38 protein-coding genes are annotated in these 51,228 nt (G+C 46.8%); 16 read left to right on the top strand and 22 right to left on the bottom strand.

Annotated features, from left to right (window positions below; all coding sequences use genetic code 11):
* On the top strand, window positions 1-1,014 hold a 1,014-nt coding region (locus tag QUB16_RS10645), incomplete at its 5' end, for a Calx-beta domain-containing protein (protein ID WP_333315914.1).
* Between the two features lie 459 nt (window positions 1,015-1,473).
* Here QUB16_RS10645 and QUB16_RS10640 read toward each other — a convergent pair.
* Together QUB16_RS10640 and QUB16_RS10635 are read right to left on the bottom strand one after the other, a co-directional pair.
* The gene (locus QUB16_RS10640; protein ID WP_333315913.1) at window positions 1,474-1,689 is read right to left on the bottom strand and encodes a DUF4129 domain-containing protein; all 216 of its coding nucleotides are present in this window, start codon (window positions 1,687-1,689) and stop codon (window positions 1,474-1,476) included.
* Window positions 1,690-1,867: 178 nt separating this feature from the next.
* Entirely contained in the window at window positions 1,868-2,083 is a 216-nt protein-coding gene (locus QUB16_RS10635; RefSeq protein WP_333315912.1) for a hypothetical protein, read from the bottom strand.
* A gap of 711 nt (window positions 2,084-2,794) precedes the next feature.
* On the opposite strand from QUB16_RS10635, the gene QUB16_RS10630 reads away from it, so the two are divergent.
* From QUB16_RS10630 to QUB16_RS10620, 3 genes are all read left to right on the top strand, one after another.
* Complete coding sequence (locus QUB16_RS10630; protein ID WP_333315911.1) at window positions 2,795-4,522, top strand: diflavin flavoprotein; 1,728 nt, start codon at window positions 2,795-2,797, stop codon at window positions 4,520-4,522.
* Window positions 4,523-4,864: 342 nt separating this feature from the next.
* A complete protein-coding gene (locus QUB16_RS10625; protein WP_333315910.1) occupies window positions 4,865-5,494 on the top strand; it encodes a hypothetical protein in 630 nt (209 codons plus the stop codon).
* On the top strand, window positions 5,487-7,232 hold the full coding sequence (locus QUB16_RS10620) for a diflavin flavoprotein (RefSeq protein ID WP_333315909.1): 1,746 nt from the start codon (window positions 5,487-5,489) through the stop codon (window positions 7,230-7,232). Before QUB16_RS10625 ends, QUB16_RS10620 begins: the two co-directional genes overlap by 8 nt.
* 195 nt (window positions 7,233-7,427) lie before the next feature.
* Here the strand turns inward: QUB16_RS10620 and pgsA are convergent, their stop codons facing one another.
* The 8 genes from pgsA to QUB16_RS10580 all read right to left on the bottom strand — a co-directional run bounded on the left by pgsA (window position 7,428) and on the right by QUB16_RS10580 (window position 18,995).
* Window positions 7,428-7,946, bottom strand: a complete 519-nt coding sequence (gene pgsA, locus QUB16_RS10615) for a CDP-diacylglycerol--glycerol-3-phosphate 3-phosphatidyltransferase (RefSeq protein WP_333315908.1) — start codon at window positions 7,944-7,946, stop codon at window positions 7,428-7,430.
* A gap of 483 nt (window positions 7,947-8,429) precedes the next feature.
* Window positions 8,430-9,791, bottom strand: coding sequence for a calcium-binding protein (locus tag QUB16_RS10610; protein ID WP_333315907.1), 1,362 nt, complete (start codon window positions 9,789-9,791; stop codon window positions 8,430-8,432).
* Window positions 9,792-10,186: 395 nt separating this feature from the next.
* Window positions 10,187-11,899 carry a pentapeptide repeat-containing protein gene (locus QUB16_RS10605; RefSeq protein ID WP_333315906.1) on the bottom strand — a complete coding sequence of 571 codons (1,713 nt, stop codon included), beginning with the start codon at window positions 11,897-11,899 and terminating at the stop codon, window positions 10,187-10,189.
* A gap of 606 nt (window positions 11,900-12,505) precedes the next feature.
* Window positions 12,506-12,703: a hypothetical protein gene (locus QUB16_RS10600; protein WP_333315905.1), complete on the bottom strand. Its 198-nt coding sequence runs from the start codon at window positions 12,701-12,703 to the stop codon at window positions 12,506-12,508.
* A gap of 85 nt (window positions 12,704-12,788) precedes the next feature.
* The gene (locus QUB16_RS10595) at window positions 12,789-13,034 is read right to left on the bottom strand and encodes an ADP-ribosylglycohydrolase family protein (protein WP_333315904.1); all 246 of its coding nucleotides are present in this window, start codon (window positions 13,032-13,034) and stop codon (window positions 12,789-12,791) included.
* An 81-nt stretch (window positions 13,035-13,115) separates the two neighbouring features.
* Window positions 13,116-13,781: a sugar transferase gene (locus QUB16_RS10590; protein ID WP_333315903.1), complete on the bottom strand. Its 666-nt coding sequence runs from the start codon at window positions 13,779-13,781 to the stop codon at window positions 13,116-13,118.
* Between the two features lie 319 nt (window positions 13,782-14,100).
* Window positions 14,101-18,459 carry a hypothetical protein gene (locus QUB16_RS10585; RefSeq protein ID WP_333315902.1) on the bottom strand — a complete coding sequence of 1,453 codons (4,359 nt, stop codon included), beginning with the start codon at window positions 18,457-18,459 and terminating at the stop codon, window positions 14,101-14,103.
* 374 nt (window positions 18,460-18,833) lie between these two features.
* Window positions 18,834-18,995, bottom strand: a complete 162-nt coding sequence (locus QUB16_RS10580) for a hypothetical protein (RefSeq protein WP_333315901.1) — start codon at window positions 18,993-18,995, stop codon at window positions 18,834-18,836.
* Between the two features lie 690 nt (window positions 18,996-19,685).
* On the opposite strand from QUB16_RS10580, the gene QUB16_RS10575 reads away from it, so the two are divergent.
* The 4 genes from QUB16_RS10575 to cobT all read left to right on the top strand — a co-directional run bounded on the left by QUB16_RS10575 (window position 19,686) and on the right by cobT (window position 23,289).
* Window positions 19,686-20,399 carry a Crp/Fnr family transcriptional regulator gene (locus tag QUB16_RS10575; RefSeq protein WP_333290119.1) on the top strand — a complete coding sequence of 238 codons (714 nt, stop codon included), beginning with the start codon at window positions 19,686-19,688 and terminating at the stop codon, window positions 20,397-20,399.
* 90 nt (window positions 20,400-20,489) lie between these two features.
* Window positions 20,490-20,987: a universal stress protein gene (locus QUB16_RS10570; RefSeq protein WP_333315900.1), complete on the top strand. Its 498-nt coding sequence runs from the start codon at window positions 20,490-20,492 to the stop codon at window positions 20,985-20,987.
* A 250-nt stretch (window positions 20,988-21,237) separates the two neighbouring features.
* The gene (locus QUB16_RS10565) at window positions 21,238-21,993 is read left to right on the top strand and encodes a DUF2232 domain-containing protein (protein WP_333315899.1); all 756 of its coding nucleotides are present in this window, start codon (window positions 21,238-21,240) and stop codon (window positions 21,991-21,993) included.
* Window positions 21,994-22,182: 189 nt separating this feature from the next.
* Window positions 22,183-23,289 (top strand): nicotinate mononucleotide-dependent phosphoribosyltransferase CobT, encoded by a 1,107-nt coding sequence (gene cobT, locus QUB16_RS10560; RefSeq protein ID WP_333315898.1) that lies wholly within the window; start codon window positions 22,183-22,185, stop codon window positions 23,287-23,289.
* Window positions 23,290-23,591: 302 nt separating this feature from the next.
* Here the strand turns inward: cobT and QUB16_RS10555 are convergent, their stop codons facing one another.
* The gene (locus QUB16_RS10555) at window positions 23,592-23,990 is read right to left on the bottom strand and encodes a hypothetical protein (RefSeq protein ID WP_333315897.1); all 399 of its coding nucleotides are present in this window, start codon (window positions 23,988-23,990) and stop codon (window positions 23,592-23,594) included.
* Between the two features lie 807 nt (window positions 23,991-24,797).
* On the opposite strand from QUB16_RS10555, the gene QUB16_RS33550 reads away from it, so the two are divergent.
* Window positions 24,798-25,007 (top strand): phycobiliprotein lyase, encoded by a 210-nt coding sequence (locus QUB16_RS33550; protein ID WP_445251111.1) that lies wholly within the window; start codon window positions 24,798-24,800, stop codon window positions 25,005-25,007.
* Complete coding sequence (locus QUB16_RS10545; protein WP_333315896.1) at window positions 25,004-26,113, top strand: extracellular solute-binding protein; 1,110 nt, start codon at window positions 25,004-25,006, stop codon at window positions 26,111-26,113. Before QUB16_RS33550 ends, QUB16_RS10545 begins: the two co-directional genes overlap by 4 nt.
* A 250-nt stretch (window positions 26,114-26,363) precedes the next feature.
* Here QUB16_RS10545 and QUB16_RS10540 read toward each other — a convergent pair whose 3' ends face one another.
* From QUB16_RS10540 to QUB16_RS10520, 5 genes are all read right to left on the bottom strand, one after another.
* On the bottom strand, window positions 26,364-27,305 hold the full coding sequence (locus tag QUB16_RS10540; RefSeq protein WP_333315895.1) for a YwqG family protein: 942 nt from the start codon (window positions 27,303-27,305) through the stop codon (window positions 26,364-26,366).
* A gap of 102 nt (window positions 27,306-27,407) precedes the next feature.
* Window positions 27,408-27,914, bottom strand: a complete 507-nt coding sequence (locus QUB16_RS10535; protein WP_333315894.1) for a hypothetical protein — start codon at window positions 27,912-27,914, stop codon at window positions 27,408-27,410.
* 229 nt (window positions 27,915-28,143) lie between these two features.
* The gene (locus QUB16_RS10530; RefSeq protein WP_333315893.1) at window positions 28,144-31,398 is read right to left on the bottom strand and encodes a PAS domain-containing protein; all 3,255 of its coding nucleotides are present in this window, start codon (window positions 31,396-31,398) and stop codon (window positions 28,144-28,146) included.
* A 757-nt stretch (window positions 31,399-32,155) separates the two neighbouring features.
* Window positions 32,156-33,286, bottom strand: coding sequence for an aldo/keto reductase (locus QUB16_RS10525; protein WP_333138948.1), 1,131 nt, complete (start codon window positions 33,284-33,286; stop codon window positions 32,156-32,158).
* A 5-nt stretch (window positions 33,287-33,291) separates the two neighbouring features.
* Window positions 33,292-33,798, bottom strand: a complete 507-nt coding sequence (locus QUB16_RS10520) for a bifunctional nuclease family protein (RefSeq protein WP_006635481.1) — start codon at window positions 33,796-33,798, stop codon at window positions 33,292-33,294.
* Window positions 33,799-34,437: 639 nt separating this feature from the next.
* Between QUB16_RS10520 and ribE the strand changes: the two genes are divergently transcribed.
* Window positions 34,438-35,154, top strand: coding sequence for a riboflavin synthase (gene ribE, locus QUB16_RS10515; RefSeq protein WP_333315892.1), 717 nt, complete (start codon window positions 34,438-34,440; stop codon window positions 35,152-35,154).
* Window positions 35,155-35,445: 291 nt separating this feature from the next.
* Window positions 35,446-36,636 carry a glycosyltransferase family 2 protein gene (locus QUB16_RS10510; protein ID WP_333315891.1) on the top strand — a complete coding sequence of 397 codons (1,191 nt, stop codon included), beginning with the start codon at window positions 35,446-35,448 and terminating at the stop codon, window positions 36,634-36,636.
* A gap of 63 nt (window positions 36,637-36,699) precedes the next feature.
* On the opposite strand, the gene QUB16_RS10505 is transcribed toward QUB16_RS10510, so the two are convergent.
* The 4 genes from QUB16_RS10505 to QUB16_RS10490 form a co-directional block, all read right to left on the bottom strand.
* Entirely contained in the window at window positions 36,700-39,096 is a 2,397-nt protein-coding gene (locus QUB16_RS10505) for a hypothetical protein (RefSeq protein WP_333315890.1), read from the bottom strand.
* A gap of 83 nt (window positions 39,097-39,179) precedes the next feature.
* On the bottom strand, window positions 39,180-40,967 hold the full coding sequence (locus QUB16_RS10500) for a peptidoglycan DD-metalloendopeptidase family protein (RefSeq protein WP_333315889.1): 1,788 nt from the start codon (window positions 40,965-40,967) through the stop codon (window positions 39,180-39,182).
* Between the two features lie 102 nt (window positions 40,968-41,069).
* Window positions 41,070-42,248 carry a transposase gene (locus QUB16_RS10495; protein WP_333315888.1) on the bottom strand — a complete coding sequence of 393 codons (1,179 nt, stop codon included), beginning with the start codon at window positions 42,246-42,248 and terminating at the stop codon, window positions 41,070-41,072.
* Between the two features lie 341 nt (window positions 42,249-42,589).
* Window positions 42,590-43,777 carry an RNA-guided endonuclease TnpB family protein gene (locus QUB16_RS10490; RefSeq protein ID WP_333315887.1) on the bottom strand — a complete coding sequence of 396 codons (1,188 nt, stop codon included), beginning with the start codon at window positions 43,775-43,777 and terminating at the stop codon, window positions 42,590-42,592.
* Window positions 43,778-43,937: 160 nt separating this feature from the next.
* Here QUB16_RS10490 and pgeF point away from each other — a divergent pair, with 160 nt between their 5' ends.
* Window positions 43,938-44,816, top strand: a complete 879-nt coding sequence (gene pgeF, locus QUB16_RS10485) for a peptidoglycan editing factor PgeF (protein WP_333315886.1) — start codon at window positions 43,938-43,940, stop codon at window positions 44,814-44,816.
* 243 nt (window positions 44,817-45,059) lie between these two features.
* A complete protein-coding gene (locus tag QUB16_RS10480) occupies window positions 45,060-45,671 on the top strand; it encodes a CPP1-like family protein (RefSeq protein WP_333102270.1) in 612 nt (203 codons plus the stop codon).
* 262 nt (window positions 45,672-45,933) lie between these two features.
* Here QUB16_RS10480 and QUB16_RS10475 read toward each other — a convergent pair whose 3' ends face one another.
* Window positions 45,934-46,617, bottom strand: coding sequence for an HAD family hydrolase (locus tag QUB16_RS10475; protein WP_333315885.1), 684 nt, complete (start codon window positions 46,615-46,617; stop codon window positions 45,934-45,936).
* Between the two features lie 495 nt (window positions 46,618-47,112).
* Between QUB16_RS10475 and QUB16_RS10470 the strand changes: the two genes are divergently transcribed.
* Window positions 47,113-49,242 carry a diguanylate cyclase domain-containing protein gene (locus QUB16_RS10470; RefSeq protein WP_333315884.1) on the top strand — a complete coding sequence of 710 codons (2,130 nt, stop codon included), beginning with the start codon at window positions 47,113-47,115 and terminating at the stop codon, window positions 49,240-49,242.
* A complete protein-coding gene (locus QUB16_RS10465; protein WP_333315883.1) occupies window positions 49,223-49,756 on the top strand; it encodes a GNAT family N-acetyltransferase in 534 nt (177 codons plus the stop codon). The genes QUB16_RS10470 and QUB16_RS10465 overlap by 20 nt, the downstream gene beginning before the upstream one ends.
* A 20-nt stretch (window positions 49,757-49,776) precedes the next feature.
* On the opposite strand, the gene hppD is transcribed toward QUB16_RS10465, so the two are convergent.
* Window positions 49,777-50,838: a 4-hydroxyphenylpyruvate dioxygenase gene (gene hppD / locus QUB16_RS10460; RefSeq protein WP_333315882.1), complete on the bottom strand. Its 1,062-nt coding sequence runs from the start codon at window positions 50,836-50,838 to the stop codon at window positions 49,777-49,779.
* Window positions 50,839-51,228 lie beyond the last annotated feature (390 nt).

The raw sequence follows: 51,228 nt of genomic DNA, 5'->3' as shown, positions 1-51,228 counted from the left end.
ACTCGCACCGGTGGCACGGCGGCTGCATCGATTAACTACGCTACTCTTGACGGTTCGGCAAGTTCCACAGGCAGTGCACCGGATTACACTGGAACGTCGGCGGGGGTGTTGAATTTTGCTGCGGGGCAAACAACCGCTAGTTTCACCGTGACGGCTTTGACTGATTCGATTTTGGAATCATCGCCGGAAACGGTGAATTTGGTGCTCTTCGGTGGCAATGTCGGCAGTAGTCCGTCACTTTTGACGATTAATGATGTGCCGCCTGGGACGATGGTAACTCCGACGCCGACTCCAACTCCAGCAACATCAACAGCAACCCAGTTTGTTTTTAGTGCGGCTACTTTCAGCACTCAGGAATCATCTGGCTTTGCTACGGTGACAGTCAATCGCATCGGCCCTAATACGGGGACTGCAACGATTAGCTACAGTACTCTTGACGGCACCGCCCTATCAACTGGAACTGCGGTTGATTATTCCTCTAGTGCTGGTGTACTCACCTTTGGCCCTGGGGTAACTTCCACGACGTTCAGCATCTTTGTCAATCCTGATACTGTGCCTGAAATGACTGAGACTGTTAACCTATTTCTCAACAACGGCCCCGTCGGCACTCCGTCAACAGCAAGACTAGACATTATTGACGGTAGCAGCAGTGCATCTGGCAATATCTTCCAGTATAGTGCGTCTAATTACGGCACGATCGCCACTCAGGGGGGCAGCACAACGGTTACAGTTACCCGCTCAAGCGGCTTAGGTGCAGCATCGATTGATTATATTATTCTGGCGGGTACTCCAGGCGCCGGTCTTGCACCTGTATATGCTACCGACTACCTGCTTAACCCGGGCGGCTCCACTGGCGGCACGTTGTCCTTCGCCGACGGCCAACTCAGCCAAACCTTTACTCTTCAAGACAACCCATTTAGTACCAATAATGGGACTGTGCGCTTAGGTCTTGCTAACCCCACTGCGGGCTACAGTTTCGGCAGTACAGCGGCAACAAGTATCACTCTCATCTAAGGCTGTTAGTAGGGCGAGGAATCCTTGCTCTACTAATATGTCCCGCAAGTAGTTAAATGCTTTTTATCAGTCTGATTCCTCGCTACAGCTTTTTTCAAGAAAGTGAGGTACGCGGGTAAAATCTTCGCTGTGTGACAGTCGCTGGCACCGACAACTAATGGGATTCACCTACAGGGCTGATTGTGGGCGACCTCGACCCGAATCCCATTGCTGGTGCTAGTTTCGTTGCCTTCAACCCATTTGCTACTTCGGTCTGATAGAACCATTTCAAGGTCGTACTCTTAGATGCTACGCGCGTTATTCGAGTACGACCTTGAACCCTTGTATATGGAAATAATTAGATTGCGATTTGCCATTGGGTGGAGGTTTTTGAGATTGTCGGTTTTTGGCAAGAATTTTTGGTAAAACCTGCCCCTAAATTTATCGATTGGATATTATTGTTTTTTTGCGCTTACCTACTTAATCCTTAATTTGTTGATAAGCTTGCTGACACTGTTCAAAGGTTGAGGCGTCAGCTTCCCTATTCCCAAAATATAGTTGCTCATGTATTCTTATCAAAGTTTCGTAAGGCACTGGCTGGGGTAATTGCTGGATTAATTGCAAATATTCGCCATCAGTGCGGCTGGGTTTGTCAACCACGGTTCCCGCATCATTTAACGGCTGCAACAAAGCCATGTAAAGACGGGAGCATCTCAGTTTTGCATTTACAGTGCGAGCGTCCCCGCTCGCGTATTGTACAATACGCGAGCGGGGACGCTCGCACTACAATAAAAAAAATGCTTTTTACAAAACTGAGATGCTCCCTGTAAAGACAGCGGCAAGCTTGGCGGTATTTGCCTTGTTGCTGCAATTTTTACGATCGCAACAACCACGCTACTACCGACAAATCTTTAATTGTTTTTTTCGCACTTCCATCAGTTGGTTGATTCTTATTTTTGAAATTATGAATATAAAAACGTAACAGTTGCCAAATCTGCCAACTCGCCCAGACTGCGAGCAATGCTAAGATTAACCAAAAGGCGGCTTTAGCGATCGCCCCCAAGATGGGGGAATCAAACCAAGATGGCAATTAGACATTCGGTATATTTTGGGCAGTTTTTAGTTCTCACCACTCCTGCAATCGTTGTTGCGACTGTCCTAATTGTCACCCCAAATTAGTTTTATCAAACTGACATCTTGCAGCAATATCAATAAGAGGATTTTTCGTGGGGTCGGGCGGGTTTATAGAACCTATTTGCAAGCTTTAAGGCTGTTGGCGAACCCGCCCCTACGGCTAATTGAGAATGGTGCAATATCTCAGATCAAAAGAACTTTCGGACATAGCTTTACTTGACTTAATCGATTTGGCCCTGTGGATTTGGGATTTTTTTATGCGATCGTCTTACTGCACATTTTTTACAGCTTTTAAGTTGCTACTAACTGAGATGTTGCACCATTCTCGCTTAACAGGCTTTTCGGCCTGTTCCACAAAGAGTGAATTTTGTTGTGGGGAGTAGGGGTTGGGCTTCTAGCCCGCCCATAAAAGGCTTATTGAGAATAATGCAAGATCGGAGTACTAACTAATTGACTCCTCGATCGCAATTTCCATGCAAAACTCAGTACCTCGATCGCCCAACCCATCGAACTCGGTTTCTATACCACACATATTAGCTTTTTGTCAATAGATAGATATCACTTTTGGGATGCTTAACTGAGTGATAGGAAATTTGATAAAGATTTACAAAAGAAACGTGTCAGAATGGAAACAATAAGGTAATGGGTAAAAGACAAGGAGGCAGTGATGGTAGCGCTGACTGAACGAGTCCAACGCAGATTGACGGTGGAAAAAGTCGAAATTGCCCCTGATACAACGGCAATTCGATGCCTGGACTGGGATAGAGACCGCTTTGACATCGAATTCGGACTCAAAAACGGTACAACATACAACTCATTCATTATTCGCGGTGAAAAAACAGCCCTCGTCGATACCTCGCACGAGAAGTTTCGCCAGCAATACATGGAAACTCTGACGGGCGAAATTGACCCCAAAGAGATTGACTATCTAATTATCAGCCACACCGAGCCAGACCACAGCGGTTTAGTCAAAGACGTGTTGGCGTTGGCACCCCAAGCGATTGTCGTGGGGGCGAAAGTAGCAATTCAATTTTTAGAAAACCTTGTACACCAACCATTTGAGCGATTGGTAGTCAAAAACGGGGACAAACTAGATTTAGGAAACGGCCACATTATCGAATTCGTATCGGCGCCGAACTTGCACTGGCCCGATACTATTTTCAGCTACGACAGCAAAACTCAAGTGCTGTTCACCTGCGATGCTTTCGGGATGCACTACTGTTCCGACAGCACCTTCGATGACGATTTAGCAGCAGTTGAGGAAGATTACCACTTTTATTATGAGTGTTTGATGGGTCCCAATGCTCGATCGGTACTCGCGGCGATGAAGCGGATGGCAGAGTTGGGAGAAATCGGTACAATTGCAACCGGTCACGGGCCACTGCTGCGGCACAATGTGGTGGAACTTACCGGACGCTACAAAAAGTGGAGCCAAGCGCAAGCTAAGGCAGAAACCACTGTAGCGGTATTTTACACCTCGGACTACGGATTTAGCGATCGACTCAGCCAAGCGATCGCCCACGGTATCACCAAAACCGGTGTCGCTGTGGAAATGATGGATTTGAGAATCGCCGACTTGCAAGAAGTCCGCGAACTTGTCGGTACCGCCGTCGGTATCGTGATTTGTTCGCCGCCGAGTAACGGTACTGCTGCTGTGAATGCCGAAGCCGCAATCAACACAATTTTAGTTGCGGCTAACAACAAACAATCTTTCGGTTTGTGCGAATCCGGCGGTGGCGATGACGCATCAATTTACCCGCTGCGAAACAAGTTCAAAGAGTTGGGTTTAAAAGAAGCATTTCCCAACATTTTGATTAAAGATACGCCGACAGAAGCGAGTTATCAACTTTGCGACGAAGCCGGCACTGACTTGGGACAGTGGCTGACGCGGGACAAGGCTGTCAAACAGATGAAGGCCCTCGACAGCGACCTCGATAAAGCTTTGGGACGGATCAGCGGCGGACTGTACATCATCACCGCCCAAAAAGGCGATGTTAGCGGTGCGATGCTAGCTTCTTGGGTAACGCAAGCCAGCTTTAAACCGCTGGGTTTAACAATAGCAGTTGCCAAGGATCGGGCGATCGAATCGATGATGCACGCGGGAGATAAATTTGTTCTCAACGTGCTGGAAGAAGGCAATTATCAAACTTTGATGAGGCACTTTTTAAAGCGTTTTGCTCCTGGTGCCGATCGATTTGCCGGAGTTAAAACTCAACCAGCCACCAACGGTTCTCCCATTCTGACAGATTCCTTGGCTTACATGGAATGCGAAGTAGTGAGCCGGATGGAACTTTCGGATCATCATATCGTATATGCGATCGTCGATAGCGGCCGCGTATCCAATCCCGATGCACTGCCGGCAGTTCACCACCGCAAAGTGGGAAATCACTATTAGGAAATCAGTTGACGGTTGACTGTTGTCAGTTGACTGTTGACGGTTGGCAGTTGTCAGGAGCAAGGGGGAAATTAAACGATATATCGATCGACTGTCTGAGTCAACAGACCCCAAACGTATTAGTAAGGTGCGTCAGCCGATGTTTTATTCGACTTCATCATCGACTATCTACTGACGCACTCTACAATTAGAGTCGAGGACGCAACTGGCTACGCAACAACTCTCAACGTTGGGTGCTGGTGGCGCACCTTACCGGGTTCTGGGTGTTGGGTGCGCCCCAAGAAGCGACAAACCGGGCAAACCGTTGTCATTTACACTCCATTTTAACGAGGGGAATTGCCAATGCCTGCCAATCTTTTAGAAGACCGAGATTACACAATTATTATTGCCAGAAGCGATGCCAGCAGAGATCCTCACCATCCTTGGTACGAGGAGTGGGTAGAAGCACAGGCATCTCTGATCGACCTCGCAAAAAAATGTCAGCAATTTGACAGCGACGGCATCACCCTTTATGAAGCTTCTACTCCGATGTGGAAGTATAAAAATTCAAATGTTGCCCGCTTAGCTCAAATTTTGCAGCGACAAAATACGGAACCGGATTCAGCAAAGCCGACTGCAACTAATTTGGAAGAAGCTCTGAAAGCAACTTTTAGCGATTATTTCGCAAGCAAACCAAATCCCAAAGGGAAGAAAGGAGCAATAATTGTTGCAGTCCTAGATCAAAAACCCGAAAATACCGCTGCTGTTGCCGAAATAATTGTAAGTGCGGCAAATAAAATAGATAAAGATGAAGAAATTGGAGTGAGCTTTATCCAAATTGGGGACGATGTGAAAACCAGGGAATTTCTGACTGACCTGGATACCAATTTACAGGGTAGAGGTGCAAGGTTTGACATTGTAGATACCAAGTTTTGGCACGAAATCAAAAGAAGTTCTGTAGTTCAGTTTCTCATAGGTGCAATCAATGACTAACACTTTGACTCCTAGACTCGCATCTGATACCAAACCCCGCGATGTGCAGTTTATCCCGATCGCACTCGATACTTTTATTCTGCGATCGCGCACTTGGGATCGACTCAAATTTGAAGTCGAGTATTCGCTGCAAAAGGGTACGACAGCCAATAGCTATATTATTCAAGCTGACAAAACTGCTTTGTTCGACCCGCCGGGGGAATCTTTTACTCAAAATTACCTGGAATTTTTGCAGCAACGGGTGGACTTGACAAAGCTGGATTACATAATTTTGGGGCATTTCAATGCTAACAGATCAGTAACAATTAAAGCTCTGTTAGACTTAGCTCCTCAAGTAGCTTTGGTTTGCACGAATCCAGCAGCAATTAGTTTGCGAGCAGCTTTTCCCGATCAAGAATTAAACATTATGATCGTTCGGGGAGAAGAAACTCTCAACTTAGGAAAAGGTCACGCCTTAAAATTCATCGCGACTCCGACTCCTCGCTGGCCTGATGAACTTTGCACCTACGATCCGCACACTCGAATCGTGTTCACTGACAAACTATTTGGAGCTCACGTTTGCGGCGACCAAGTATTCGATGAAGGGTGGAGCGTTTACAGCGAAGATCGGCGCTATTATTACGATTCCCTGCACGCATCTCAGGCCAAACAAGTGCTGACCGCAATGGATAAATTCGCCGATTTACCCGCAGCATTTTATGCTCCCGGTCACGGCCCGATCGTCCGTTACGGCCTTAATGAACTGAGCAATTTGTATCGGGAATGGAGCCAGCAACAAAATTCAAAAGACTTGACAGTTGCTTTGATTTATGCTTCGGCTTACGGAAATACGGCTACTTTAGCCCAGGCGATCGCCAAAGGAATTACTAAAGCGGGCGTTGCGGTGGAAAGTATCAACTGCGAATTTGCCGAACCGGGAGAAATTCAAGAGGCGATCGAAAAATGCGCGGGATTTATTATCGGAACTCCCACGCTAGCAGGACACGCTCCCACGCAAATTCAAACTGCTTTGGGAATTGTTTTATCTACCGCAACTAAGAGCAAACTAGCGGGGGTTTTCGGTTCTTTTGGCTGGAGTGGAGAAGCGATCGACTTAGTGGAAAATAAGCTGAAAGATGCCGGCTATCGAATTGGATTTGAGCCGATTCGAGCCAAATTTAAGCCGACGGCGGCGACAATTCACGAGTGCAAAGAAGCGGGAACGGATTTTGCTCAAGCTTTGATTCGATCGCAAAAATTGCGGGCACCGAAACCGCAGTTAGTAGCAGGGAGCGATCGCACTGAACAAGCAGTAGGGAGATTGGTTGGTTCGCTGTGCGTACTCTCGGCGAAGCGGGGAGAGGTAGCCAGTGCGATGCTGGCTTCGTGGGTGTCGCAAGCAACGTTTAATCCGCCGGGTGTGACGATTGCGGTGGCGAAAGATCGAGCGATCGAAGCTTTGATGTACGCCGGAGATAAATTTGTGCTGAATATCTTAGCCGAAGGGCGACAGTTGCGGAAGTATTTCATGAAAAACTTTGCTCCCGGAGAAGACAGATTTGCGGGAGTCGAAACAATGGAAGCTAGCAACGGCTGTCCGGTTTTGACTGAGGCTCTAGCTTATCTGGAATGCGAAGTGATAAGTCGGATGGAATGCGGCGATCACTGGGTAGTTTATGCAGCGGTTGAAAACGGTCATTTGCTGAAAAATGACGGCGTGACAGCGGTGCACTATCGGAAATCTGGGAGTCATTATTAAGGGGAAGTAATCTTGATAAATCCTCGCTTTTCCACAAGTCCGCCGGGGGTTTAAACCCCCGGCTAATAGCAAAAGTCCTCGCTATGAGGACTGATGATTTTAATAGTCCTCATAGCGAGGACTTTCGCTTTGAGGCAGGGGTTTAAACCCCTGCCGGACTGGGGTAAAGCGCGTGTTTAATGATATAAAACTCCCTTACTTTTCTGTTATTTCCTGTTCCGGCCACAGATAAATAGCGCCAGAAATCAAAGTTAAAGCCACAGAAACCCAAAAAGCAATTAAGGCGGGAAAATCCCACGTTTCAGACAGAGGAGCAATTAAAAGTGCGATCGCCACAATCTGACTTACCGTCTTCAATTTCCCCCAAATATTAGCTCCCGAAATCGTAGTTTTATTAACACGCCACCCCGCAATTGTCAACTCTCGACCAAAAATTAAAAACACTCCCCAAGCCGGGATTTTCCCCAACTCAATCAACACTAAAAGCGGCGCGAGCACCAACAATTTATCCACTAAAGGATCGAGAAACTTACCCAAATCGGTAATTTGATTCAACTTCCTAGCCAAATAGCCGTCCAGCCAATCAGTAGCCGCAGCTACCACAAAAATTGCGGTGCAAATCCAGCGGCTTTGCGCGCTTGGGTCGTACAAACCGTAGAGCAGAAAAGGCACTCCCAGTAAGCGAGAAAAAGTAATCAAATTAGGCAAATTCATAAATCAAAAATTAAGGGCTACTCTACGAAGGCTTTCCTTAATTTAACATTTACACGACTGATAATCAGGTGGATTTACTTAATTTCAAAACATTCTGATTAGAGTTGTCACAAGATTGGATAATTTATCGGATCAATTTGTTGTGTCGCCTCACGCGATCGAACTCGATTTTAACTCCCGATTGGCGATCGTAACTGGCTAGAAAAATTCTGAAACAGATTCACTAGCTCAGGGTAATCTTTGGTCATCCCGGCTACCTCATGGCGAAACTGGGCTGGGAAATTGGCATGAAGAAAAAGGATCTGCGGATTTCTGGTCAAAGACGAAACTCCTGTTGCCTTTAAAGAGACAGCAGGAGATAAAAACTGTCAAGGGACAGAATATAGATTTGCGCGGTGGTGGCAAGAAAACATGAACTTACTTACCGCGTCTAAAGCCAGTTTGCGCTTGGTTTGGGCTTAAAATTTGTTTAAGTCCCGTTAATTAAATGAGTGGTTCCTCAACGAAATTCGAGGCGTTAAATTGACGCACTCCTTGAACCACAGCTAGCGTTTCCGCTTGAGAAATCGGAATTCCGGCTTCAGGCGTGACGTAGATCCGGGTACTCGGAGTAGCAACCCCGTTAACTGTCAGCGAGATGTTCTGGAATGAGAGCTGCTCAAAGGTAATCCCCTCCAGTAAGAAGTAGTCAGTCCCCTTCACGAAGTCAGCGATGTAATCACCAGCAGGAGCAGGAATGATCGGCTCACCGGGATCGATAGGTTCGGGCACAAAATCGGTGAACAGCAACTGGAAGTAGTCGGTGTCAGCCCCGCCGGTTAGCGTGTCGCGGGCGGTTTGAGTTTCCGCATCTTCGCCACCAAAGAGTAGGTCAACGCCAGCGCCACCGATGACACGATCGACTCCTGCACCAGCATCCAGGAAGTCATCGCCTGCACCACCATTGAGGATGTCATCGCCAGCAAGTGTTTCAGCAACTCCCTCGTCGCCATAGATAGTGTCATTGCCACCCAGACCATTGAGGTTGTCATTACCCTCTCCGCCATCAATGAAGTCGCCTTCAGCGCCACCCCTGATGTTCTCTAAGCCAGTGCCACCTAACAGGGTGCTAGAGCCAGCGCCACCATCAAGGATGTCATTGCCATCGCCACCATCGAGGAAGTCAAGGCCATCGCCACCAAGCAGGGAGTCATCTCCGGCATAGCCGAGCAGAGTATCATTGCCTACACCACCATCGAGGGTATCGTTGCCGCCGCCTGCTAAGCTGTCGCCTTCTCCGTAGAGGGTGTCGTTGCCGCTGCCACCAACTAGGGAATCTGCTCCCCCAAAAATTTCGCCTTTTTCATCATCGCCGTATATCTTGTCATCGGTAAAGCCACCAATAACGGTGTCATCGCCTGCACCACCAAACCCCGTATCCTCGAAACCTACAAAGAGTCGGTCTCTTCCAGCCCCACCATCAAGGAAATCTTTACCATCGTTGGCATCGTTGGCATTTGAGCCTCCGTATAGGATGTCATTGCCATCTTCGCCATACAAGGAGTCTTCGCCGGAATCGCCAAAAAGTTGATCGGCTCCGATTCCACCATGCAGGTTGTCCTTATCCAGTCCACCATAGAGGAAGTCGTTACCATCCTCACCATATAGATCGTCTTCGCCGTTTTCTCCAAAGAGACGATCGACTCCAGCACCACCATACATGGTATCTTTGTCCTCTCCACCGTAGATGCTATCGTTACCACCTAAGCCATACAGCAGATCTTCCTTGCCAAAGCCGCGAATTATGTCGGCGTTATTAGTTCCAGTCAGGGTATCGGGCAGTTCTGTTCCATTTCTGGTAGCCATAATTTTCTCCTAGTGTTATGTAAATTTCTCGTGGTTATCGAAAATTTGGGTCTTAAACCCCATCCTTCGCTTGACGGCTTGATGCTAGAATGTAAACAAGTCGCCACAGGCAGGTCATTGGGAGACTCTAAACAAACGTGGATAAAAGGTAAGACTACCTCGGTACCACATCTCAAGGTCGCGTCAAAGAATCACTGCTCATGAAGAGACGGTGAGGTATATCAAGTGAAGTTGGCACATAGCCCCAAAGTTTTTAATGCACGCTAGAATTCGGTGCTTCGTTACCGCTGGCAATCCTCACAACTCCCCCTTCCAACCTTGAAAAAGGGGGGGGAGCGAGGCCTCGATAGAAAAAATAAACTCTGAGCACCCATTACACAGACTCCGAATTGAGGTTACGAGAACTGGAAGATGGGCCTGTTGGTCGAGTTGACATTGGTGGTCACATGAGCTGCCGTAAATGAAGTGTTAGCTAGGGTGATCAACAGCGCGCCTGTACCAAAACCGGCATCGCCAGCAATGCCATTGCCCGATCGCAATAGAGTGTTCGCGCCAGACTGCACCACATCGATCGCTGCAATGCCAGTGAAGGATAGAATGTCTCCGCTGGCTCCGAGGGTGAAACCATTCACGCGATCGGAACCATGACCACTGCGGTAGTGAATGGTATCTCTGCCACCCCCACCCGTCAGGGTGTCATTTCCCCCAGCACCAAACAACGCATCCTGGCCCGGCCCACCGGTCAGGACATCAGCACCGCTACCGCCATCCAAGTAATCATCCCCATCACCGCCGTTGAGGGAGTCATTGCTGTCGAGCCCGAAGAGATTATCGTCGCCTCCGGTTCCACTCACGGTATCGGTGCCGCCAGTCCCGATCGTCAGACCCACAACATCCACTGCATTGACCCCGGTCATGTTCGCCCCGACCATAACGGCACCGGTGAAATTGGCTTTGGCCAGGTTGGCATTGGTGAAGTTGGCATTGGTGAAGTTGGTACCGATAAAATTCCCCACCTCTAGGTTGGCACCTGACAGATCGGCGTTTCTAAAGTTGGTCAGGTCATCCCCAGCCGCTTCCTTGAGGTTAGCGCCTGTCAGGTTTGCCCCTGTAAAGTTGGCTCCCGCCAGATTGCTCTTCTCAATAAAAGCGTTGTCTAACTGGACTCCACCCGTCAGGTTAGCGCCAACGAGAATTGCTCCACTCAGGTTGCCATTGCTGAGATCAGCAGCAACCATGATTGCATTGCTCAAATCAGCACCGTCCAGGAATATGCCTTCTGCAATCACCTGAGTCAGGTTCGCGTTGTTCAACTCAGAATCTGCGAAACTAGCACCACCCATTTGAGTGCGCGTACCATTTGCATGGGCGCTGAAGTCAGCACCAGCCAGATTGACATCTTCGGCACTAAACTCAGTCAAATCGGCTCCGCGAAAGCTAGAAGTTGTCAGTGTCAATCCATCGGGTGGGTTGGTATCGGTCAGATTAACCCCACTCAGGTTGGCAAGGTCAAAGATGGAGTTGCTGAGGATAATGTCTGTGAAATTAGTCGATACGTCGAATTGAGCGCCAGTAAAGTTCGCATTGATCAACAAGGTTCCTTCGAGACTAGCACCCTGGAATTTGGCATTCGTCAAATTGGCACCCGTAAAGTCAGCCGCTTTCAGATTCGCGTTATAGAAATCAGCACCCGTAAAGTTTGCTCCCCTTAGATTCGGTCGCTGCGACTGTTCGCCGCTGAGGTTGGCATCATGGAGAATGGCATTCGTCAGGTTGGCGTTGGACAGGTTGATGAATTTTGTGCTGATCAGCGACAGATTTACTCCAGTTAGGTTGGCGCGACTGAAATTGACGTTTTCTAAGGTCGCTTTATAAAAATTCGCCGGTTGAAAGTTGGTATTGGCAGCAAAAATCGCATTCGTTGCATCTACATTCAGCAGAAAGGCTTCTTCAAAGTTGGTACCTCTGAGTTGAGTGGAGGTACCTTGAGCGTTGCGCCGGAACAAGACGTTTTCTAGTCGGGCTTTGAAGAATGTGGAACCATTGAGGTTTTGCCCACTAAAGTTATTGCCGATCAAACTTTGATTGCTAAAGTTTTGCGCTACCATTTGTAGTTACCAAAAAGTGAAAACTTATGATTTTGAAGAGTGAAGCAATTGGTCTTGACTTTAGACTAAAGACTCAAATATTTGTAATAGCTGAATCTGGCAACATCTTATGAGAGCCCCAAATTTTCCACAACCGGCAAAGGCTCTTCTTTACACAATCTTTACAAAAAAGCACACTTTTATAAAAATGGTGTTAATTTATTCTAGAAAAGCATAACTTTTTATAAGAAAATTAAGTATTGTTACGGAAAAAAGCACAAACTAATTCTGACTATTCGCTGTTATACCCTTCGTCAGGGCAACGCTCTTGACTCCTGAATTCTGCTGTAAGTGCTGCGGGTTTTGGGTATGCTGTTTTTTATTCAAAACTTACACAACTGGCACAATTGGTAGGGTTGTCCGAAACCTGAAACCCTTGATAATTGCCCAATAACAACGAAGTCTGAGGCACCCTACAAGTTGACATAAGTGTGACAGTTGCGTAATTCCTATGAGCTTTATCTAAGGGCGATGATAAATGATAAGTTTATATACTTACCGATAACTACCGGTGCGAACATCCCAAGTAATTGTGAGTGGCTCTAACAATTTTTGGCATTGCTGCTGCTAGAGGATAGAGAGCAAAACTCGCCAACCGGCAGGCAAATAGACTATTTTTTTTTCTGATAATTTGGTAATTTGAGATACAGAATTTAAGGGAGAATTGTGGATTGCAAAAATATCTCGATCGACCTGCAATTCCTGGTTTTGAACCACGATCGCATTCGGCAGCTTCTGCAGCAACCAGCGGCGCAGACCAAGCACCCATAACCCCCGCACAAATCGCGTGATAAATCCCCACTGGCGACATTCCCGCGCGGCTGACCAAAGTATTCAATTCGCGGTTAAACTACGGCACAAAAGGCACTCCCAGCCAGCGAGAAAAAGTCATTAAATTATGCAAATTCATAATAGAGACGATAGCTTCTGCGACGGCTAAACTCATCTGCGTATCGTCTGTGTAGCATCCAGGCGGGATGTCGTGATGGGGATGCTTGATGTACCCGTTGAGATTGTTGTACAATTCGATCGTCTGCTGGTCAACAAATTCAAAACCCGCACCATAAGCGTCACCAATCGCTAATTCTATTAACATATATTTAATCAGTTCCCAACTATTTCATCCCCTGTTTTTTCCTAAAATAATAAAAAAAACAACCCAAAACAACTTACCTATTTAACACGCACCGTTTTTGCTGAAGACCACCCCAATTGTTTTGCAAATCAGACTGATGTCGTAGACAACAGACCACTTGCCCTGATAGTCGAGATCCATCTGCACAATATCGTTAAAGTCTTTAACTCCAGACCGTCCGTGGACTTGCCACTCCCCAGTCAGCCCGGGTTTGACATTTAAACGTTGCCAGTGGAACTCCTCATAGGCAGCAACCTCATCGGGAGTTGGCGGTCTAGTTCCCACCAAACTCATGTCGCCAACTAACACGTTCCAGAATTGAGGCAACTCGTCCAAACTCGTGCTCCGCAAGAAGCGGCCGACGCGGGTAATTCGCGGGTCATTTTCATTCTTAAAAATGTGACCCTTGGCTTGGTTGCTAACTAAATGTTTGAGATTTTCTGCATCGACAACCATCGATCGAAATTTCCACATTCTGAAATGTCGCCCTTTGAAGCTGCAGCGGACTTGACTGTACAGCAGCGGGCCCGGATTGTCCAACAGCATCGCCACTGCCACCGGCACCGCCACCACTGCAGCAATTGCCAGTCCCAGCAGTGAGCCCAAAATATCGATCGACCGTTTTACCTTGCTCGTTACGGATCGGTGAGGCTGTTGTTTTGATACACAGACTCTGTAAGTAAATTCTTGAAAAAATAAGGACAGCATTTCTGATAATGAGGATTTCGACGAGGCACCCATCGGAAATTTCATATGATTTGTCTCAACTTTAACGACATCTCACGTCCATCTTATTAGTCTCGCCAAATCTGCATAACCTCAAAAGCGGAGCTTTGCACAATCTTTAAAAAGCACTCACACTTTTATAAAGTTTCTGTGTATTTCTTCTAAAAACGTATTTACTTTATGTAAACTTACGTAAATTTACAGAAAAAAGTTAGTCCTGGACGCAAAAAAACCTGGTTTCGACTAGGACTCTTCCCGGAAGACAGGGAGGGTGCTACTGAGAAACCGGGTTTTTTGCCCTTTAGCGATAAATATCGGTGCGAACATCCCAAGCAAGTGTTAGCGGCTCTAACAATTTTTGCTGGCTGCTAGAGGCGAGTTTGCCTAAATATTCGCGAATAACAGAGGCGTGTTCCAGATTCAACCGATAACCCCGCGAGACATCTTCAAAGAAAAGCGGCTCAGCCCAAATTTCTTCCCAATCAGGATTTTGCCTCGACTCCTCGGCCAGCAGCATGAAATCTTCCTCCGCAGGCACAAGTCCCGCCGGCAAATTTCCTTCCAAAATCCGCAGAATCCGGGGTTCGCAGGTGCGGGTATTCACGCCTTGGCCCTCCAACAACTGCAAAATTTCCTGAAAGCTCAGAGTTTCCTCACCCAAAACCTGCATTAATTCCCACAGCAGAAAAAAGTCGCTGTACTGCTGCTGCGACACACCCAAAATTTGAGGATAGAGAGCCAAACTCGCTAACCCGCAGGCAACTCGACCAATTTTTTGGGGGAAATTTGTACTTTGAGATACAGAATTTAATCCAGAATTGTCAATCTCAAAAATATCTCGATCGCCCTGCAATTCCTGGTCTTGAACCACGATCGCATTCGGCAGCTTCTGCCGCAACCAGCGGGCGATCGCAGGCCAAGCACCCATACCCCCCGCACAAATCGCCTGATTAATCCCCGCCGGCGACATTCCCGCGCGGCTGAGCAAAGCATTCAATTCACGATTCAACTGCTGCACAAAAGGCACTAAAACCAGACTTTCCAAATCTTTGCGCTTCACATCCCAATGCTGCTGACCAATATCCAAAGCAAAACTTTTTTGATGTTGCAAAACAACTTTTATTTGCCTTGCCGCCTCTAACAATTGCAGGCCAAAAGCAGAACCTTGTAACTGCTGCTGCAATTGATAGCGACTCGGCAAATCTGGATGGCCAGGACGTGGCAAATCGATCGACATTCCCCAAGTTTCATTTTTAGCCAACAACTGACAGATAATATCCTGATCGAAAGCATCGCCAGCCGCATCAAAACTGTGGCAAGTAAAATCAGCACGAGTTAAATCTTGAAGATTAGACGGCAACTCAACTAAAGCTAATTCCACCGTCGCCGCCCCCGCATTCAAAATCAAAGTTCCCCCGCTAAAAGACGAAGCATTCACACTCAGCGGTGCAGCTTCTTCACCGTCCTTAGCAGAATCCACGGCTGACGACTCGACTTCCATGTTATTTTTCACAGGAGTTACAGCAGCAAGCAAAGTGGCGATCGCATCTTCCACCACAAAAATTTGCGAACATGAAGCCACCAGAGACGCGCCCAAAACCGCCTCCCGCAGATTAAACCGATAAACATCCGACCCGCCGGCCGGAGTCCCCAAAATTACACCCTGCAAGTCTAAAAGCGCCGCATCGAGAGTTTCTGGCGTCAGTCCCGAAGCCCTACAAATTAAATTAGAAACTGGCAATCCTGCAAAATTCGCCCTTGGTGCAGAATCCAAAATTTCCCCCGATTCGGCAAATTTTTGTCCCCGCAAACTCGGATTCAAAGTAGCCAGCAGCGCCCGCACACCTTGCAGCGGCAAGGCGATCGAAAAAGCCTGCAAAGGCGACCACTGCAACAGCGGTTCGTACATCCCAGCAGCCTCCCGCTGATAAGGAATGCCCACCTTTAAAGGCAATTTTAAATTTTCCAGTAAAAATTCTCCAGCAGACAAAGCCTGGGGTCGGAATCCCACCGACTTGACTGTCACCTCTGACCCCGGGCTACCTGGGGCTGTTTGGGCCAACACCGCAGCCGAGGGAATCCGACAACTGGCGTCTGCTGCCCAAGCCTCAGCCTGCGATGCTTCCCAGTAAATCGGGTGCAACTGGCCGCTGGTGCGATCGACCAAAGTCGCAGACAGGCCGGTGGAACCAAAATCAATGCCTAAATACCAGCTAGAATTCCGGCGTTGTCGGGATGGGGCGATCGCACCTGCTGCAGAATGTCCAGCCGAGTCTTGCTGCTGTGTTTCGGCAAACTCGCTAAAATCGGTTTTCCCCTCAACAACTGCTGCTTTACTCTCTGTCGAAATTAGGTTTTTTTTTTGACTTTCTGGAGGACTCGATCGCAGTTCGTTAGTTTCGGCAGTTTCTGGAGGGGGAGAATCAGTCAAAGGTCGATCGGTCTCAGTCAAACTAGCCAAAATCTCGTCTAGCGTCAAATTCGAGTCGTCTTCCTCAGCAAACAAATCATCCTCAAGTTCGTCTTCCAAAACAAAGGGTTCATCATCAGAGGAGAGTTCCAACTCATCGGAGAACAAATCCTCCAGCGTGCCGAGTTCTTCCTCTGCCACCTCCGCAAAGGGATTTGTTGCACTGCCTTCGGAGGAACTCGCCGATAAATCCAAGCTGTTAGCGACTGAGAAATTCGATCGCCCGAAGCTAGTATTTTCCAATCCCTCCAGATTGTAGAGGTCTGCCTCCAAAAGTTCCAGAGTATTGTTGTCCAAATTTAGAGCTCGATCGAGGTCATCTTCTAACTCCTCGACTGGCAGCAAATCTTCGTCCGGCGAAGCTTGGATGTACCCATCATCGAGCCCCTGCGAGGATGAGTCGAACTCGCCCGTTTGAACGTCACCGGCACTCGGCACACGGGACCCGGCACTGGGGGGGGTTGGGGTAATTTCTGCAGACGTTCTCAACGGCAAAGCTGCTGATTGAGGGACTGTAGCGCCGAACTGCTCGCCTTGGTTGTGACCCGTTTCTATATTTTCTCGATCGTCCGCGTCAAGTTGCAGCTCAGCATTGGAGGCTGGTGCTGCTGAAACTTGAGGTACTGTTGTCCCTTGCGGTTCAAATAAATCGGCACTATCTAAAGTTAGAGACTCTACAGAATTCCCCATTACAAAGTTTGAATCTTCATCTACTAAAATCTCTTCCAGAGATTCGCCTTCATCCAGCAGATTTACAAACAAATCTTCGGTCATGTTTAGCGAGTCGGCAGTTTTCTGATCCGTCGCCGCTTGATATTCTACACCTTCACTTTGGGGCTCAATTACAGTATTTTCTACGGGGGAAATTTCGATTTGTAATTCTACTTCAGGAACCGCTTCTTCCGCGAACAAACTTGCATACAAATCCTCAATATCTTCGCCCGTTTCTGTTAAGCTATTCTCCGATTCACCCTCAGCAAACCCAGTTGCATTTGGAGATGTTTCGGGTGCATAACCGAACAAATTATCTTCCAATTCCGGGAGCAAAATTGGGGCTTGAATGCGGTCGCGGTCGCGCCTCAACTGTTTGAATTGCGGAGAAATTTCTGTACCGGCGTAGGGAAATCTGTCTTCTTCTCCGAATTCGCCGGTGCGAATTTCCCGCACCGAGTCTCCAGTCTGAGTCTCTGCGGCTGAGTGCTCGATCGCAGTATTTGAAGGGGCGGGAGCGACAGAAGATCGATCGGCTGCGGTTGGGGTGACGGTTTCGAGATTATTTGCTAAATCGATCGGCTGTTGAACGTAGGAAGACGCTTCTCGCCCCAACTGTGAGGCCAAGTGGTTGACCAAAGCCGCGAACATCGCCTCGCTCTGCTGGCTCAAACCGTACATATTTTCGAGTTCTTGTCTCAAGGAAGCTTCATAGCCTTGCAGATTTGCTTGCAAAGCCTGGAACACGATAGCCATCCTAGAATCGAGACTCATCAGCAGACTGTCAGCATGAGATTGGAACAGTTGCATTTGCTCCAACCTCTGAGCCGGCGTCAGCAGCGGGGGTTCTTCTGAGGTTTGTGGGTTAAGTGTTACGTCAATAGCCGATTGTTCATCAGGCGCACTGCCCAAAGAGTAAGGTGCTGAGATGCTTTGCAATAACTGATTTTCTAGGGAACTTAGAATTTGGGAGAAATCGCTAGTCAAGGTTTCTTCCAAGCGGGCAGTCAGTACCTGCAAGAATTCACCAATGATTTGCTGTTGGTTGGCTTGTTGTTGAGCTAGGGATTGTTGCTGCTGCCGTTTTGCTTCTAGCAGTTTGATTTCTTGAATTAGAGCTTGCTGCTCTTGCCGCAGAGCTTCTATGTCTTCTTGGAGCGGCCCTGTCAGGCTGGAACGCAGGTGGCTGATTTCTCCGGTTACGGCAAGCATGATTTGCTCTGCGGCTGAGGGGCGAGGCGCGGGCAGAGGCACTTTGGGTACTGGAACTGGTTCGGGGCGGACATTTGGGCGGGCGGGGGCCTTTGGGGCCGTTAGCTTTGAGTCTGAGGAAACCAGATAAGCGCGAACTCGCTCTAAAAGTTGGCGCTGGTGGACAGTATCGAGCGAACCCGTCCAAGGCAAGCGGGGTGCGGGCTTGCTGAGTACCTCGTCTATCTCAGCAATCAGTGCTTGAATTTTGTACTTCTGAGAATTCAAGGGCGGAACCTCTGGGAATGCGGCTTGGGAGAAACTTTACCGACAAAAGACTGAAGTCAATCGATTTTAGATTTTAGATTTTAGATTTTAGATTGAAGCATTGACCTCACGGATCAATTCGGGGGCTCCTTTATCGGATACAGGTTTTTTATTTCTGGACGGATGAATCCGGGGGCTTGTATCCTGGATGCTTGATTGTCAGGCGGCAGCGATGCCAATAGATAGAATAATCTGAATGCGAGTCAGTCAATAATTTACTAATATTTTCTGACAACAGTTAATTAACCTTTTGTCTTCGGATAACTTCTATTGCCTATCATAGGTTAGCCGGTACTTCCGCACCAAATGCCCGCTTCTATCAATTGCAAGTGCTGTCAAATTCTGCGGATCAGGGGCGAGTTTCCCGGCCCGGAGGCCGATTCCTGCTCGGAATAGCTGCGATCCCGACGAACTTTTGCCTTCACCCGCTTGAAGGGCGGGGCGCACACTGTCACCGCGAGTTTTGTTAGCATGGCGGCGCGCCACTGTGTCTTCATTTTTCACCGAATTGGAAAAAACCTCAAACAATTTGCGATTTGGGATGCCGGGATTTGGGATTGTCCCCGTACAGTCGGTTTGAGTAACCTTTAATTATAGCCTTTTATATGTATTCGTGGCTAGATACTAATGGTACAATAATCTTGGGGTAGCAGAAAAGTTGGCTGGGAAGTGGGTGGGTTTCGCTCGCCAAGATCGCAAGTCTTTAGGCTCGCAATGGCTGTGGATTTTGCCGATCGTGCTGACATTCGCCAGGTTCTAGGCAGTTGCTCGGATTTGGGCTCTGTCTACCGTGCTTGCACCCCTTGTGCTTGTGGATTCTGCCTTCTCGACACCAGGGCCGACTGACAACAAATCTCTCAGCAGTGTTAAGCTTGTCTTCGCGAAGAGCTTTCAAAGGTAATTCGATCGGCTCAGTCGTTTGCCACATTGCTAAAATTTTGTTAATAAAATTTGCTCCGTGGTATTTATCTAAAAAATTATGGTATATTCTTTAGTTTCTAGCTCCCAATCAGAGCTTGAGGCTATTAATTCCCATATTGAGCCTTTGACCGCAAAACTTTAGAGGTAAAATTGCCGATTTTAGATCCTTGTTTCTCAAATCTGGAATCTCAAATCGAATGACTCGGCTGCAAGCTATTTCTAACTGCCCAGCGCAGCTCAAGCGCGTAAATTAAAATGATGGCCTCATGGAAGACCGCTTTAACACCCGAGATCCGCAGTCCAATATAAATCAATTGATAGTTTCTACTCCTTTTTTTGCAGGCTTGCCCGATCCTGTAATTGAGAGAGCAACTCTCCACATCGTTACCCGCAGTCATCCGGCAAATCAAGTGATTTTACTCGAAAATGACTGGGGAACATCAGTGTATTTTATATTGGATGGTTGGGTGAAAATTCGCACCTACAACCTAGACGGAAAAGAAGTAACACTGAATATTTTAGGGAAAGGAGAACTGTTCGGGGAAATGGCCGCGATCGAAGAAGCACCGCGATCGACAGATGTCATCACCCTAGCCCCGACACTGATCGGCAATATGCCATCTCAGGATTTTGTGCAGCTTATTCATACCGAGCCGCTAGCAGGCATTCGCCTAGCTCAACTGATGGCGCGTCGCCTGCGACAAGTCAACCGCCGCCTGCGTTTGCGAGAGTCGGACAGTACCTCGCGAGTAGCAGATATTCTATTATTTTTGGCAGAGGGGCAAGGCAAAAAAATCATGGAAACAGGAGGTACCGAAATACCGAACCTGCCACACAGAGAATTGAGCAGCCTCAGCGGGCTGGCTCGCGAAACAGTAACGCGAGTGCTGAGCAAGCTGGAAAAAAAAGGAACTATTCAGCGCGAACGTGACGTTTTGTGCATTCCCGACCTGCACGCCTTAGAGCGTCTGTTAGTCTAGAAGTATCAGAGATTGCTTTCATTGAATCTAATTCAAAAGCACTCTCTGTTAATTAACTGATATTAATGATTTCCCGCCGGAGGTAAAGCTATGAGTTTTAAGAAAATTTTTGTTGCCTTAGATGATTCAGAACTGAGCCACCGCGTCTTCAGTCAAGCTTTAGAATTAGCTCTGAGCGCTCGGGCCCAGGTGATGCTATTTAACTGCGTTACTGTCAACACGTTGGGCGAGACGGCAGTGCCAATTCCGGTAGATTTGGGCATGAATGTCGAGTTAATGAATCAAGCTTATCAAGCTCAACGTTTGCGGCTGGAAACCGAGGAAAAACAGGCTTCTGGTTTGCTGAAAAATTACTGCGACGCCGCAGCAAAACAAGGATTGCAGGTGGAATTTGACTGCAAAAAGGACGGCGCTCCGGGGCATAGTATCTGTGAAGCCGCCGAAAATTGGGGCGCAGATTTAATAGTGTTGGGAAGGCGCGGCCGCACGGGGCTGGCAGAAGCTTTCCTCGGCAGCGTCAGCAATTATGTCGTTCACCACGCATCTTGTTCGGTTTTGGTAATCCAGGAAGCCAAAATCGAAAAATAGTGCTGCTGAAAATTTTGGCTGAGAAAATCCATCTAAAATAAGACTTGCGTTCCTACCTAAACCCGGTTTCTGCGATCGATATTAAATTGGGCGGCGGGGCATCCAAACAGTGAAACCGGGAATCAGCCGTATCGGGCGCAAGTCCGGTAAAATCTAAAATCTAAAATCTAAAATCGGAAAATCGCGAATCAGCCGTATCGGGTGCAAGTCCCGTAAAATCTAAAATCTAAAATCTAAAATCTAAAATCGGATGAGTGATTTTTTGTCAGCAGATGCTGCGTCTAATTCGGGTAGTTCCCCCAGTACAAATAACGAGCCGCAAACCGCCGATATTTCAGCAATGGCTGGCGATCGTACAAATCCCGATCCGGGGAAGCGCCCCTCTGGGGAAGCGCCTTTAAGGCTGGTAGAAACGGCTTTTTTGGCAAGTACCGCTAGCTTAATTTGGCTGGTAAATTATTACTTTCCGCTGGGGCCTTTGCTGCGGGTTTTTTTCCCGATACCCATCGCCCTGGTTTACTTGCGTTGGGGCAACCGAGCAGCTTGGATGGCAGCTTTGGTATCGGGTTTGCTGCTGTCGGTACTCATGGGCCCGACGCGGAGCATTTTATACGTGATGCCTTTTGGAATTATGGGAGTTGCGCTGGGAGGACTTTGGAGGCGCAAAGCGAGTTGGTCACTTTCTGTTAGTGTGGGTGCAGTAATTGGTACTGTAGGCTTCTTTTTTCGGTTTTGGCTGCTGTCAGCGTTGGTGGGTCAAGATTTATGGGTTTACGTCACCGCCCAGGTAACAGAGATGGTGGAATGGGTGTTTGTGAAGCTGGGCTGGCTTAATGTACCGAGTTTGAACACAATTGGGGCGATCGCCGCCGGGATGATTTTGGTTAACAATATTGTCTATTTATTTGTAGTGCATTTAGTAGCTTTGCTGCTATTAGATCGTTTGGGAAATCCAATTCCGCGGCCGCCAAGCTGGGTGCAAGTTTTGATCGATTATGAAGAGTAGTTATTGGCCAAACAGGGCATTGGGCATTGCTAATTGCTACTAAATAACTAATGACTAATGACTAATAGACCTCTCCTGAAAAGCAAGTCTTGAACAGGCAGGATGCCTGTTCCACAATAATTATGGGAGAGGTTTAATGACTAATGACTGCTAACTAATGACTAAGGACTAATGACTAATGACTAATTTATGATTGGTATTTATACAAAAATTGAACAGGGGCAGCGGTGGCTCGATCGCTATCGGGGACAAAAACCGATATTTGCCTGCGTGTTAGGATTTACCGCGACAGGCTTAATTCCGGGGATTTCAGCAGCAGGAGCAACCCCGCACGATCGACAATTTACTTGTTTAGCCGATGCAGAATTTTTGTATAACGGCCCCCAACCGTCGCCCCAATATCCTTTGCCGCCCCTAGAAGCGGGTGCCTCGCCGGTACTGATATCTCGCGCTGTAGTCGAAGCTTTGGAACTTCCCCTTTACCTATTTAATGCTGGTTTGCCCCTCCCACCTCCCGTACCTGCAATTGATTTGGGCGGCACTCCGGCAAAGTGTCTGATTTCTGGGAATGCTTTAGAACTCGAAACAGTCAAACATTTGCTCGAACAAGGATTAATTTGGGGAGCTAAATTGGCTGCTCAAACTAATGGCAGCTATTTAATTTTAGGGGAGTGCGTAGTTGGGGGAACGACTACTGCTTTGGGCGTGTTAATGGGTTTGGGTATTGCAGCGGCGGGCAAAGTTAATAGTTCTCATCCTCGCTGCAATCACGCTCAAAAATTGGCGGCGGTGACAGCGGGACTCAATAATGCTGAGTGGGAAATTAACGGACAAAACAGCACTCCCTTGGAATTGGTAGCGGCGGTAGGCGATCCGATGCAAATAGCGGTGGCGGGAATGGCGATCGCCGCGAGTCAGACTTGCGGCGTGCTTCTGGCAGGGGGGACGCAAATGCTGGCAGTATACGCTTTGATGCAAGCCTTAGCCCGTGAATATGCTCTGCTATGGAGTCCCGAACAAGTCGCGGTGGGGAGTACGCGCTGGGTGGCCGAAGACCCTACAGGAGACACTGTAGGACTTGCGTCGGATATCGGGGGTGTGCCTCTGTTGGCGGCGCAGCTAAGTTTTGCTGGATCTCGCTACGGCCAACTGCAAGCTTACGATCGCGGCTATGTTAAAGAAGGGGTCGGTGCGGGTGCGTGTGCGATCGCCAGTGGCTTGACTGCAAATTGGACTCCAACTCAACTCCTCCACGCTGTTGAAGCTTTAGCCTCGCGGTGTGAAGTTAAAAATTAAGTACGTAGTTATAGCAATCGATCCCGGATTTGCGAACTTCTCTCTTTCTGCTCTTTCTGCTCTTTCTGCTCTTTCTGCTCTCTCTCTGCGCCCTCTGTGCCCTCTGCGGTTCATCAAAAAAAATCTTGTTCACCAAATAAAGAGGATTGCTATTTCTATACCAAATCTCGCCTTAATATGCTATTCCCATCCTACTTGTGCGAGACCAAAAACTCCCTACAATCACTCTATAAGTAGACGAGCATAAATCGACGCAAATTGTATTTTTTCTGAAATTAATACCCGATACCCGGTAGCAATATTTAATTAGGCCCGCCTAGATGTTGCGAGTGCATTCTTTTGGAGAGCAACTGTTCTTCCAAGGCGGCAATTCGATTGTAAGCTGCTGTTAGCTGAGCTGTTAAGCGCTGGATTTGAATCTCTGCGCTCAGCTCTTTTTCCAAGCTTTGAGAATTTTTGTCGAAGTAGCTGTCATCTAACAGTATGTCTTTGTGTTCGAGGAGGCCGTCGAGACTGCTGTAGCTTTTATAGGGCGAGGTTTTGTCATTTCCTACCGTTCCAGAGCGATCGTTTATCTGTTGCTGGGTCAGCTTCGTCTCCTTGGCCGACTCCAAGAGCTTTTCATTGAGGTTTTCTATGAGTTTGTAGAGGGCCTCGACTTGTTGGCTCAATACTGTAACTTGCTGGCGGAGCGCTTCCATACAATCATCCTTTGGCTCGTAACTTAATATCTTTACATTTTAGGTAAATCTTTACATAACTTGGATTTATCACTAAATTATTTAATTTTTGACTTAATTGTTGTGTTCCCAATCCTGACGGTAGATTTAGGGAGCCAGCTTGAAGATAATCGATCGGCATTCGTGGGTCGATTGTAGATTTTAGATTTTAGGTTTTAGATAGTCTTGGACACAGGAACCGGGTTGGTTAACCCCCATACTTCGTTCAAACCTTCAATCAGAGTTAAAACGTCGGGTGTCTGAGAGTCGGATCGCACAGCGTCCTATTAGATTGACTTCGCTCTCGCCAGTGCTTTCAGGATTCAGATGAACTCACATCTTGCAGCATTCTCAAGAACGGGCTCTGGGGCCCGTTCCACAAAACATAAATTTTCTTGTGGAACAGGCCGAAAAGCCTGTTGCTAAAAGGCTAATTGAGAATGGTGCAACATATGAGATGAATGGATTTTTAGTTTTTTTATTTATTAAGCTGTCACCGATTTAAAAAGGATTTTTTACTTCGGTTGTGTAAAAAGCGTCATCCAACGGCAGATGGCAGCGGTCTCGTGGTTTCGTTATATTAAAAAATGTAACACAGATGCAGTCGATCGACCCGGCTGGCGAGCAAAACTGGCTCAAAGGAACTTTTTGCAGAGAAATTAGGCGTTAAGTTGACGGAGTTTTCCGCATCGGAAAGCTCGATCGACAATGTAGAAGGTAAAATCAGGGCAAGAGCCAATCGATTGCGCGATTGCGCGATTTTAGATTTTAGATTTTAGAATTGAAGCATTGACCCCACGGATAAATTCGGAGGCTTGTATCCTCGATGCTTTCGGTCAAACAGACTCTCTTCGCAGCAGAACCGAGTACAATGGCTCTGTGTTTGAAAAAGAAATAAGACAAATCGGCGCCAACTACCGGACTCGACAAACAATTATTTCCCGGGCTGCAGAACACAAAACGATGGGTCAATATTTAGAAAAGCGGATTGACAGGTGAAACGAAGGTCTTTGCTATTGGGGGCCGCCACCCTAACTTTAAGTCAATTGGCGGCAGGGTGCGACTCGAAGCCCATGCTCAAAATTCGATCGCTCAAAAACGGTATTCCGGCCCAACTGGTAAGCAAATTTAGCCGCGATGTACAACCGTCTCCGCTTTTGCAGGTAAGGCAAGAAGCAGAATTAAAAGAATTATTCGCCCTGTTGCAGGAGTGGAAACGGGTTCCCGAATCAAAAAATCAAGCTAACTTGGTGATGTTGGGAGATTACTGGCTGACTTTGGCAATTAGGCAAAAATTGATTAAGCCGATCGATCCTGGTAAGTTTGCTAATTGGTCACAATTGCCCGAAAGATGGCAAAAACTCGTCAGGCGCAACGACGAGGGTAAATTAGATCCTCAAGGTAAAGTGTGGGCTGCACCTTACCGCTGGGGAAGTACGGTAATTGCCTATCGAACCGACAAATTTAAGGCTTTGGGGTGGACTCCGACAGATTGGAAAGACTTGTGGCGAGTCGAATTGCGCGATCGAATTTCTCTGCCAGACAGTGCCAGAGAAGTTATCGGTTTAACATTAAAAAAACTAGGGAAATCTTACAATACGCAGCAATTAGATAAAGTCCCCAATCTCAAAAAAGAACTCGCAAATCTGCACCGACAAGTTAAATTTTACAGTTCCGACGCTTACCTGCAACCATTAATTTTAGGCGATACTTGGTTGGCCGTAGGTTCCTCTGGAGACTTGCTCCCACTGCTGCAAACTCAAAAGGATATTGCTTTAGTAGTTCCGGTTTCGGGAACTGCACTTTGGACGGATTTGTGGGTAGAACCAGCATCGGGGAATCCAGTTTCTTTAGTGGAAAAATGGATTGATTTTTGCTTGCAGCCTCGGGTTGCTCCTCAATTATCTTTGCTGGCTAAGGCTAGTTCGCCGATAATTGTCGGCATGAAACCGGAGGATTTGCCGGAAGCTGTTCGCACTAATTCTGTGTTGTTGCCGGATGCTAAGATTCTTGCTGCTAGCGACTTTCTGCTGCCTTTTGGGGATGCGGGGATCTCGCTGTATCGATCGCTCTGGCAAGAAATTCGGCAAGTAGTGAAAGGCTAAAATTTCACTACGTTTTGAGGTACGTAGTTGCGCTTCAGCGCTCTTTTATCTATGAAAGAGCAGGGAGCATCGCAGTTTTGCATTTATAGTGCTGTCCCCGCTCCCGTATTGTACAATAGGCGAGCGGGACATTATTCAAAGAAAAAATACTTTTTACAAAAATGAGATGCTTCCAAAGAGCGCTGAAGCGCAACAACGTACCTTAGAAAAATAAAAAAATAGCACGGGTTGAAGTGTTAGTATTTTAATTTTAAGAACAATCGTAATTATAAATCACCTGAGAAAAATCTAATTTTTCTAAGTCCTCAGAACGAATCAAAAAGTTACCTACTCCACCATCACCCCAACAAAATTCATCATCACTAATCATGTGTAAGAGTACAACTTTATGGTCTTTGTATTGCGGACTATACTCACGAGGATCAGTTTGCGTAAAGTAGCCGTATCCCCCTATTTTATGGTGAATTTCGTATAAATTAGCATAATACCAATCAAATAATTTGTAATTATCTGCACTCATTACCTCAAAGAATTGTTTAAGTTTTTGTTCTTCAAAAATGTTATTAATTTGATAGTCTTCTGGGCAAACCCACTCATTGTCAGGACTAAACTGTAAAGCCAAACATTCTTGAGAATTATTCACATCTTGGTGCTTTAAAGGTGAATAATAATGTTCATAAATACAATCGACCAAAGGATTATCAATCGGACAATTATTTTCGTCAACAAATTGCAAGGCACTAAATTTTTGATTGTTTAAAGTTGAATAGCTCTCATTGATATCCAACAAAAAAGCAAAATCTGTTTGACAATGATTTCTGTCAATTTCTAAAAAGTACAATACTTTGAAATCTTTTTGATTGTCCAACTTCTCTATATCCATTCCATAAGAACCTAGATTGTTCTTACTAATATAAAATTGCAATATTCCTTTTTTGGGGAAAGGCGCTAAATATGGCACTTGGGCAAATATTTCCTCAAAATTGAGTTGTGCCAAAAGGTGCATATATTTTCCATCACTATCTTTGGGAAAATTGTAACCTTTCGGCAAGTAAGGCACTCCGCCAAATTTGCTTGACCAGAAATCAGTTGCCTTTCGTTCGTAAGTGATTTTGATAACAGGCTTTTCTGAACTTTCAATTTCTTGGCGAAAAGGTTCTAATTCAGCAGGAAGCTCAAGGGTTGTTTTCATTTTTTTATACGAATTATAAACCGCATTTATCAGCTAAAATGTGGGTGCGTCAGCTTTTGATTTATCGATTATCCCAAAAATCTCTCTAGCTGACGCACCCTACTAAAAGCCTTTGAGTTTGCCTCGGAGACCGGGATTTGACAGAGATTCTAAGTCTATTTTACAGCTTAGCCGATCGCCCTTGCACGAATAAACTGCCAAAGCTGTGCCTTGACGGTTGCAAACTCGCACATTGTAACCGTAATCGCTGGCGACAGTGCCAAAGCGGTTGACAAATTGATAGCGTTCCATATAATCGAGCAAACTCCAAAGTTGGCGGTTGACGATGAGAATTACCCAAGTATTGCCAGGATCGACAAACCAGCGATCGAGCAATTTTCCGCCAAAGAGTTTTTGAGCTAACCACAGACTCGGCACACTTTTTTCGGTTTGCGAAAGCGGGGGCGACGGGAAATTAGCAGGGTTGCCAGTCGGGCAGACTGGCTGCTGGGAAAATGCCGCAGATTGTCCCCACAGCAAGGCTCCGAGGCAGGCAGAACCCGCACTCAGGAACAAAAATAAACTTTTTGTCAAAATGCTATTCTTGCGGGTATCAACATCGTATTTCATAATTGTTTTCTTTTTTATATATTTCCTGTAGGGGCGGGTTTTACCAACCATTTATGTCGGCAACTCGCCATCTAGAAAACCCGCCCCCGCACAGCAGATAACCTACATCAACCTTACATTTTATTATATGCAAAAGATGTACATTGCGATTTTTTGTTGTGTGGGAGCGGGTTTATTAGATTGTTTTTTTTTTCTTTTCTTGTGGGTAAAACCCGCCCCTACAGTCATGTTAAAATTCCGATCGCCTAAACAATGAAGCAGGCAGACAAGCAGTAAAAGTAGAACCGCAATCTAACTCGCTAGTAACTTCAATATCGCCGCCCATCATCTGACAAAAACGCTGACTGATAGTCAGTCCCAAACCAGTACCCCCGTACTTGCGAGTAGTTGAATTGTCCGCTTGAGTAAAAGGTTGGAACAGTCGCTCTTGCTGTTCTTGTGTCATGCCGATGCCCGTGTCCGTCACTCGAAAAATTAAAAAGTCTGAATCCAAAATTAACATTTGAGCAATTTTTGGTTGATATTTATTTTTTAATTCTTCGCTGGTAATTCTTTCGACAGTAAGCACGATCGCCCCATTAGCAGAAAATTTAGCAGCATTGCTGAGCAAATTCAGCATTACCTGTCGCACTTTCATCAAATCGCCGTGCATCGCGCCGATATTGTCAGAACTCAATACTTGCAAAGTATTGCCGTTTTTATCCATTAGCGGTTTGATAGTTGTTACCACCTCCTCGATTAAGCCTCCAACATCGAAGCTTTCGAGGTAAATCTCCATCTTGTCAGCTTCAATTTTGGAAATGTCGAGAATGTCGTCAATTAGGCGCAGCAAGTGTTTGCCAGCAGTGCGAATTTTGTCTAAATCCGAGACTACCTGTAAGTTGCCTAACTCTTCGGCATCTTCCGCTAGCATATCGCTGTAGCCGATAATCGCGTTGAGGGGAGTGCGTAACTCGTGGCTCATGTTTGCCAGAAAAGCACTCTTGGCGCGGTTGGCGAGTTCTGCGGCTTCTTTAGCCAACTGCCATGCTTCCTCAGCGTCTTTGCGTTCGGTGATATCCCGCAGTGTCGCCACTACCGCTTCGACGCTGCCGTCTGTCGTACAAACCGGGCTGAGAATGTACTCGTAGTCACGGGTTCCCCAGTTGGCCGTGGGGACAATTACTTCGCCTTTCTTGGGCTCGGCTGTGGCAAATATGCCGTCGCATTCTTGGTGAACCCGCTGCATAATTGTTGGCGGCCAGCCTAATTCCTGCCAGGTTTTGCCAATCATTTCTCTGGGGTTCATGCCGGCAGCTTGAGCGGCGGTGCGGCTGACATAGGTGTATTTTCCCGATCGATCCACTAGAAAAATTAGGTCAAGAGAAGCGCCGAGAATGCCGTCAACTGTTCTGGCGTGTCGGGCTACTTGAGCCGTCATTTGTCTGACTGTGATGGCGCCGCGGACTCTGGCGGCGAGTTCAAACCGCAAGAGTTCGTTGGCTTGTTTGAGGAATAGGGTGCGCTGTTCGACTTCTATTTCTAGTTCTGCTTTGGCTTTTTCTAGGGTGCGTTCGGCAAGTTTGCGATCGCTCACATCTGTAGAAATTGTACCGACTGCATAAGCTTTACCTTCGGAGTTGCAGAGGGGAAATTTCAGAGAAATATAAGTGTGCGGGCCGTCGTCTTGAGGGATGATTTCTTCGAGGGTTAGGGGCGAGGAGGATTCGAGAACTTTCAGGTCATTTTCTCGCAGGGCTGCTGAAGAGTCTTGGGGAAAAATATCGCCGTCGGTTTTCCCTGTTATTTGCTCTTTTGCGATGTCGAACAAATTGTCAAAATGCCGGTTGGTGAGCAGGTATTTTCCGTCAACATCTTTGATGTAAATTACTGCTGTTGAGTTGTCTAAAATCGCTTGCAGCAGTGCTTCGCTCTTTCGCAGGGCTTTTTGAGTGTTTTGGCGATCGAGTATTTCTGGCTGCAATTCCAAGTTGAGGCGATTTAAGTCTTGCCAAGCTTCCTGGACTAGATTTAAGGCGATCGCGCTTTTTTCTAGTTCTGTATTTACCTGCCGCGACTGGTTTGAGACGGAGTTTTCGGGCAATTCTAGGGGTTGGAAAGCAAGCGGGATGTGGGGATTTGCGATCGGGCGAGCGCCCGCCAATTTTTTATTATATCGAAAATCTACGGCTAATTGACCATCTAAACTCGATTTTTTGGGAAATAAATCGGGGAATTCGCCGAAATTTAAATTGTCATAAATTATATCAAATGTCCGCGATTGCTGCGGCAGTTCGGCGCTGGAGTTAAATGCCCAATTCCCCTCTGCTGTTGATAAATCCGAGTTAGCGGGTTTGGCAATCCGGCGAGTGACGGCAACTCCCAAGGCGAAGGGAACAATGGCAGTCGCAGACATGGCCAGCAGCCAGTTGTTTTCCCACCAAGTTGCGATCGAGCTTTTGGGGATGAATCGCACTAAAATTGCTGCGGGTTTTCCCCCTAAATTGCCAAGGGATTTGGCAGCTACTGCATAAGTTTGACTGCCTGTTTGTACGTTTCCGGCGACTGGTTTGCCGCCTGCTGCGAGTGCAGATTTCAGCAGCGATTTCTCTGCCAGCAAGTCTGGTAACTGTTGGTTTTTTGTAACTGCTGGCCAACTTGCCAAGACAAATTTGCCGTCAGCCAGCGGTGCGTAGATAGCCTGATATCCTCCGCCCTGTAAATTGAGGGTTTCGCTGCTAGCAACTGCCGAAGTTTTGCTGATAATTTTTCCTAACACTAAGGCAGCAATCACTGTCTGATTTTTGGGATCTTTTATGGGAATTGCTGCGTAGTGGAGGAGAACAGGGCGAGATCCATTTCCGGCCGACAAAGATCGCAATTGTTCCTGAAATTCCGATTTGGCAATGATTTCGGTAGCTGTAATTGGGTTTTTTGTAGCGAATACTCGATAGACTATTTTTTGCAGGTTAAAACTTTTTCCCTTCTGGTTAGAGTTGACGCTAACCACTATCTGCCTGTTTTTTCCAACTAAGGCCGCGCTGTCTATTTCCCCTGTTTTGACTTGATTTTCTAGAATTTGCTTGACAGATTTTTGCAAATCTGATACTTTTTTACCGCTGTTGTAAGATAAGGCTATTTGGGCGATCGTTTTGCTGTCAGAGGAGTTTTGCAAACGGTCGGCGGCGCGATCGAGTTGGAGATTGTAGTTAATTTCACTAAGGCTCAGTTCAGATTTAGCTTGATTTTGCAGTTGATTGCTTCCAAGTGCCGATGTTAGCCAAATTGCTGCTGCCGTTAGTCCGACGGGCAAGATTGTTTGTAAAGTCAGCAGTCCGATTAGCTGTTTTCTGGTAACAGATAAGTTGTAGGTACACGGCTTGAAAGCTGCTTTCAATCTTCTTTCGGAAGTCGCAACTTTAGTTGGCTGCAGACAATTTGGCTGGCTGTCGTTTAACTGAGTATGAGCCATAGTAGTAGATGCGGGATCGGTTGTAGATGACAAGCAATCAATTTTAGATTTTAGATTTTAGATTTTAGATTTTAGACTTTGGCGTGAGCGCTCAGTTGAACGATTTTAGATTTTATATCGAGTTCGGTTAATCACTCCTATCCTATCCGGTCGAGCGATCGAGATTTTTGTAGGGGCGGGTTCACCAACAATACCTGCCAATAATTGACAATCTCCAAAACCCGCCCCGACCGGGATATTATGGTTAATCGATCGGACATGATATCATCATAAAATTGTTGCCTCTCGCCGCCAACCAAGCAAGAAAATGACTGGGTATTCTCAAAAAAATCGGTTTCTCGCTGTTAATTAGATTGTGTTATTTAGTTGTTTTTACATATAATACTGTCGGCTCCTATTTAAAGTGTATTGGGATCATCCAAATGAGTCCTTTCACAGGAGTGTTCGCGGTTAGAGGTAGGCTTTGCTGTGCAAGATACTCGCACTCCTTAAAAACGCTTTTTGCCAAATCGGGATGCTCCCGCATACAGTCGTAAAACGAAGTAGTTTATCGATCGACTGTATCGTAAATTCAGTTCAACTGAAATGTTACACCATTCTCAATAAGGTTTTTATGGGCGGGATCTCCTGCCCAACCCCTACTCCCCACAAGAAATTAATTCTTTGTGGAACAGGCCCGAAAGGCCTGTTAAGCGAGAATGGTAGAAGATATCAGATTCAACCAAAGTTTAGCGTAATTATTGCAACACTTAGATACGCTCGATCGCCTTTTCCCTGCTTCAGCTTTTTTTCAATCCCACAACCGCCTGCCTGCTTTGCCGCCGAGTCGCTGGTGAGTATCTTTGAGCAAAGTTGGGATGTCTAACTCTTCGGGACACCGGGGCAAACATTCGCCGCAATCGGTGCAGCGGTTGCCTTTGCTGCCGGGAAACCAGTGTCCGGCATTTTCAAACATTGCATAGCGGTATTTGCCAAAGTCAGTCATGTCGCACCCGACGGCGAGATTGCGGAGTCGCAATACTTCGGGAATGTTGATGTTTTCCGGGCAAGGCAAACAGGCATAGCACTGGCTGCATTTGTCGGTTTTCAAAGTTGCTGCAATAACCGATTCTAGCCGATCGAACGCAGCGATTTCGGAGTTGGTGAGGGGAAAGTCGCGATCGCAATATTTCAGAGGTTGCTCTAATTCTGTGGCATTTGCAGGGCCCACACTCAAAGTCCCAATCCTCGTATCGCTGAGTAAAAATCGATAGTTCAACTCTAAGGGCGAGAAAGGCGAGCACAATTGTGCGAGAGTTTCCGGGGGCGTGTAGAGTTGCCCTCCTTTATCTGCCGGGGAAATGATGAAAACGCCCATATCTTTGTCTTTGGCGAGTTCAATTGCCGGGGCGTTGCGCTGAAAAAAATAGTAATAATGCAGATTGACAAATTCAAACAAATCTGTATTGATTGCAGCCAAAATCAGATCCAGAGGCCCGTGAGTCGAAAAGCCGACGTGCCGAATGATCCCATCAGCCAGGGCTTTGCGTACAGCTTCCATGCAGCCTGTGGGATCTCGCACAATCGCCAAATGTTCCCAAGTATTCAAACCGTGAATTGCCAGACAATCGATATAGTCTAAATTCAGGCGTTTGAGGGATGCGTCGATGCAGCGTTCCATGGCTGCTGCATCCTCGGTTGGGGAAATTTTTGTAGTGACGTGGAGGCGCGATCGATCGACAGACAAACCAGCCGAAAGGGCTGCGCCAAGATATTCCTCGCTGCAACCGTAACCCGCCGCCGTTTCCAGGTGATTGATTCCCTGAGAAACCGCCTGTTGTACAGTCTGACAGGCAGTTTCCTCAGAAGCCAAATAGCGCATGGTTCCCAAGGAAAATACAGACAGGTGCAACTCCGTTTTGCCAAACCGTCGATAGCGCATAAATGTTAGGAAGTTTCGCCCGGGCTAAAGCCGCTTCTCTTAATCAAATCCTCTGGACGGAGGTTTGAGATAAATTCCCGGAAGGCCCGGCGTTCTGCCTCATCAGCATCTCGATCGACAGGTATCGAAGCATCGGCGACGACTTCTTCCATCACCCAGATGGGGCAGTTCGTTCGCAGGGCTAGGGCGATCGCGTCGCTAGGTCGGGCATCGATCTCTTTTTTAACTTCTCCCTGACGGACGATCAGCACGGCATAGAACGTGTTATCTTGCAGCGAGTGAATAACTATGCGCTCCAAGGTAAGACTCCATGCCTCTAAAAAATTGACCATCAGATCGTGAGTTAAGGGCCGAGGAGGCTTGTGGCCTTCGATCGCGCTAATAATAGCCTTTGCTTGCTCCTGACCGATATAAATAGGCAAAGCCCGTCGCTCAGTAGCGTCTCTCAATAGGACAATAGGACTGCGCGTGGCTGCATCTAAGGCAATTCCAGCGACTTTCATTTCAATCATAAAAATGCTCGGTAAGTGGGAAACTCAGAGACTTTAGTCCTGAGAGGGAAACAACATGGGCGGTTTCAACACATTCGACTACGCTCAGTGAGCACCACCTTGAATCCCCTTTCCCCTTTCGGGGGTAGAGGGGTATGGTTGCCCCTCTTTGGAGATATGGTTGTCTCCGGCTCCCTTTCGGGGTAATGTTCGCTTGTCGGTCAATGTTATGAGAGCTTGTTAGACTTGCAACACTGTCGAGCGTGACCTTAAGACTGTTTAATTGCAAATGACAGAGCGGAAAACTAGCGTCGCATTCAAGGAGTGTCGTGACTCAAATAACGTAGCCAGTTAAGGCTGAGGCCCGTCAGCACAGCTTGCTTCGATTGCTCTTACAAGCTCAGTCCCTGGTTTTAGGGCTGGGTTACTGACAGAATTAAGAAACTGCAAGGCGGTAGAAAACTCGGACATAAAGATGACCTAAATCCAGTATGACTCGATCTTCGCCTGAATCTGCAACTGATCTGGGACTATCGATTTTAGATTTTCGATTTTCGATTTTCGATTGACTCCGGGGGACAGGGGGACGGAAAAAGCTCCTGCATCTGGTTTGTGACTGTGGTTTGATGTAAATAGGCGATCGACTAAGGAAAAATACTTATGTTTACAGGACTAATTCAATCTCTCGGAAAACTGAAGTCGCTAGGCAACGATTATTTCCAAATTTCCTGCACATCAAACAACTCCTACCAGATTTTACAAGATTTAGCCATTGGGGACAGCGTAGCCGTGGATGGAGTCTGTTTGACGGTAGTGGAAGTTCTGCCTGCGACGGGTTTTGTCGCCGTCGCTTCCCCAGAAACTCTCCGCCGCACTACTCTGGGCTCATTCCCCGATGCTTTGGTGAACCTAGAAACCTCCCTGCGCGCCGGTAGCAAATTGGGAGGACATTTTGTGACGGGGCACGTAGATGCGATCGGCACTTTAGCCACATCAACCCAAACCGCCAACGCTTGGGAGATGCGGTTTACTGCGCCACCATCCGCCAATTCGGGATGGCAACGTCAAATCGCGCCTTACATCGTTTCCAAGGGCAGCATCGCCGTCAACGGCATCAGCTTAACCGTGGCAGATTGCGATGCTGACGGCAATTGGTTTGAAGTTGCTGTCATTCCCCACAGTTTTGGTGAGACAAACCTCAGCTATTTGCAACCAGGAAGTTTAGTAAACTTAGAAGCAGATATTCTGGGCAAATATGTCGCCAAATTTCTCCGCAGCGGCTCAAAATCCCATCCCGAACCGTGGGAAGAAACCTCCACAATCAACAGTTTAGGAACAATTACACCCGAATTCTTAGCAGAACACGGATTTATGTAATCAATGAAACAATCAAAATCATTGCTGAGCGAAGTAGCTGTGGGCCGGGTAGCATCTTTTTATCATTTAGAATATGACTTTTAGTTGTAGTCTATCACCATTCTCTTGCTTTGCACAACTCATTGATACGTGCTATATACCATTGACGTTGAACAGAGAAGGCGGTACAATTTTTATTAGGGGTTTCTTGGCTATCTCTTCCGCCGACTGTGTAAGTCCTGACTGCGACGAGTGTAAGGTAGAGCTGCCAATCTACAAAGAAAAAAAATTGAAAAACCTTGTTAAAAACCAATGCAGCCAGATTATCAAAAATCTCCCAATTTACCTCTCGTCTCAGTCATTATCCCTGCATACAACGCTGAGCCATTTATTGAAGAAACTCTGAAATCTGTTCTAGCTCAAACTTATCCAGCAATTGAAGTTTTAGTAGTCGATGACGGTTCCCAGGATCGAACCCCTGAAATTGTCGAAAAAATTAGCCAAAAAGATGCTCGCGTCCAGCTTCTGAAACAGCAAAATGCTGGAGTCGCTGCTGCTCGAAACTTAGGAATTCAGCAGTCGAGAGGAGAATATATTGCCCCCATTGATGCCGATGATATTTGGTATCCTGAAAACATAGAAAAACAAGTTGAATGTATGTTGGAGGGAGGCGAAGAAGTAGGGGTGGTCTATTCGTGGACAGTAGACTTAGATGAAAAAGGATTGCTAACAGGAGGATTCCGGTCTTTTAGAATTGAAGGTGACGTGTACGCTACCCTAATCTGCCACAACTTTATAGGAAACGCGAGTGCTTCTATGATCCGTCGCAGTTGTTTGGAAAAGGTGGGGGTTTATGACAAGACATTGAAGGAAAGGAATGCTCAAGGCTGTGAAGACTGGGACTTATACCTGCGGATAGCAGAGCTTTATCAATTTCGAGCCGTGTCGGAATTTTCCATTGGCTATCGCAGAATGTATAACACTATGTCTACCAACTATACGACAATGGCGAATTCTCAATCTTTGATGCTGCAAGCTGCCAAGCAACGGCATCCCGAAATTCCCGATTTCCTGCACCGATTATCTACCAGTAATTTTTTGCTGTACTTAGCGAACCAAAGCAGCCGCAACGGCCGCGATCGCACCGCGCTCTTTTGGTTATTCCAAGCTTTAAAAACTGAGTGCATCTCACCCTTATTGCGTTCTGGCTTTTACATAGTATTGGGAAAGAGCCTTTTAAACCTATTATCCCAGTCTGGGAAACATCAGGATGCTCTCGATGCACCTGTGAGAGTAGAAGATACGCCATCCTCTGAGAACCAACAGATCGGCCGGGAGGTGTTGATAGAGATCCGGCGCAAAAAGATCGAATTAATGGTAACGATAGGGAACATTTTTCACCGCTCAATTTCCCTCATTGTCAAGCGAAATCAACCAAATATTGACACGCTCCCTCAAGTGAACATTAGCGCCACTCCCCCGACAGAGGCAGAGTTGTCTTAATGAAAAAAGAAATTAAGACTATTAAAACGTAATTACGCACTGCAACGCAGTGGCGGTGAGCAGTTACCAATTTTTCAAACGATACAGCACCGGCTCAGTATTAAAATTTTTTCCGAAAACTGGTTGCAGCGGGCCTTCGGCACTTGTCAGCCAAGATAGAGCTTTTCTGGTAGCTGCGTTTGTCCCAGTCAGGGGCCCGAATCCCACAGTCCTAATTTTATTTCGCCGTAGATTGTCAATCCATTCCGAAAGTCGATCGGCTCTAAACGGCACATATAAAACTTGTCTGTCCAAATTTCTCCCGTAAAACAGGTAGCTGCGCGAACTTAAAAAGAAGCCTATTCTTTCATCTGGTACTGTATTTTTATCAATATATTCGTAAATACCGCGATACAGTTCTGTGCGTGCGAAATCTCGCTTTTCCCTCCAATTACCAATTACTATCAATCCTATACAGACACCAATTATCACTATGTAAATCGATTTTTTGCGGGTGGGAAATAGATGATTCAGCCATTCTAAGCCAGGATTGATTTTCCACAATATCGCAGCCAGTGTCACTGACACAATATAAAATATCGGAGATGGTAATATATCTGGCCAACTGGGGCCTAATATTTTTCCGATAGTATTAATAGCTTCTCTTGGGTTAGACTTAAAATTGTCAATCAATAAACTCCCCCAAACAATACTATCTCCGGTGAAAGAAGCATTTTTAATATAATCAAAAAGTGTGTTGCTAGTAATTCCGAACAAACCACTAACCAACACCACTATCAGAACAACTAGATTTGGAGTTTTTATCCGAGTTGCTGTAGCTGCGGCGGCGATGGCGAGTACGCTTAAAAAGGGAAAGCCGTATCTGAGATTAAAACCCAGTAAAGGGCTGAGTTTACCGATCGAATCTCCCGCCGTACCGGACGTGTAAGGTGTAATTAGATACAGAATTCCTGTGCTGGCGAGAAGTATTATTAAAATAATATTATTTTGATTGATTATTCTGGCTTTACCCTGGATAAACACCAGAGGTGCTGCCAATACCTGAAGCGCGATCGCCAGAAAAGGCAGTTGCAATCTAATGATAATTTGTAAGCCGACAGTTTGCCAGTGGGAAATATTGGTGGGATTAAATTGAGCTGCTAAAGTGCTTTGCCAAATATTGAAAGACGGCGAAGCTGACGGCGCAGGCTGGGTAGGTGTTGCTTGCTGTACGGGAGGTGTTGGCGCAGGTACGGGAGACGGTAAGGAAAAAGGCTGTAAGGGAACTTTAAGATCGCCGACTTCGCCGAGAGGATAATTGATTTGCAGCAAGTTTCTCGTATACCAAAAACCTCCTAAAAGCAAGCAACAAGCTATGCCGCAAACTAACACGGGTTTGATAAAGTGGCGAATTCTAAATTGAGTTGGTGTGGAATTTTTATTAACCGCGAAGTTTTTAATTTCTAATATTGCTAATCCTCCTAAAAGTGAGGCTGTATAGACTATTCCCGTAATTTTTATTCCGGCTAGCATTCCTGCGGCTGCCAAAAATAGGGAAAGTTCGGATTGCGATCGGCTGCTATGATAGGATAAACCCAGATACAAACCCGCTGTAAATATTGCAGCTAGCGGTAAGTCTGGGTGAATAGTGTTAACTTGGTTGAGCACCATCGGTACTGTTAATACTAAAGATGCTGCTGCCATGCCGTGAATTCGGGTGGCTCCAAATTTTACGCTCAATAGATATACGGCAATTCCCTCAATTACCCAGGCAATTAGCAGGGGAAAAGCTGCGATAAAATCTTCTCTGAAGGGGAGTACACACAAAGCAGATAAAACGTGCCAATTGTAGGGATATACTTTAGCTTGCTCGTGTTCAAAAATCCAATTTCCGGCGACATCTAATAATGTAAATGAATGGGTTTGATACCATCGGGCGATCGCAGGCAGGTGAAACCACAATGAGTCATAATTGGTTGTGGGTTTGCTTGCTAGAGTTTTCCACAGCAAAAATCCTGCAACAGCGGTGGCAACAATAATTAGGAATTCTGATGGGCCCAAAGGTTGCTTTAGTTGGGGAATCTGCCACTGCGAGAAGGTAAAAGTTTGGTGGTTTTTGGTATAAATCAGGATGAAGCCGATCGCACAAATCAGAATTTCTGCTATAATCACCGCAGCAATATTTAGTCGATCGGCACTTCCTAAAATCAAGCCGATACAAACTTGTGCAACGCTCCATCCCGTCAGGAGTACGAGGAGAAAATGGGGAAATGAATAGTTATTGTTTTCTTTCTGATTCTCGAAGGCAAGAGACAAGCTTAAGGGAATCGGCCCGACTACAATAATCAGAAATAAAATTAATTCCCACAAATGCTGCGCTATTAGCATAAGCTGCAAGTTACCATTTTTTATGAGTTTTTCCTCGTTACCCGAAAGAGCCTGGTAACGAGGAAAAGCAACGAACACGCGATCCCGTTGCACAAAACATAAATTTTCTTGTGGGGAGTAGGGGCTGGGCTTTTCCACCGTTCCACAAGAAAATTAATCTACGCAATCCCCAATTTTTACCTGTTAGCTTGCTTCTGAGGTTTGGGTTTGACTGCTTCAGAAGCTTTGGGCTTAGAAGTGTCAGCTTTTAACAGTTCCGGGAATGGCGGCTGGAGGTTGTGAACTTCGATGTCCATTCCCAGCGGCAGAGGTGGCAACTGGGGCAGATCGTTTTCCAAATCCTTGAGTCCGCTGGCGGTTTGTATTTCCACCATTTTCGGCATTTGCGGTACTTTGGCGGTTTCCAAACTGCCGATCATTTTTGCCAGAGCGAATTCTAGCTGAGAACCAGGGTCGATCGCCACCCAACCCTGGTCAGTCATTTGCCGAACCTCGAAGTGAAGGTGAGGCCCTGTAGACATTCCCGTACTGCCGACGCGGCCGATCGTCTCTCCCTGTTTCACGAACTCTCCCGGTTTCACAAAGAGTTCCGAAAGGTGAGCGTAGAGAGTTTCCTGAGAATTTTTGTTGTGGTTGAGAACCACCGTCAAACCGTAGCCACCCAACCAATCGGCGATCGCCACTTGACCCGCATAGGCTGCCAGTACGGGCGTTCCCATCGGGGCTCCCAAGTCAGTTCCGGTGTGAAACCTGCCGTAGCCCATAACCGGATGAGTCCGCCACCCAAACGGCGAAGTAATGGCCGAAGCAATAGATAGCGGAAACAGCAAGCTGGTGTTGCCATTTCCGGGCACGCCTGGGGGACGCGGCGTGAGATTGTAGTAAGCAAAACCGGTATTGCTGCCGCTGCTGACACTAACCGCACCGACTTGAACCGGCCCGAGTCCCATGCTGGGCGCTGGAGCGCCGCCGCCGTAAGATGCCGATCCGGCATAATATCCAGCGTCTGCGGAGTATCCAGTGTCTGCCGAGTAGCCGATGTTAGCCGAGTAGCCGATGTTAGCCGAGTATCCAGTGTCTGCGGAGTATCCTGCGTTAGCCGAGTAGCGCGGGGCTACGTAACCAGATTCCGGCGGGTTGGAACCCCCCCAAACCTGGCTGCCTATTTGTTGAACGGCTTGACCGAGTTTACTGACAGGATTCCCGCTACTATTTCCGGCAACAGTTCCCCGAACCTCGCCCGGAAGGCTTTCTGGCAGATTTCGAGGAGGAGGGGCTGCAATATAGCCGTCGTCTGCGATCGGAGTTTCCTGTCTGTAGCTGGGTTCTGCTGCATCTGCCGTCACCGGCTCGGAAATAGGAGGAGGCGCGCACAAATCGCCACCTCCTTCGCAGCCGTTCGATCGTTCTGCAAACTCTATTCTGGTTGGCGCTTCGTACTCTTGGTACTCGCTGGTAGCGCCAATGCTGTAGTCTGTTTGGTCGATTTCAGCGTGGGCTGGGTTAACTGGCGCTTCAAAAGGCGGCTCTTGGGCCGTCGCTTCTGGCAGGGGAATCAGCGCGGGTTCCGGCAGATAATATTCGGTGGGAGGTGGTTCGCTGGCGTACTCAGGCTCTGACGGCGGTGCGGCATCGAAAGGCTCGGACGGCGGAACTTCTGCCTGCGGTTCAGGGTAGGGTTCTGGCGACCCTTGGCTGAATTCGGGTTCCGGGGGCGGGAGAGGAGCTTCAAATAATGGCTGGAGGTCTGCTGCGCCGGGGACGGCTTGTTCTGCTGGCGGAATTTCGGCTTGGGCCCAAACTAAGCCTTTGCTGAGCAGTCCCAGACTGGCAAGACAACCCAGTCCCACCAGCAGTGAGCGATCGGACAAAAGGCGCGATCGAGTCCGGGCGCCTGTAGGGTTCTTTTTTTGCTGTTTGGTGTTCAAATGGGCTGTTATTTGCTTGTCTGGAACTGGTTTCACGATTTTTTTTCCCAACTCAACAGGGGGCACAAGGATCTCGAATTGACAACTCCTCGGCCCGAAGGCACGAGGATTCTTGGTTCATTGGGACTACTCATGTAGCTAGCCCTCCCCAAAATTCACTGCGATTTGCCCAACCGCTGTATATCCACGCTGCAACACCACCTGCGCGGCTGCAACATCTCGATTCGTTTCATAGCCGCACGTTTGACATCTATGCACCCGTTCGGATAGTTCTTTTTTGCCTGTATGGGTTTGACATAAGGGACAAGTTTGACTGGTTCGGTTCGGGTCTACTTTTGCAAAGTATGCACCTCGCTTAAAGCAAACATGACCCAAGATATTCAGGAACTGACCAAACCCTGCATCAAGCGTGTGCTTGCTCATCATTCCGGCTGACATTGCTTTGAGGTTCAAGTCCTCAGCAAATATTGTTTGGGCCCAGTTACATAAATGATGTGCGGTCTTGAAATGAAAGTCTTTTCGACTGTTCGAGATGTATTCGTGGTGCTTCGCTATTTGGCGATCAATTTGACGAAACTTTCTAGAGCCTTTTTTCTTGCGCTTGAGTTGACGTTGCAGCAATTTCAGCTTGCGTTGTCCATCCACAAAAAATCGAGGTCTATCAATCAATTCACCATCAGAAGTTGCCAAAAAATGTTTTAACCCTAAATCAATCCCTAATCCATGCCCTGAAGGTGGGGCTTGAGGCACTGCGACATCACATTGCAAACTGAGCATGGCTACGTAACCTGAAGCCCTCTTAACAACGCGAATTTGCTTGACATCAAACCCTTGAGGGATTGGACGCGACAGGTGCATTTTAACTAACCCAATCTTGGGTAGGTTGACCCAATCGGCATTATCAAACCGTATAACGGATTCTAGATTCAATTGAGGGAACACAAATGAGCGCATCCGTTTTTTGAATCTAGGAAAACCGTGTCCTCGTTCCCACATCGCCACAAACGCTGCCTCTAGTTGGCGCAATGCCTGCTGCAATACATGGGTGTGAGGCAGTTTCAACTCAGGAATTAACTTCTTTGCGATTGCCAATGATTTGCATTGGCGGGCAAATGTTGGACGCGGTGCATCAGCAGGGATCATGTATTCCTGCTTAATGCTGCACGAGTTGATCTCACACTTACGAGAATTAACCCAATCTTTTCGTTCTCGCAATCCAAAGTTGTAGACCTTGCGGCAAATATTGAGCCACAGGTCGAAAGTCTGGCGTTGCGCGTCGGTAGGAATGAGCTTGTACTCGTAGGTGAGATTTAACATACAACCATTGTAGAGCCAACATGAATAAATGCGGTGCTGTTTATTCAAACACCTTGCTTGAGAGATTCCGAACCGAAATTCCCCCTAGAAGGGGGAGGCTTGTATCCCCTTTTTTTGGTCAGGATCGAATGTATGGCAATCCTTGTCTTTATATACAGGCTTAACTGATTTTACCGGGCTTGAGGCAATTTTTTCTGCACATCGAACAAGCTCAAATGCTTTACGCATTCAGTCGCGATCGATATCCGGTTTTTTTGAGCCCGATGGCACTTGCCTAGAAGTCTGTGACGGCCACACTGTTGACATCCACCCAGGCGTAAACGCACGGGGATTCCTCAACCTCACGATTCAGGTTTCTGCTTCTGTCCCTTACGGGGTTTCGCACCAGCCTTAACAGATTTACTCTGTTCAGGTCTTACAGTCGCTCCACAGACTGACACGGCAAGCCCTGCCGCCAAAATATTTTTTGCCGCATTAATATCTCGGTCATGGCGCGTCCCGCAATTAGGACAATCCCATTCTCGGATATTCAACGGCATCTTGTTAACGATGTGTCCGCAATTACCACACCGTTTTGAACTCGGAAACCATCGGTCAATCTTAATTAAAGTGCGACCGTACCAATCGCACTTGTAGTCAAGTTGTCTGACTAATTCCCCCCAACTTGCATCACTTATAGAAGCGGCAAGTTTAGGGTTTTTAACCATATTCTTCACAGCTAAGTTTTCTACGGCGATGGTTTGGTTTTCACGCACCAACCGCGTTGTTAACTTGTGAAGATTATCTTTCCTTGCATCAGTAATTTCTTGATGCACTTTCGCTACTTTAAGCCGTGCTTTGTGACGGTTGTTGGACCCTTTTTGTTTGCGATTTAAAGATTTTTGCGCTCTTCTAAGTTGGCGATATTTTGCCTTGAATCCTTTGGGATTGGCAATCTTTTCGCCAGTGCTATAAGTGAGCAAGCTTGTAACTCCCAGGTCGATACCGACTTGATTATCTGTTTTGGGTAATGCTTCAATTTCAACATCTACCAGCAGAGAAACTGACCACCTACCTGATGGTGCAAGCTTTACTGTAATTGTTGATGGTCGGCAACCATCAGGTAGTGTCCGGCTCCAGCGAATGGGTAACGCTTCTGTGCTTTTTGCTAGGTAGACTTGTCCATCTCTGAACTTAAATGCTGACTTGGTAAATTCTGCACTACCACCGTTGCGTTTCTTTTTGAAGTTAGGATATTTTGCCCGCCCATCAAAAAAGTTGGTATAAGCCGTTTGTAAATGTCTCAAGCATTGCTGTAATGGCACACAGCTAACTTTGTTCAGAAAATCTAGTTCTTCGGTTTTCTTCCATTCGGTTAACATTGAAGAAGTCTCAGCATAGCCTACCCGTTTCTGTTGTGCGTACAAAGCTTCCGTTCTTGTGGCTAAAGCACGGTTGTAGACCAAACGAACACAACCCAAAGTACGTCGCAACAAACTTTCTTGTTCCGGCGTTGGGTAGAATCGATAGCTGAAGGCTTTTAGTGTCATGCTGACCTTAAGTACGCTGTTTCACATACTAGCACGTCTAATGTGAAATGGTAGAGCTTAACAAAAATTCATGTAAAGCCTTCCTAAAAGGACGGGGTTTGGGCCCTCCGCTTCGCTCCGCCCATTTTTTTGATGATTCGCTTGAGTAAGGATAGGTTTCATGACTGTAGCTGGCGATCGCTTGACAAATTTTCCTGACTCTGAATGCGCTGGACAGCCTGACGGTATCAGTTGGGACTGGCAGAGTTCTGAAGGCTTGCCCTATCTGACTTGCAGCTTGCTTTCTCGCTGGTCTCACGGCTTTTTTACTCGCGATTTCTCGCCCCAGGGGCCGATCGAGCTGACGGAAGTTCTCGAACCGAAAGCTAAGGTTTACCGACTCCAACAGGTACACGGCAATGCGGTACTCAAAACCACTGAGTTGTCCCCGGTTGTGGCTCCGGGCCCGGAAACCGCTGCCCCAAGCTATGCTGAGGCTGATGGCTTGGTTGCCGAGCGAGAATTGGAGGCGCTGTGGGTTTGCTCCGCTGACTGCGTGCCGGTGCTGATTGCTGACGATCGCACGGGACTGGTTGCGGCAGTTCACGCGGGTTGGCGCGGGACTGCTGCTAAGATATTACCAGAGGCGATCGCTCAACTTGTGGCACAAGGCAGTCAACTAGAAAATCTGAAGATTGCTATGGGGCCGGCGATCGCTGGAGAGGTTTACCAGGTATCTGTGGAAGTGGCAGCGGAACTGGGAGCCACCATTGCTCCTAGGAGTGCCGTTAGTGCGACAGGAGACGGCATCTGCGAGTTTTTGCATCAACTCCCCGAAACGCCTGTCTTAGCCGATCCCGAACCGGGAAAAGTACGCTTGGATGTTCGCATCTGCAATGCTCTGCAATTGCAGCAGTTGGGAATCGATATTTCTCAAGTGGCGATCGCTCCTTTCTGTACTTATTCTGACTCGGCTCGCTTTTTTTCCTACCGCCGCGATCGACTTAAAAAAGTCCAGTGGTCGGGAATTGTGAGCGCCAGCAGGACAAGTCCCTTCTGAGGGCATTTGGCAGAAGGTAAAATTTTAGACGGCCCAGATAAAAATAAAAATCTTTGGATTCATTATTTTTTATTTACGAATGCCAAATGCCTTCTAGTTTCTACCTTCGTAAGGTTTGCTGGTTCCTGTTTTAAAACACTAAAAACTAGCAGCAAAACTTTTGGGAAAGCGGCAGAGCTCCCGCCCCGCTTTCCTCTCTTGTTAAGATTGCTATATAACGAGAGTCTTCAGCGGGTTATTACAATGAGTGAGCCAACTCCCTATCAACTTCTTGAAGTCGATGAAGATGCTTCCTTTGATGAAGTGCAAGAGGCCCGCACGCGCCTAGGCGAGCAGTACAGCGGTGACAAGAAACGTTTGGAATTGATCGAAGCAGCTTACGATGCGATCCTCATGGATCGCCTGCGGCAGCGACAGGAAGGCAAAATTAAAGTACCCGAACGCATCCGCTTTCCCGAACGGCTGACTCCCCCACCCCCAACCTTTACTCCCTCTCCTCCGAGTGGCAGCCCAGCTTGGTTGCAGCGGTTAATCGATACTCCTAGCCGATCGGACATTTTGTGGCCGGCTGGGGTGTATGTGGGGTTAGGCGGACTGAGTATTTATCCGGCGGCTAATGATGGTTTACTACAGTTGACTCTGGCTCTTGGGGTCGGCTGTTGTCTTTATTTTGTTAATCGCAAGGAACAAAAATTTGGTCGGGCTGTGCTGCTGACTGTGGCTGGCTTGGTTATAGGCTTGTTGCTGGGAGGCTTTTTGGGTTCTTTGGTCAGTCCGGCATTTATAACAACAGAGAAATTTATCGCTTTGTTTACGTTTTTAATTCTGTGGCTGGTCAGCGGTTTTCTGCGATAGTCAGTTGTCAGTTGACAGTTGACAGTTGACTGTTGTCAGTTGTCAGTTGTCAGTTGTCAGTTGTTCACAGTCATCAATCATTAGTCAAGCATCAACTGTCATTAGTTATTGGTAATTGTTAATGGGTAATTAGTAATTGGTAATTGGTAACAATCAACTAACTACTAACACCTAAAACCTACGAACCAACCAATAACAATTAACCAATAACAATAATTAACCACTGCCAACTGTCAACTGTCAACTGTCAACTGACTACTGACTACTGACTATCTAAAATAATCTCAACTGCTTCACTCAAATTGTTAGCAATTAAATCCGGTTGGTGCATTTCTAGTTGGGTGCGATCGCGAATTCCGCACAAAACACCAATTACCTTGACGCCGTGCGTTTTTGCTGATATAATATCGGCTTCCGTATCGCCCACCATCCAAGTGTCAGAAGCCGGCGGCAGTTCGGCGAGAGCTCTTGCCATCAACAGGGGCTTATCTTTGACATCCCCGGTTTTAACGTAATCGTTGGGGAGGCAATAGCGGCGGTTTTCCGGGAAAAAATGCCCTAAATTGCAGCGGTTGAAGGCTTCATCTAGTTCCCTAACGCGGCGCATGGTCATCACCGCTAAGTCTACTCCAGCGCCCTGCACCTTTTCGAGAGTTTCCAGAGCGGTGGGAACTGGTCGATCGTAAATCATGTAGGGTAGGGTGTGGACGGTTTGACGGCGTTTCTGGGCAAAATCGCGGGCTTGGGCAGCGTCTAATCCTGAGAGGATGGCGATTTCGGTTTCGGGAACCCGCGCGCGCTTCATGTCCCAAAACTCTGCCTTGGGGAGTTCGCGCACTGGTTGCCCCTCACGTTGAGTCTCGGCCAGACAATACTGGTAAACTCGGTAGTAGCGATCGGACACGTCCATGATCGGGCCGTCAAAGTCGGTAATAAGTCTCAGCATTTAGCAGAGTATTTTTAAGCTTTTATACAAATCTTTCGATACTATATCACTTAAAGGTAACACTTTATTTACAAAATTTGACACAAATACCCTGGGGAGGTAAGGTCTATAGGAATGGTGCTAATTAAAGCAAACATTTGAATTAAACTGTGCTGTTCCTCAACTTGAGCGGTTGTCAGCCATATCGGGGAATTTAAAATGAAAATGTGCCGCACAAATAGTGTAAACCGCTACATCTTGTTCATAAATTTCAACCTCAATAGAGGCTGATTTTGACTGCGCTTTCTCAAAAAAAGTGGGTTCAATTAATATTTTGCCCCATTTTTAAAATAAGCAAAAACTGCTTGGAGAATCCAAAGTGTACTGTTTGCATAAATTAGCCAGCGGTAACAAGTGATGACATCTGCCAGTATAAAAATTTCCCTGAGAAATCGCAGCCAAACAACAACTAACTTTACCGGCTAACCTTTGAGAGAGATGCTCTACAATAACGAGATGCTTCCAACATTAACTGTAGAGAGCAGCCCCAGAAGTATTAATATTCTTCTTTATAAGCTGTTATCCTTACGCAGGATTGAATACCTCACAGTCGATCGGGAACTCAAGATTAAAGAAATATCTTTGAAAGTGCAAGATTTTGCCTACATTCATGAGGAAGTAGGCGAAGGAAAAGACGTGCGCGATAGTTTTCCCGAACTGATCGGAATTGAAGGAATCCTTGAAGATATTATTGAAGAACGACAGCAAGACTTTCAGTTAAAATCAATTAGCCGAGTTCTCGAAGACGGATCTTATTTGTATCTAAATTTGTACATTTTTGGTTATAAGGGACAAGCCACTGCTGACAGATTGATTATTTTATGCGAAGATGTGACAGATAGCATAGGATCTCCGCCAACCATCGTTCAGGCTGCCAACAAAACAAGTATTAAAGGTGAGAACTTAGCTGCGGCTGGCGATTATATTGACAAAATCATTAATTCCCTAGGGGATGTTTTGTTCGTAACAGGAACATCGGGCCAAATCAAAAAAGTGAATCAAGCTGCACAGCAATTATTTGGATATACCGAATCGGAATTAATCGGCCAATCCATATCCATGATTACGGCTGAGGAGGAATTGTTACGCAAAGTCAGCCAGCTACCTCCTGCACTTAAAAGCGAATATTGGCCTCAAGTAAAAGTAACTTGCCAAACGAAAATAGGTTTAAAGCTGATTGTTGCGTTTTCATGCTCTAGTTTTGAGACAAGCACAGGAAGCCCGGATGCAGATAGCGAGGTTATACAAGATTTTGTATATATCGGCAAAGACATTACCAAGCAACAACGCATAAAAAAGTGTCAAGAAGCACAGTATGCTGTTACTCATATCCTATCAGAATCAAGTTCTCTAGATAATGCAACTCCGAGAATTTTGCAAGCTATTTGCCAAAGTTTTGGGTGGGATCTTGGCGAACTTTGGACGCCTGCAGAGGCGGAGGAAGAAACTAGATTGGGTGCGGAAATAAAATCGGAAAAAGAGTCACTTTGGTGCCTGCCGCTTTGCTGTCCGATCGCGGAAACTCGTTGTTGGCGGCGGGGGGTAGTTTGGCAGGCAGCGGAGGAAGTTAGGGAGTTTGCCGAAAACAACGAGCAGATTACTTTGGCGGCGGGTGAGGGTTTGCCCGGAGCAGTTTCCAAGAGCGGTTCTCCGCAGTGGATTACCGATCTTGTGGGCGATCGCAATTTCGTGCGATCGCACTTGGCCCAGGAAGCGGGACTGCGATCGGGATTCGGTTTCCCCATTCACGCTAGGGGCCAAGTTGTAGGAGTAATGACTTTTTTTTGCCGGGAAGAACTGCCGCCCGATCAAGATTTACTTCAGATAATAGCTGTGGTAAGTTCTCAATTAGGAGAATTTGTCAAGCGCAAATATGCAGAGCAAGAATTGTACGAAGCTGAAGCTTCAATCCGATTTTTGTACGAACAAGAAAAACGGCAAAGTGAAGAATTAGCTCGGCAAAATTTAGCTTTAGAACAAGCTAAATTAGAATTACAAGCAGCTAACATGGAATTGCAGCGGCTCGCTTCGGTGGATGGATTGACTCAAATTCCCAACCGCCGCTGTTTTGACAAAAAATTGGAGTTAGAATGGCAGTTGATGGAGCGAGAAAAAGAGTCGCTGTCTTTAATTTTGTGCGATATCGATTTTTTCAAACTTTACAACGATCGTTACGGGCATCAAGGAGGCGACGAATGTTTAAAACAAGTAGCCGAAATTTTAGCTAACAACGCTCAGCGGGCAGGAGATTTAGCCGCCCGCTACGGCGGCGAAGAATTTGCGGTAATTTTGCCGCGAACTGATGTGCAGGGAGCCATGCGGGTACCTGAAGCAATTCGCAGCGATTTGAAAACGGCGGGTATTTTTCATGCTGCTTCCAAGGTAAGTGAGTTTATAACTCTCAGTATGGGGATCGCTAATGCTGTGCCTGCTGCTGGTTTATCGATTGAGGGGTTAATTGGACAGGCCGATCGAGCGCTGTATCGAGCTAAACTAGAAGGGCGGGATCGGATAGTTTGCCTAGACTTGAAAAGAGAATTTCAGGGCCCGAAAGGAGTATTTTCTGATGATTGTGAGAGAAGCTAAAATCGCTGACGCACCTGCAATCGCACGGGTTAATCTAGATACTTGGCGGACAGCTTACCGAAAAATTGTACCAGCAGATTACCTCGCACAGTTATCCTATGAAAAGCGAGAAAGCAATTGGCAAGAACTCCTGGTAAACGCAGAAAAAAGTAAAAATTTTGTGTGCGTTGCGGAGAATGAATCGGGAGAAATTGTGGGTTTTGCTGCCGGTGGTTGCGAGCGCACCGGCAAATATATATATAAAGGAGAATTATTTGCCATCTATATTTTGGAGGAATATCAGCGTCAAGGAATCGGGCGGCAACTCGTGAGAACAGTTGCCACAAAATTGGCAGAATTAAGTTTGAACTCGATGCTGGTTTGGGTACTAGGAGACAATTCAGCCTATAGGTTTTATGAATTATTAGGAGGTGAAAAAGTAGACGAACAGCAAACAAGTAGAGCAGGAGTTGCACTCAAAGAAATTGCCTACGGTTGGAAAGATATCGCAGTGCTGATTAACACGCCTGTATGACCTAAAAAGTGGAATTTTTGTCAATCATCTATCAAACTTCCCCTCTTCATTTGTTCGCGTTCAATTGCCTCAAACAAAGCTCGAAAATTCCCCGCCCCAAAACCTCCAGCTTGCACCTGTGTGCCGTTAACTAAACTAACTCGGCGCTCAATAATCTCGAAAAAGAAAGTCGGTTCTGCAAAAATTGGCTGGGTAAATATTTGCAGCAGCATCGCTGCGGGAGTATCTTCTTGCCAATCTGCCAAAACTTGACAAGCTGCAATTGCTTGCCAATCTGCGGGCACATAGTTTTGCCGCTGCTGCAATTCGGAGTAGTATGTTGGAGGAACCGGCAGAAAAGGCAAACCGCGCGATCGCAAATCGGCAACAACCCCCACAATATTATTAGTTTGCAAAGCCATGTGCTGAATTCCCGGCCCCCGATTTGCGCTCAAAAACTCTTGAATTTGAGAATTAGCTGATGCCGGTTCATTAATCGGGAATTGCACCCCACCTTCAGCGTGCACCATAACTTGGCTCCGCAAAGCCGATTTCTCAGTCTGAATGTCAAAATTTTGCTGCGGTTGAAAACCTAATATTTTTTCATACCAACTAACAGCACTTGACAAATCGCCCGATTCAACATTTAACACTACGTGGTCGATTAGGGTAAACACCGGCAGCTTAGGAGAAGCCGATAGCAGTGAATGGCCGCCAATTCGCTCAACGAGCGTGTGGCTTAAATCTCCCCAACCAGCGATTTTTGCCCGCTTAAAATAGCCTCCTTCGTTTAGGTCTTCTTGAATCGGTTCCAGGATTTTAGCGCCTTCGGCCGCCGCTCTAGCTACCGCCAATTCGATATTTTTTACCCGAAAACCCACATCGGCAATTCCTGGAGGGTGAAACTTCAACCAAGTAGCAGCGGGACTAGCGGGTGTCAGGGGCGAAGATAAAACAAAACGTACATTGCCGCTGCTGACAACCTCAGTTCTAGTGTGGCTGTTGGCATAACCTGCCGTTGATTGAAAGCCTAAGCGGCTGACAAACCAGTCGCGGGATATTTTAGCATTTTCAACGTAAAAGTGAATGCGATCGAACTCCATAATCAATAATTGAAAATGGAAACTGAAAAATGGAAAATCTGCTGATTTTCAAGGTCAAACTGCCAGGTAGGGACTGAGTAATGGAGATGTTTCATACTTTTTATTGCGCGCCCACTTAATAATAACCTAAAGATTGAATATCCTAGCTCCCTCTGAAGGCAGAAATAAGTCGGCACTTAAAAGAAACCCGTTGTCTGCGATAACTTAGGTTTGACCGCTAGACCTTCGCCAATAGGACTAAGGCAAAAAATGGTTTGACGTGCTACTTATATGGGTAAGGTGCGGCAGAAGAGCACTCTACATAATTAGGTGCTGTGCAAGTTCTCAAACCTAAAGATATGATAATTTTTCGGGGCTTGAGGCGCCGCTGTCTTCTGCCTTCAAATGACA

Source organism: Microcoleus sp. D3_18a_C4 (assembly GCF_036702415.1).
GTDB lineage: Bacteria > Cyanobacteriota > Cyanobacteriia > Cyanobacteriales > Microcoleaceae > Microcoleus.
This window is presented reverse-complemented; position numbering and strand designations above follow the sequence as displayed.

What these genes read in the sequence shown, in the direction of transcription:
- QUB16_RS10640 (WP_333315913.1), bottom strand. Translation starts at nt 1,689, where the DNA reads ATGGCTTTGTTGCAGCCGTTAAATGATGCGGGAACCGTGGTTGACAAA.
- QUB16_RS10630 (WP_333315911.1), top strand. Translation starts at nt 2,795, where the DNA reads ATGGTAGCGCTGACTGAACGAGTCCAACGCAGATTGACGGTGGAAAAA.
- QUB16_RS10625 (WP_333315910.1), top strand. Translation starts at nt 4,865, where the DNA reads ATGCCTGCCAATCTTTTAGAAGACCGAGATTACACAATTATTATTGCC.
- QUB16_RS10620 (WP_333315909.1), top strand. Translation starts at nt 5,487, where the DNA reads ATGACTAACACTTTGACTCCTAGACTCGCATCTGATACCAAACCCCGC.
- pgsA (WP_333315908.1), bottom strand. Translation starts at nt 7,946, where the DNA reads ATGAATTTGCCTAATTTGATTACTTTTTCTCGCTTACTGGGAGTGCCT.
- QUB16_RS10610 (WP_333315907.1), bottom strand. Translation starts at nt 9,791, where the DNA reads ATGGCTACCAGAAATGGAACAGAACTGCCCGATACCCTGACTGGAACT.
- QUB16_RS10605 (WP_333315906.1), bottom strand. Translation starts at nt 11,899, where the DNA reads ATGGTAGCGCAAAACTTTAGCAATCAAAGTTTGATCGGCAATAACTTT.
- QUB16_RS10595 (WP_333315904.1), bottom strand. Translation starts at nt 13,034, where the DNA reads ATGTTAATAGAATTAGCGATTGGTGACGCTTATGGTGCGGGTTTTGAA.
- QUB16_RS10590 (WP_333315903.1), bottom strand. Translation starts at nt 13,781, where the DNA reads ATGCTGTCCTTATTTTTTCAAGAATTTACTTACAGAGTCTGTGTATCA.
- QUB16_RS10580 (WP_333315901.1), bottom strand. Translation starts at nt 18,995, where the DNA reads ATGAAGACACAGTGGCGCGCCGCCATGCTAACAAAACTCGCGGTGACA.
- QUB16_RS10575 (WP_333290119.1), top strand. Translation starts at nt 19,686, where the DNA reads ATGGAAGACCGCTTTAACACCCGAGATCCGCAGTCCAATATAAATCAA.
- QUB16_RS10570 (WP_333315900.1), top strand. Translation starts at nt 20,490, where the DNA reads ATGAGTTTTAAGAAAATTTTTGTTGCCTTAGATGATTCAGAACTGAGC.
- QUB16_RS10565 (WP_333315899.1), top strand. Translation starts at nt 21,238, where the DNA reads ATGAGTGATTTTTTGTCAGCAGATGCTGCGTCTAATTCGGGTAGTTCC.
- cobT (WP_333315898.1), top strand. Translation starts at nt 22,183, where the DNA reads ATGATTGGTATTTATACAAAAATTGAACAGGGGCAGCGGTGGCTCGAT.
- QUB16_RS10555 (WP_333315897.1), bottom strand. Translation starts at nt 23,990, where the DNA reads ATGGAAGCGCTCCGCCAGCAAGTTACAGTATTGAGCCAACAAGTCGAG.
- QUB16_RS10540 (WP_333315895.1), bottom strand. Translation starts at nt 27,305, where the DNA reads ATGAAAACAACCCTTGAGCTTCCTGCTGAATTAGAACCTTTTCGCCAA.
- QUB16_RS10535 (WP_333315894.1), bottom strand. Translation starts at nt 27,914, where the DNA reads ATGAAATACGATGTTGATACCCGCAAGAATAGCATTTTGACAAAAAGT.
- QUB16_RS10525 (WP_333138948.1), bottom strand. Translation starts at nt 33,286, where the DNA reads ATGCGCTATCGACGGTTTGGCAAAACGGAGTTGCACCTGTCTGTATTT.
- QUB16_RS10520 (WP_006635481.1), bottom strand. Translation starts at nt 33,798, where the DNA reads ATGATTGAAATGAAAGTCGCTGGAATTGCCTTAGATGCAGCCACGCGC.
- ribE (WP_333315892.1), top strand. Translation starts at nt 34,438, where the DNA reads ATGTTTACAGGACTAATTCAATCTCTCGGAAAACTGAAGTCGCTAGGC.
- QUB16_RS10510 (WP_333315891.1), top strand. Translation starts at nt 35,446, where the DNA reads ATGCAGCCAGATTATCAAAAATCTCCCAATTTACCTCTCGTCTCAGTC.
- QUB16_RS10495 (WP_333315888.1), bottom strand. Translation starts at nt 42,248, where the DNA reads ATGTTAAATCTCACCTACGAGTACAAGCTCATTCCTACCGACGCGCAA.
- QUB16_RS10490 (WP_333315887.1), bottom strand. Translation starts at nt 43,777, where the DNA reads ATGACACTAAAAGCCTTCAGCTATCGATTCTACCCAACGCCGGAACAA.
- pgeF (WP_333315886.1), top strand. Translation starts at nt 43,938, where the DNA reads ATGACTGTAGCTGGCGATCGCTTGACAAATTTTCCTGACTCTGAATGC.
- QUB16_RS10480 (WP_333102270.1), top strand. Translation starts at nt 45,060, where the DNA reads ATGAGTGAGCCAACTCCCTATCAACTTCTTGAAGTCGATGAAGATGCT.
- QUB16_RS10475 (WP_333315885.1), bottom strand. Translation starts at nt 46,617, where the DNA reads ATGCTGAGACTTATTACCGACTTTGACGGCCCGATCATGGACGTGTCC.
- QUB16_RS10470 (WP_333315884.1), top strand. Translation starts at nt 47,113, where the DNA reads ATGCTTCCAACATTAACTGTAGAGAGCAGCCCCAGAAGTATTAATATT.
- QUB16_RS10465 (WP_333315883.1), top strand. Translation starts at nt 49,223, where the DNA reads ATGATTGTGAGAGAAGCTAAAATCGCTGACGCACCTGCAATCGCACGG.
- hppD (WP_333315882.1), bottom strand. Translation starts at nt 50,838, where the DNA reads ATGGAGTTCGATCGCATTCACTTTTACGTTGAAAATGCTAAAATATCC.